The sequence below is a fragment of the Nannocystis exedens genome (assembly GCF_002343915.1).
GTDB lineage: Bacteria > Myxococcota_A > Polyangia > Nannocystales > Nannocystaceae > Nannocystis > Nannocystis exedens.
The window spans coordinates 8,491,276-8,548,946 of sequence record NZ_NETK01000001.1 but is presented as its reverse complement, the minus strand read 5'-3'; the positions used below and the strand labels follow the sequence as shown (position 1 = coordinate 8,548,946).

At 73.3% G+C, this 57,671-nt stretch carries 45 protein-coding genes and 3 pseudogenes (2 of these 48 only partly in view); 24 read left to right on the top strand and 24 right to left on the bottom strand.

Annotation, left to right across the window (positions count from 1 at the left end):
- Positions 1–80: the 5' portion of an SMP-30/gluconolactonase/LRE family protein gene (locus tag NAEX_RS33590; protein WP_096331565.1), read on the bottom strand. It extends 1,240 nt beyond the left edge of the window; 80 of the gene's 1,320 nt are visible here — the first part of the coding sequence; the start codon lies at positions 78–80; its stop codon lies beyond the left edge, outside the window.
- Positions 81–274: 194 nt separating this feature from the next.
- The gene (locus NAEX_RS33585) at positions 275–1,783 is read right to left on the bottom strand and encodes an aldehyde dehydrogenase family protein (protein WP_096331564.1); all 1,509 of its coding nucleotides are present in this window, start codon (positions 1,781–1,783) and stop codon (positions 275–277) included.
- Positions 1,784–1,875: 92 nt separating this feature from the next.
- Between NAEX_RS33585 and NAEX_RS33580 the strand changes: the two genes are divergently transcribed.
- Together NAEX_RS33580 and NAEX_RS33575 are read left to right on the top strand one after the other, a co-directional pair.
- Positions 1,876–2,253 carry an MAPEG family protein gene (locus NAEX_RS33580; protein ID WP_096331563.1) on the top strand — a complete coding sequence of 126 codons (378 nt, stop codon included), beginning with the start codon at positions 1,876–1,878 and terminating at the stop codon, positions 2,251–2,253.
- A 190-nt stretch (positions 2,254–2,443) separates the two neighbouring features.
- Entirely contained in the window at positions 2,444–3,406 is a 963-nt protein-coding gene (locus NAEX_RS33575) for a hypothetical protein (protein ID WP_211302520.1), read from the top strand.
- Positions 3,407–3,430: 24 nt separating this feature from the next.
- On the opposite strand, the gene NAEX_RS33570 is transcribed toward NAEX_RS33575, so the two are convergent.
- The 3 genes from NAEX_RS33570 to NAEX_RS33560 form a co-directional block, all read right to left on the bottom strand.
- A complete protein-coding gene (locus NAEX_RS33570; RefSeq protein ID WP_420814169.1) occupies positions 3,431–4,819 on the bottom strand; it encodes a DUF2403 domain-containing lipoprotein in 1,389 nt (462 codons plus the stop codon).
- 37 nt (positions 4,820–4,856) lie between these two features.
- Positions 4,857–6,074 (bottom strand): hypothetical protein, encoded by a 1,218-nt coding sequence (locus NAEX_RS33565; protein WP_096331561.1) that lies wholly within the window; start codon positions 6,072–6,074, stop codon positions 4,857–4,859.
- Between the two features lie 548 nt (positions 6,075–6,622).
- Positions 6,623–6,952: a LysR substrate-binding domain-containing protein gene (locus tag NAEX_RS33560; protein WP_096331560.1), complete on the bottom strand. Its 330-nt coding sequence runs from the start codon at positions 6,950–6,952 to the stop codon at positions 6,623–6,625.
- Positions 6,953–7,235: 283 nt separating this feature from the next.
- On the opposite strand from NAEX_RS33560, the gene NAEX_RS33555 reads away from it, so the two are divergent.
- Positions 7,236–8,744, top strand: coding sequence for an alpha/beta hydrolase family protein (locus tag NAEX_RS33555; protein ID WP_096331559.1), 1,509 nt, complete (start codon positions 7,236–7,238; stop codon positions 8,742–8,744).
- 114 nt (positions 8,745–8,858) lie between these two features.
- Positions 8,859–9,368 (top strand): hypothetical protein, encoded by a 510-nt coding sequence (locus NAEX_RS33550; protein ID WP_096331558.1) that lies wholly within the window; start codon positions 8,859–8,861, stop codon positions 9,366–9,368.
- A gap of 111 nt (positions 9,369–9,479) precedes the next feature.
- Here the strand turns inward: NAEX_RS33550 and NAEX_RS51110 are convergent, their stop codons facing one another.
- The 7 genes from NAEX_RS51110 to NAEX_RS33515 all read right to left on the bottom strand — a co-directional run bounded on the left by NAEX_RS51110 (position 9,480) and on the right by NAEX_RS33515 (position 19,709).
- A complete protein-coding gene (locus NAEX_RS51110) occupies positions 9,480–11,504 on the bottom strand; it encodes a hypothetical protein (RefSeq protein ID WP_096331557.1) in 2,025 nt (674 codons plus the stop codon).
- 217 nt (positions 11,505–11,721) lie between these two features.
- The gene (locus NAEX_RS33540) at positions 11,722–13,464 is read right to left on the bottom strand and encodes a hypothetical protein (protein WP_096331556.1); all 1,743 of its coding nucleotides are present in this window, start codon (positions 13,462–13,464) and stop codon (positions 11,722–11,724) included.
- 258 nt (positions 13,465–13,722) lie between these two features.
- A complete protein-coding gene (locus NAEX_RS33535) occupies positions 13,723–14,172 on the bottom strand; it encodes a hypothetical protein (RefSeq protein ID WP_096331555.1) in 450 nt (149 codons plus the stop codon).
- Positions 14,173–14,250: 78 nt separating this feature from the next.
- On the bottom strand, positions 14,251–15,084 hold the full coding sequence (locus NAEX_RS33530) for an alpha/beta hydrolase (RefSeq protein ID WP_096331554.1): 834 nt from the start codon (positions 15,082–15,084) through the stop codon (positions 14,251–14,253).
- 623 nt (positions 15,085–15,707) lie between these two features.
- Complete coding sequence (locus NAEX_RS33525; RefSeq protein ID WP_143141154.1) at positions 15,708–17,135, bottom strand: serine hydrolase domain-containing protein; 1,428 nt, start codon at positions 17,133–17,135, stop codon at positions 15,708–15,710.
- Positions 17,136–17,328: 193 nt separating this feature from the next.
- Positions 17,329–18,630 carry an Hsp70 family protein gene (locus NAEX_RS33520; protein WP_096331552.1) on the bottom strand — a complete coding sequence of 434 codons (1,302 nt, stop codon included), beginning with the start codon at positions 18,628–18,630 and terminating at the stop codon, positions 17,329–17,331.
- Positions 18,631–18,779: 149 nt separating this feature from the next.
- Positions 18,780–19,709, bottom strand: coding sequence for a LysR family transcriptional regulator (locus tag NAEX_RS33515; protein ID WP_096331551.1), 930 nt, complete (start codon positions 19,707–19,709; stop codon positions 18,780–18,782).
- 93 nt (positions 19,710–19,802) lie between these two features.
- Here NAEX_RS33515 and NAEX_RS33510 point away from each other — a divergent pair, with 93 nt between their 5' ends.
- The 4 genes from NAEX_RS33510 (at position 19,803) to NAEX_RS33500 (ending at position 25,328) form a co-directional block, all read left to right on the top strand.
- Complete coding sequence (locus NAEX_RS33510) at positions 19,803–20,861, top strand: NAD(P)-dependent alcohol dehydrogenase (protein WP_096331550.1); 1,059 nt, start codon at positions 19,803–19,805, stop codon at positions 20,859–20,861.
- 460 nt (positions 20,862–21,321) lie between these two features.
- Complete coding sequence (locus NAEX_RS33505; RefSeq protein ID WP_096331549.1) at positions 21,322–22,158, top strand: hypothetical protein; 837 nt, start codon at positions 21,322–21,324, stop codon at positions 22,156–22,158.
- A 27-nt stretch (positions 22,159–22,185) separates the two neighbouring features.
- Complete coding sequence (locus NAEX_RS51105) at positions 22,186–24,468, top strand: hypothetical protein (RefSeq protein WP_170136213.1); 2,283 nt, start codon at positions 22,186–22,188, stop codon at positions 24,466–24,468.
- A gap of 170 nt (positions 24,469–24,638) precedes the next feature.
- On the top strand, positions 24,639–25,328 hold the full coding sequence (locus tag NAEX_RS33500) for a formylglycine-generating enzyme family protein (protein WP_170136212.1): 690 nt from the start codon (positions 24,639–24,641) through the stop codon (positions 25,326–25,328).
- A 301-nt stretch (positions 25,329–25,629) separates the two neighbouring features.
- Here NAEX_RS33500 and NAEX_RS33495 read toward each other — a convergent pair whose 3' ends face one another.
- The gene (locus NAEX_RS33495; RefSeq protein ID WP_096331547.1) at positions 25,630–26,484 is read right to left on the bottom strand and encodes a ketopantoate reductase family protein; all 855 of its coding nucleotides are present in this window, start codon (positions 26,482–26,484) and stop codon (positions 25,630–25,632) included.
- 160 nt (positions 26,485–26,644) lie between these two features.
- Here NAEX_RS33495 and NAEX_RS54025 point away from each other — a divergent pair, with 160 nt between their 5' ends.
- The 3 genes from NAEX_RS54025 (at position 26,645) to NAEX_RS33485 (ending at position 31,553) form a co-directional block, all read left to right on the top strand.
- Positions 26,645–26,779 carry a hypothetical protein gene (locus NAEX_RS54025; RefSeq protein ID WP_256254100.1) on the top strand — a complete coding sequence of 45 codons (135 nt, stop codon included), beginning with the start codon at positions 26,645–26,647 and terminating at the stop codon, positions 26,777–26,779.
- A gap of 65 nt (positions 26,780–26,844) precedes the next feature.
- Positions 26,845–27,507, top strand: a complete 663-nt coding sequence (locus NAEX_RS33490; RefSeq protein ID WP_096331546.1) for a transposase — start codon at positions 26,845–26,847, stop codon at positions 27,505–27,507.
- 770 nt (positions 27,508–28,277) lie between these two features.
- Positions 28,278–31,553 carry a serine/threonine-protein kinase gene (locus NAEX_RS33485; protein WP_096331545.1) on the top strand — a complete coding sequence of 1,092 codons (3,276 nt, stop codon included), beginning with the start codon at positions 28,278–28,280 and terminating at the stop codon, positions 31,551–31,553.
- Between the two features lie 471 nt (positions 31,554–32,024).
- On the opposite strand, the gene NAEX_RS33480 is transcribed toward NAEX_RS33485, so the two are convergent.
- The 3 genes from NAEX_RS33480 to NAEX_RS48690 are packed head-to-tail and all read right to left on the bottom strand — an operon-like array spanning position 32,025 to position 35,642.
- Complete coding sequence (locus NAEX_RS33480) at positions 32,025–33,632, bottom strand: hybrid sensor histidine kinase/response regulator (protein WP_096331544.1); 1,608 nt, start codon at positions 33,630–33,632, stop codon at positions 32,025–32,027.
- Positions 33,619–35,157 carry an ATPase domain-containing protein gene (locus NAEX_RS33475; protein ID WP_096331543.1) on the bottom strand — a complete coding sequence of 513 codons (1,539 nt, stop codon included), beginning with the start codon at positions 35,155–35,157 and terminating at the stop codon, positions 33,619–33,621. The genes NAEX_RS33480 and NAEX_RS33475 overlap by 14 nt, the downstream gene beginning before the upstream one ends.
- Before the next feature lie 41 nt (positions 35,158–35,198).
- A complete protein-coding gene (locus NAEX_RS48690; protein ID WP_143141152.1) occupies positions 35,199–35,642 on the bottom strand; it encodes a response regulator in 444 nt (147 codons plus the stop codon).
- Between the two features lie 374 nt (positions 35,643–36,016).
- On the opposite strand from NAEX_RS48690, the pseudogene NAEX_RS54745 reads away from it, so the two are divergent.
- The 3 genes and pseudogenes from NAEX_RS54745 to thiH all read left to right on the top strand — a co-directional run.
- Positions 36,017–36,640 (top strand): annotated as a pseudogene (locus NAEX_RS54745) (alpha/beta hydrolase); the annotation flags it as partial.
- Between the two features lie 38 nt (positions 36,641–36,678).
- Positions 36,679–37,098 (top strand): alpha/beta hydrolase, encoded by a 420-nt coding sequence (locus NAEX_RS54910; protein WP_170136211.1) that lies wholly within the window; start codon positions 36,679–36,681, stop codon positions 37,096–37,098.
- Between the two features lie 308 nt (positions 37,099–37,406).
- Entirely contained in the window at positions 37,407–38,540 is a 1,134-nt protein-coding gene (gene thiH, locus NAEX_RS33460) for a 2-iminoacetate synthase ThiH (RefSeq protein WP_096331541.1), read from the top strand.
- Between the two features lie 191 nt (positions 38,541–38,731).
- On the opposite strand, the gene NAEX_RS33455 is transcribed toward thiH, so the two are convergent.
- From NAEX_RS33455 to NAEX_RS33440, 4 genes are all read right to left on the bottom strand, one after another.
- Entirely contained in the window at positions 38,732–38,995 is a 264-nt protein-coding gene (locus tag NAEX_RS33455) for a DUF6508 domain-containing protein (RefSeq protein WP_096331540.1), read from the bottom strand.
- 276 nt (positions 38,996–39,271) lie between these two features.
- On the bottom strand, positions 39,272–40,375 hold the full coding sequence (locus NAEX_RS33450; protein WP_143141151.1) for a hypothetical protein: 1,104 nt from the start codon (positions 40,373–40,375) through the stop codon (positions 39,272–39,274).
- Positions 40,376–40,393: 18 nt separating this feature from the next.
- Positions 40,394–41,104 (bottom strand): hypothetical protein, encoded by a 711-nt coding sequence (locus NAEX_RS33445; RefSeq protein ID WP_143141150.1) that lies wholly within the window; start codon positions 41,102–41,104, stop codon positions 40,394–40,396.
- A 127-nt stretch (positions 41,105–41,231) separates the two neighbouring features.
- On the bottom strand, positions 41,232–41,741 hold the full coding sequence (locus NAEX_RS33440; RefSeq protein WP_143141149.1) for a hypothetical protein: 510 nt from the start codon (positions 41,739–41,741) through the stop codon (positions 41,232–41,234).
- A gap of 123 nt (positions 41,742–41,864) precedes the next feature.
- Between NAEX_RS33440 and NAEX_RS33435 the strand changes: the two genes are divergently transcribed.
- The 3 genes and pseudogenes from NAEX_RS33435 to NAEX_RS33425 form a co-directional block, all read left to right on the top strand.
- Positions 41,865–42,347 carry a serine/threonine-protein kinase gene (locus tag NAEX_RS33435; RefSeq protein WP_096331536.1) on the top strand — a complete coding sequence of 161 codons (483 nt, stop codon included), beginning with the start codon at positions 41,865–41,867 and terminating at the stop codon, positions 42,345–42,347.
- Positions 42,344–43,585 (top strand): annotated as a pseudogene (locus tag NAEX_RS33430) (serine/threonine-protein kinase); the annotation flags it as partial. The gene NAEX_RS33435 and the pseudogene NAEX_RS33430, both read left to right, overlap by 4 nt.
- Before the next feature lie 70 nt (positions 43,586–43,655).
- Positions 43,656–44,150 (top strand): annotated as a pseudogene (locus tag NAEX_RS33425) (hypothetical protein); the annotation flags it as partial.
- Positions 44,151–44,262: 112 nt separating this feature from the next.
- Here NAEX_RS33425 and NAEX_RS33420 read toward each other — a convergent pair.
- The gene (locus tag NAEX_RS33420) at positions 44,263–45,210 is read right to left on the bottom strand and encodes a LysR family transcriptional regulator (RefSeq protein WP_170136210.1); all 948 of its coding nucleotides are present in this window, start codon (positions 45,208–45,210) and stop codon (positions 44,263–44,265) included.
- 67 nt (positions 45,211–45,277) lie between these two features.
- Here NAEX_RS33420 and NAEX_RS33415 point away from each other — a divergent pair, with 67 nt between their 5' ends.
- On the top strand, positions 45,278–45,898 hold the full coding sequence (locus tag NAEX_RS33415) for a glutathione S-transferase N-terminal domain-containing protein (protein WP_245913850.1): 621 nt from the start codon (positions 45,278–45,280) through the stop codon (positions 45,896–45,898).
- 95 nt (positions 45,899–45,993) lie between these two features.
- Here NAEX_RS33415 and NAEX_RS33410 read toward each other — a convergent pair whose 3' ends face one another.
- On the bottom strand, positions 45,994–47,190 hold the full coding sequence (locus NAEX_RS33410) for a tetratricopeptide repeat protein (RefSeq protein WP_143141147.1): 1,197 nt from the start codon (positions 47,188–47,190) through the stop codon (positions 45,994–45,996).
- 34 nt (positions 47,191–47,224) lie between these two features.
- Between NAEX_RS33410 and NAEX_RS33405 the strand changes: the two genes are divergently transcribed.
- Entirely contained in the window at positions 47,225–47,887 is a 663-nt protein-coding gene (locus tag NAEX_RS33405) for a DUF7677 family protein (protein ID WP_096331531.1), read from the top strand.
- A gap of 207 nt (positions 47,888–48,094) precedes the next feature.
- Here the strand turns inward: NAEX_RS33405 and NAEX_RS33400 are convergent, their stop codons facing one another.
- Both NAEX_RS33400 and NAEX_RS33395 read right to left on the bottom strand, forming a co-directional pair.
- Positions 48,095–50,224, bottom strand: a complete 2,130-nt coding sequence (locus NAEX_RS33400) for a sulfatase (protein ID WP_143141146.1) — start codon at positions 50,222–50,224, stop codon at positions 48,095–48,097.
- A 651-nt stretch (positions 50,225–50,875) separates the two neighbouring features.
- Positions 50,876–51,838 (bottom strand): tetratricopeptide repeat protein, encoded by a 963-nt coding sequence (locus tag NAEX_RS33395; RefSeq protein ID WP_096331529.1) that lies wholly within the window; start codon positions 51,836–51,838, stop codon positions 50,876–50,878.
- Positions 51,839–53,544: 1,706 nt separating this feature from the next.
- On the opposite strand from NAEX_RS33395, the gene NAEX_RS51095 reads away from it, so the two are divergent.
- The 5 genes from NAEX_RS51095 to NAEX_RS33370 all read left to right on the top strand — a co-directional run.
- On the top strand, positions 53,545–54,087 hold the full coding sequence (locus tag NAEX_RS51095; protein ID WP_170136209.1) for a hypothetical protein: 543 nt from the start codon (positions 53,545–53,547) through the stop codon (positions 54,085–54,087).
- A gap of 20 nt (positions 54,088–54,107) precedes the next feature.
- Positions 54,108–55,784: a collagen-like protein gene (locus NAEX_RS53260; protein WP_245914000.1), complete on the top strand. Its 1,677-nt coding sequence runs from the start codon at positions 54,108–54,110 to the stop codon at positions 55,782–55,784.
- Positions 55,785–55,980: 196 nt separating this feature from the next.
- Entirely contained in the window at positions 55,981–56,277 is a 297-nt protein-coding gene (locus tag NAEX_RS33380; protein WP_096331527.1) for a hypothetical protein, read from the top strand.
- Positions 56,278–56,308: 31 nt separating this feature from the next.
- Positions 56,309–57,007, top strand: coding sequence for a hypothetical protein (locus tag NAEX_RS33375; RefSeq protein ID WP_096331526.1), 699 nt, complete (start codon positions 56,309–56,311; stop codon positions 57,005–57,007).
- A gap of 327 nt (positions 57,008–57,334) precedes the next feature.
- Positions 57,335–57,671, top strand: partial view of an acyl-CoA dehydrogenase family protein gene (locus tag NAEX_RS33370; RefSeq protein ID WP_096333806.1) — the beginning only. 788 nt of this gene lie beyond the right edge of the window; the window shows 337 of its 1,125 coding nt (coding positions 1–337); its start codon is at positions 57,335–57,337; the stop codon falls past the right edge of the window.

The following is a 57,671-nucleotide window of genomic DNA, read 5'->3' as shown; positions in this document are numbered from 1 at the left end:
GTCTCCCCCTTCGGCTCGGACGTCGCGCCGCGGGGCGTGCAGGCGGTCAGCAGGGCGGCGAGGAGCAGCAGTCGTCGCATCGCCGCCACCTTATCGCAACCGATGCCCCTCCACGACCGTGATGCAGCGCGCGGCCGCCCGCCTGGCGTCCACAGACCTACGGGCGCAGCCGCTGCCGCGACGCGTCGCCGACGCTGTCGGTGCGCGGCTGCATGAGCCGCCGCGAATCACCAGAGCGAGCCGGCGCGCGATCGCCCGCCGGCCTGCCCTCGTTTCATTGTTTATACCAGTCGTCGAACGGCGCCAGCGCCCACAGCACCGTCTTCCACGTCGTGTACGTCTCGACGGCCTGCGGCCCGCAGTCGCGGCCGAAGCCGGACGACTTCACCCCGCCGAACGGCACCTCGACGGGCGTCGGGTTGTAGTTGTTGATCCACACGTAGCCCGACTGCAGCTCCTGCGAGCAGCGCAGCGCCCGTTGCACGCTCGACGTCCACGCCCCGGCCGCCAGCCCGAACTCGGTCGCGTTGGCCAGCGCGATCGCCTCGTCGTCGCTGGTGAACTTCGTGACCGTCACCACCGGCCCGAAGATCTCCTCCTGAAACACGCGATGCTTCGCCTCGACCTCGGCCAGCACCGTCGGCAGGTACCAGTGCCCGCGCGCGAAGTGCCCCTCCGGCGGCGGCGGCCCGCCGCACAGCCGCGTCGCCCCTTCCGCGATCCCGACCTCCACGTACTCCGCGACCTTGCGCGCGTGCGCGGCCGAGATCAGCGCGCCCATCTGGCTGCGCTCGTCGAGCGGCGGCAGCACCCGGATCGCCCGCGCCCGCTCGACCAGGCGGGCCACGAAGCGATCGTGGATCCCGGCCTGCACGAGCAGCCGGCTGCCCGCGTTGCAGTTCTCGCCCTGATTGTAGAAGATCCCGAACGCCGCGCCGGCGCTGGCGCGCTCGAGGTCCGCGTCGTCGAATACGATGTTGGGCGACTTGCCGCCGAGCTCGAGCTGCGTCGGTCGCAGCAGGTCGGCGCGCGCGTGCAGCACCTTGCGCCCGGTCACCACCCCGCCGGTGAATGCCAGCACGTCGACGTCCGGGTGGGTCGACAGCGGCGCGCCGGCGTCGGCCCCGGTGCCGCAGACCACGTTGAACACCCCCGGCGGCACCCCGGCCGCCAGCGCCAGCTCGGCGGCCGCCAGCATCGTCAGGCTGGTCAGCTCGCTCGGCTTGAGCACCACGCTGCAGCCGCAGCACAGCGCCGGCGCGAACTTCCACGCGCCGACGTACAGCGGGAAGTTCCACGGCGTGATCTGCCCGACCACCCCGGCCGGCTCGCGGATCACCGTGGCGAAGTTGTTGCCCGGCACGCGCGTCGTCTGGCCGAACAGCTGCGACGCCAGGCCGGCGTAGTACTCGAGGATCTCCCCCGTGCCGGCGATGTCGGCCCGCGCCTCCGCGATCGGCTTGCCGCTGTCGCGCGTCTCGAGCCACGCCAGCGCCTCGGCCTCGTCGCGGATCGCCCGCGCGAACGCCCACAGCACGCGCCCGCGGTGCGCCGGATCGGCGCGCGACCACGTCCCCGCGGTGAAGCTGGCGCGCGCGGCCTTGACCGCGCGGTCGATGTCCGCCGCGTCGCCCGCGGGGATCCGGGCGAAGATCTCGCCGGTCGCGGGGTCCTCGACCGGGAGCGTCGCGCCGCCGGCGGGCGGCACCACGCCGCCGTCGATCACGTGGCCCTCGGGCTGGAGGAAGCGGGCGGCACCGGCGGGGATCGTGGCAGTGTCCATGGGTTTCGCGCCCGCGAGTCTACCCGTGAAGGCGTCGCCGCGGATACGGCCGACCCGCGGGTCCTGCCTCGGGTGCTGCTACCCTCGGCCGCATGGTCACCGAAACGCCGGTCTTCGCCGCCCTCCTGCTCCTCCTCGTCGCGCTCCTGGCCGTGAACACCTCCATGACGCGGATGCGCCTGCGGATCCGGCTCGGCGACGGCGGCGACGAACGCATGACTCGCGCCATTCGCGCGCACGCCAACGCGTTCGAGCATGTGCTGCCATTCTTGTTCCTGCTGTTCTTCTATGAACAATCGGGCGCGTGCGCTGCCACCATTCGCTGGGCCGGCGGCCTGTTCCTGGCCGCGCGGGTCGGCCACGCGGTGGGCATGCTGCGCGGCCCGTTCGACCTGCTCCGGCTCAGCGCCACCCTCACCGCCCTGCTCGAGGTGTGGCTGGCGCTGGCGCTGCTGCGCAACGTCCTGTGAGCGTCGGCGCGCCGGAAGTGCGCCGCGCTCCCCGACGCTCGCCCGAACGGTCCACGCCCCGCCCAGCTGCTGGTGAGCCTCGGCCTCCACGACGTCGCGCTCGGCGTCGCGTTCGCGCGGCGGATGCAAGCGGGCGTGTTTGCGCGGGGGCACGGTTCCGGTTCGGCCCGGACGCGGGTAGGTTGTCCGCATGTTCGGACGGCTGTTTCGCTGGCTCCGCAACTCCCCCGCGCCCGTCGCTCCGCCCGACGCGGCGGCAGCCGGGCCGGACGTGACGCCGGGGCGAGAGACCGGCGAAGGCGGCCCCTACCGGCGACCTGCCGCCGAGTCCGTCGCAGCGACCGTGACCTCGCCTTCGCCGAAGGACTGGTGGATGGTCCCGCTGATGCCGGCGGGCGTGCTCGAGCAGATCGACGTGTACGCGCTGCAATACATCACATCGATGGTCTACATCACCACGAACGACATCGTGCTCGTGCATGCAGGGATGCCCCACGTGCTCGAACACCGGCGGTGCGCGCCGGCCGAGCCGGAATGGGCGAATTTCACGACCCACCGCCTTCGCGACTCGGTCGATTCCGCGACCTCGCTGGAACAGCACGCCCGCCTCGTGACGGTGCCTGCCTACCGGGCCCCGCACCTGCCGCTGTCGCTGCAGGAGGGCGAGATCCTGACCCGCCCCTTCGAACCGGCAGAGCCGCCCGCCAGCCGGCGCGTCGACCTCGCGCCGGCGCTCTTGCCCGAGCTCGCGCGAGTGCTGCGCGCAGGCGATCCGGCCGCGTTGTCGGCCGTCCTCGCGCTGCTCGACCTGCTCGCGCGGTTCGACGGCCACCGCCGCGGCGAGGTCCACCTCTCGGCCGCGCAGCACGACCGGGGCGACCTCCGCGTCGGCCTCGGCGCTCCCGGCGTCGAGCTGCTCGGCGACCGGGCGGACGAGCCCACGCGAGCGCGCGTCGCCGCGGCGCTCACCCCCGGGATCACCGCCGACGGCACCCGCGTGCAGGCGCTCATCGACAAGCGCGAGGCGCTGAGCAGCAGCAGCGGCCACCTGGCGCGGCTGTGCCTGGCGTCGCTCGAGGTCTCGCCGGGCGGCTTCGTGTACGAGGACGAGCTGCTGTGGACCGAGTACGACCCCGGCATCGAATATTCGTAGCGAGCCCGGCCGCCCCGACCGCCCTCACTGCGGCAGGCGCAACTTCAAAAAACCGTCGACCACCTCCCGCGAGATCACGTCGGGCAGCGCGGGCACGATCGGCTGCGCCGCCGCGGCAACGTCCCCCGGGTGAATCACCGCGACCTGCACCGTGCGCGACGGTTCGTCGAGCAGGAACACATAGAACCGATCGTCAAGCGCCCGGCGCCACGCCGGGCCCGCGCTCATCGCCGGGTCTTCGGCGTCGATGACCGCGCCCTGGTTCATCGCCGTCAGGCTGTTCACGTCGACGAGGTCGGCGTCGGCCGGGAACTGCTCGATGCCGCACGACTGGATCCCGCACGTCACGCCGCCGAGCGACCCGACCTGGTACGAGCGAATGCCCGTGCTGATGATGTCGCGGTTGCCCCACTGCGGCCCGGACGCCTCCGCGATCACCTCGAACACGTTGATCTGCCCGCAGCCGTCGCCGAGCTGTCCGTTGTTTGTATTGTTGAAACAATGACACGGGTGGTAGCCCGACCAGCCGTCGCGGTTCAGCTCGGAGGGCGAGACGCCGACCCACGGTGCGTCCTGCGCTCGCTCGTCCTCCCCGTCGGCGATGCAGCTGAGCGGCAGCAGCGCCGGATCGTCGGCGTACGGCATCGACGCCAGCATCACGACCAGCTTCGAGCCGGCCCAGCCGTAATAATCGAGGTCCGACCCGGGGCAATACGGATCGCTCCCGGGGCCGCACGGAAACGGCTGCTCCTGCATCGCATAGTACGCGCAGTTGTTGCCGAGATCGCCGAGAAACTCCTGCGCGTCGTCCGGACCCGAGAAATGGAGGTTGTACGGCTGGTCCGGCGTGCGCCGGTCCCAGAACGAGCGGATCCCCCACGGACCGTCGCTGGCCCCGAGCGGCTGATACACGGCCAGCGCCTTCACCCGCAGCGGCCCCTCGAGCACGAGGTGGAGCTGCTCGTTGAACGGCGTCAGCCGATCGGACGTCACCTCGTGCCGGGTGCGGCAGCAGAACTCGGAGCCCCACCCGAAGTCAATCGTCTCCGACTGCACGTCACAGCGCGGATCGCCCGGTTCGGCCTCGATCCGTCGGCCCCAGTAGCCGGGCGCGCCGATGTTCGTAAACGTCAAGGTCCCGCCGCGCGTGGGCTCGCCGTCATTGTTCGGCTCCACCGGAGGATGCGGCGGCGCGTGGGGATCGTCGAGGTCGTCCCAGCCGCCCGTGTCCGGCTCCCCCGCAGAGGTCGGCTCTCCCGCAGAGGTCGGCTCTCCCGCAGAGGTCGGCTCTCCCGCAGTCGATCCGCCCGCAGTCGTCGATCCTCCCGCAGACGACTGCCCGGGGTTCGAGCCGCACGCGGCAGCGAGCGCGCCCACGGCCGCGACCGCGAGCAGGGGCACGGCATCATTCAAAGTCCTCACGGCAGCCTCGCTTTTCCGCCGTCGCCGTTCAGAGGTCCTCGATGATCGCGAACACATGATCGCCGCGGTCCTGGAACACGGGACCGTTGACGATGAAGCGACCGTTCTTGTCGTTGAGCGAATGCACCTCGGGGCCCTCGCCCGTCGGGATCCACTCCTGATTGGCCTGCTGCTCGTACGACAGCGTGCCGAGCAGCTCCGTCTTGTCCTCCTGCCCCAAATAGCGGTAGAGCGTGATCTTGTACAGCTGATCGCGGGTCGGGATATCACCCATCGCCGTCCGGGCCGCGCGCAGCTCGGGCCAGGTGAAGCCCTCCGCGTGCGCGAAGTTGTAGCCCGCCCGGTCGCACCCGCCGGAGTACGGCTTGTGGTAGTTGCCGGGCGAATTGAGGCCGGGCGCGCCGTCGTCCTCCCAGACGGCGACCTCCTCCATCGTGCGGCCCTTGTGGCCCCAGTACTTGTGACCCGGCGCTCCCGCCGAGGCGTACCCCGGCAAGAACGTCTCCGAGGGGTAATAGGATTCGTTGCCGGGGAACTGCGTGCGGGTCGTCGGGATCGGCGCGCTCGCCAGGTTGATCGTCACGCAGGCGTGATAGTCGTCCCAGCCGTCCTCGTGATGGGCGACTGCGGCCCGCTCCGGCTTCGGCACGTAGACCCTGCCCTCGGGATCGACGTACAGCCCGAAGTTGAGCTGCCAGCCCTGCCCGTGGCGGGGCCACTCGAACCCCTGCGAGTCGGGCGCCTCCGGGATCAAGAAGAACATCTCGTAGCCGTCGCCCTCCGGATGCACCACCCACGTGGGCCGGAAGCCGGTGAAGTTGATCGGATCGTCGGGCAGAGGATCCTGGTTGTACGTCGCGTAGCCGTACTCGTAGCCCGCGTTCACGTGGTAGACGAACGGCCGCATCCCGCCGTTTTCCGCGATCAGCGCCGCGGGGTCGTCGTTCTCGCCGATCGCCCAGCCCTTGTTCTTCTCCCCCGGGATCCACGCGATCTCGTCCGTGACCCCCTCGAGGTACGGGACCTCGAAGTCGCTGTCGACGATGTAGTGGGTCTCGGTCTCCTCGACCGGGAATTCCTTGCCGCACTGGACCGCCGACAGCGTGTAGGTCCAGGGCATCGCCGACACGATCGGATACGACTTGCCCTCGAACGTCGTGTCGGCGCGGTGAATCACGCGGTAGGTGTCGGAGAAGGGCGTGTCGTGGAGGACCCCCTCGACGACGCATTCGTCGGGCGGCCGCATGTCGGGGCCTTCGGAATCATCGGTCCCTTCGCCTCCTCCGGTCGGTTCGGAGCTCGCGGTCCCCTCGGAGCCAGCGGTCCCCGCGGTGCTTTCGGTCCCTTCGCCGCTGTCACTGCCGTGGGTACTCGAGCACGCGGTCAGCACCACCGATACACAAAGGACCCCGACCTCGACCGTGTTCATCGGCGAATCCTATCTCATGACGAAGCCCGGCGGAAGGCGGAAAAACGAGCCATCGGGGACGACCCGCGACGCGAGTGTGTGCAGGGAGTTCGAAGTGGGGACCGCGGCGGTGCGAGGTCGCCTGGCACCACTCGCTGGCACCCACGCCGCCGGCCGCTCGCGCGGCGCCACCGAGGCGTTTGTGAAGAGACCACGCCGGCCTCGCCCGACGACTCGTGGGCCGCGGCCTCCAGGACGTCTGCCCCGGCCTGCATGCGCGAACAGTCGGCCGTCCCCCGTCGACGCGCTCGGCCATCGCCCGAGCGCGGCCCGCCATGGTCGAACTCTATTCATTCCTGGTACGAGCGACGAGCCATGGGCCGCGCTCATCGCTCGCGCTTGCGCTGCGCCTTCACGGGGAACAGCGCCGCCACGCGCTCGCGCAGCCACTTGTGGGCCACGTCCTGGCGCGACGCCGAGAACAGCGCGCCGAAGCGGACCTCGGGCAGCTCCAGCGGCGGCGGGAACATCACCAGCGGCGCGTGGCGGGCGTACTCGGCGACGAGGCTGCGGGGGGCCGTCACGATCACCTCGGTGCGAGCCGCGATCGCCAGGGCCGTCTGGAAGCACGGCGTGCGCAGCACCACCCGGCGGGTGCGACCGAGACTCGCCAGCCGGTTGTCGACCACCCCGCCCGGCAGCGCGCGCGGGGCCACCAGCGCGTGGCGGGCCGCCAGGTAGCGCTCGAGCGTCAGCCGCCCCGGCGACCGGCGATGTGGGGGCGGCCTCGGGGTTGTCGTCGACGTCCCCGCCGTCGCAGCCGTGGGCTCGAGGTGGGGTGGATCGCGGGCCGATCTGTCCGCCCGGCAGGTCGCCCTGTCCCGCGGCCGATCTCGCTCCGCCGAATTTTTTCGACGAGCGTCGCGAATTGAAATCCGCGGCGGGTCGACTCCCCTGAGCGAGCGCCGGGCCGAACCTCCCCGGCGCGCCGAGGGAGTCATGCGAACCGAACGGAACCTGACCTTCTTTACTTCCGTGCTGGGCTGCGCCGCCGCGCTCTTCAGCCTCCCGGCCTGCGGCGACGTCGACGACGCGCTGCCCGCCGCCACCGCCGACGACGACGTCGACCTGCGCGTCCTCGCCTCCGATCCGTCGAGCGCCGCGAGCTTCGGCTGGTGTCCCCACAATCAGAGCTTCGACGGGGTACCCACCGTCATTCGCTACCCGACCGCGACGAGCTGCAACGCGATCGTCGACGACAGCCCGCTGGTGCTGCTCCTCCACGGCGCCACCTACCCCTACGACAGCTACGACTATTTGCTCGAGCACCTGGCGAGCAACGGCTTCATCGCCGTGAGCGTCGACATCCTCGCCGACGACCCGGGCGGGCACGGGATCGCCGCGGGGCGGGTCAAGGACGTCCTCGACGAGCTGCTCGCCACCTGGCCGAAGGCGAGCGCCATCGACCCGTCGCGGCTCGGGATCGTCGGTCACAGCCGCGGCGGCCAGACCGCGCGATACCTGGCCGACCTGCTCAAGGGCAGCGGCGACGCGTGGACCGTGCGCGCGGTCGTCGGCCTGGCCAGCAAGGGCGGCGACGACATGGTCCTGGGTGGCGACGAGACCACCGGCGTGATGTTCATCCAGGGCACGTCCGACACCGACCAGACCGCCGACCGCGGCTTCGAGAACTACGACTTTTCCGGCAGCGAGGACTCGGTCCCGTTCGCCCAGCCGGGCAACCTGTACAAGTCGATGAAGCTGCTTCAGGGCGGCAATCACTCCTACTTTTCCGAGCGAGACGCCCCCGCGGGCGCGCAGGCTCTGGTGACGCAGGGCTACGTGCTCGCGTTCCTCGCCGCCCACCTGATGGGCGACGCGACCTGGTACGAGGACTACATCCGCGGCGACGCCGTCCCGCACGGCTGGCCCAACGCCGTGGTCAGCCAGGTCAGCGACGGCTTTTGGCGCACCGCGATCGACCACTTCGAGGATGGGACCCTCCCCAACTCGACGATCGGCGGCACGTTGACCGCGTCGCTCGGCGTCAGCGCGGCGGTCGTCGACCTGGGCGCGGCCAGCGGCGCGCAGCACGAGACGCACGCGCTCCGGCTGTCCGCCACGGCCACCGGCGCCGGCGTCACCTGGTCGGTCCCCGACGTCGACGCCGGCGACTTCGAGTGGCTGAGCATGCGCATCGGCCAGACCAGCGACCCGCCGTCGCAGTCGCTGAAGGTCCAGCTGCGCAACGGCGGCGTTTGGTCGGACCCGGTCGCCATCACCGATCACGGCGCGATCCCGATGCCGATGGCGATGTGCCCCCCGCCGCTCTACAACTGCCCGCCGCCGCTCCCGTACGAGCACATGGGCACCGTGCGCGTGCCGCTCTCCGCGTTCGGCCCGCACGACGACGTCGAGGCGGTGCGCTTCGTGTTCACCGGCAAGACGGTCGGCCAGGAGTTCCTCCTCGACAACATCGAGTTCGCCGAGTGGATCCTCAAGCCGTGACGACACTTTTGAATCTCTGCCAGTAGTGAGAATAGCGATACGGGGGACGCTTGTCCCTGGAAAGTGATGAAACCTATGATGAATCGATCCCTGCTCATTTCATTCGCAGCCGCCGTGCTCGTCACGGTCGCGCCCGGCTTCGAGTCCGAAGCCGCCGCGGCCACCCTGTACAACCGGATCCCCGCCTCGGCCTGCAGCCCCGAGTCGCCCGACGACGACGCCGTCCTCCAGCTGTCCAACGGCTCGTGGGTCTTCGCACCCAACGAGACGGGCACCGCGACCTTGTGGTGCCCGGTGGCGACGGACAAGCCGCACAGCGCCCTCGACCCCTATTCGATCAACAACCTGCGCCTGTGGTACCGCGACACCGACGGGACGGCCACGGGCTCGCAGGTGACGGCGCAGCTGTACCACCGCTCGGATAGCGCGAGCAACCCGTCGTCGATGACCGCCGGGATCGATTCGAACTCGAGCAGCGCCACGTCCAACAATACGCTGTGGGCGGACGTGACCACCAACACGACCAGCAACGCGCTGTTCTTCGTGAGGGTCACGATCTCGCGCAATCTCAGCTCGTTGAACGTCGCGTTCCACGGCGTCGACCTGCCGCAGAGCCCGCCCTGATCCCTGCGGGTCAGGTTCGCGAGCGATGAACCTGGCTCATCGCTCGCGCGCGATCGATGAGCGTGGCCACCCCCGCCCCCGGAGCGGACCTCGTGGCCCTCCGGCCGCCGCTCACGTCGGCGGCCACAGCCGCGGCAGCTTGCGCGCCCGCTTGACCCCTCGCGCGAGCGCGGCGAGGGTCCGCGCGCGGCGCAGGCCGAGCGGCTTCGGCTCGTCGAAGGTCGACGCCGTGTTGAGGCGCGCCAGCTCGGCCGCCTCGACGTCGCCGACCCCGAGCAGGGTCCCGTGGCGACACAGCGCCGCGTTGAGCGCGTCGGGCCGCGGCCGCGAGCGGCCCTCGGGTCCGAGCACCAGCGCCCGCAGCGGCCGCAGGTCGAAGCGGGCCAGCAGCCGCGGCTCGGGGTCGAGCGCGAGGTGCCACAGCTCCGCCTCGCCGGCGAGCAGCACCTCGCGGCCCGCCCGGTCGAACGCCGCCGCCGTGAGCGCGAACGGCACCCGAAACAGCACCCGCGCGCCCTCGACCACCCCGCCGTCCTGGACCCGCCGCCACGCGTCGCGGGCCTCGCACAGCACCAGCGCCTGCAGCCCCGCGTCGCCCCAGGCCGAGTCTTCGAGCCGGTCCGACTCGCGCGTGGTCGGCTCGCGCAGCTGTCCTTCGGGCCACATCACCGGCGCTTGCTGGCTGGGCAGCTCGAGCGGCAGCTGCAGCTCGCCGTCGAAGCGGTACACCGCCCCGTCGCCGTGCTTGTCCCGCGCCGCCAGGTAGCGCGCGCACGGCGAGATCCGCAGGTCGACCGGGTAGTCGCCCAGGGCGTCGAGCTTGTGCCATCGCCACGACGCCGTCTCGATCACGAACGCCACCTCCTGCAGCTCCGCGAACACGAACGGCACGCAGGCCGGCAGCGCCCCCCGCGTCCACCGCCCGCGCGCCGGCTCGAAGCAGCAGAAGCGCCAGCCGGCCGCGTACAGCACATAGCCTGCGAGACATGTCATGAGGGACAGCCCCGCGCTCGGCCACCAGCGCGGCAGCGCCCCGGTCGTCAGGTCGACCTCGAAGGTCGCCGTGGCCAGGGCCAGCACCGCCCGCCCCGGGGCCACGAACGCCAGCCCGCGCGGCGCCGCCAGCTCGGCGTGCGTCGTCGGCACCGGCCACACCGGCACCTCGGTCGGCCCGCCGCCGGCCGCCGGCAGCCCGGCGGCGACCGTCGGCTCTGCCGCCTCGATGGCCCCCCACGCGGCCAGCACCGCCTGCAGCGCGCGCTGGACCACGAGGAGGCCGTGGTGCTCGATGATCGTCGGCGCCCCGAGCTCGACGATCCGCGCCTGTCGGCCGGCCGCGTCGATCAACGCCGCGAGGCCGCCGCTGCGCGCCCCGGCCACCAGCACCCCGCCCGGTCGCCGCTCGAGCGGCCGCTCGTCGACCGGCGGCACCGGCACGCGCCACACCATGAGCCGCGCCGCCGCCTCGGGGCCGAGCCGGGCCGAGAGCCTCGCCAGCAGCGCCTCCGGCCCGGTGTTCGCGTAGGCCTCGTCCTGCCACGATCGATCGTCGCGCGCCACCGCCTCGGCGTCGATGCCCCGGGCCGCGTACAGCGCGGCGAGGCGGGTCCGGTACCCCGGATCGGCCGCGGCCTCGAGCCGCTCCAGCTCCTCGTCGCGCGGGTAGGGCGGCCACTCGTGCAACCACGTGTCGAGCGGCGCGTCGACGCCCGGGTGCCCCGGAGGCGTGCAGGTCCGGCCCTCCGCGTCGATCCACGCCGTCATCTCGGCCACCGCCCGCACCTCGCGCTCGCGCAGGCCGAGCGCCGCGGCGATCGCCGGCGCCAGCCCCGGATGCAGCACCGGCTGCGGCAGCTCGACCACGCCCCACGCCGCCGGATCGCGCGCCTCGCTCGGGCCGAAGTACGGCTCCGACCACAGGCCCTCGCGCGCCGTCGGCATGCCCGGCAAGAACGGCACCGGACCGGCCCGGACGACCCGCCCGCGCGCCGGCTCGTCGGCCGCGGCGAGGCGGTCCAGCGCGCTCAGGATCGCCGCCGCGTCGGCGGTGAAGAAGCCGGCCAGCGGATGCGGTCGCACGCCTTTTTGTAACTCGAGGCGGCCCGGATCGAGCGGCCCGGCGGTGCGCTCGACCATGCGCGCCGCGTCGTCGATCCGCCGGCCACGGCTGCGCGATCGCAAGGGCGCGTGGCTCCGCGGCCTCGCCTGTCGCCGGTGCGGCGCTCGACGCCGCGTGCCCGCAGCTTCTGCTCGAAGCCCCCCGCTCGTCATCCGGGCTGTTCTTCGGGACAGGTCATTCGCCTTCACCCGGCGCCCCGCCGCGCGCACCGACCCCTCCCGCGAGGCACACCGCTCACTGCGGCCAGTCGCGTCCGGTCGGGATCGTGAACTCGATCCCGCCGGACACCCCGCCGACGAAGAACGGCCGGGCCGTCATCGCTCCGGCGAAGCCCTGGGCCACCAGCGACAGCCACGGCGTCAGCGACACCCGCGCCCCGCCGTTCAGCGTCACCACCCCGGCCGGCGCCGCGCACGGCCGCGGCGCCTGGGCGCACGTCATCGGCCCGATCGGGATCAGCGCTCCGAACGACGCCCCGATGTACGGGCGGAACACCTTGTGCGGGCGATAGACCCGCTCGTAGCGGGCCATCGCCAGGATGTAGCGCCAGCGCGGGCCGTAGCCGGCGTATTGCGCGTAGGCCACCTCGAAGCCGACCTCGTGCACGTAATTCACCCGACCGAGCACCGTCCCGCCGAGCGCGTAGCCCTGGGGGATCCACCGCGGCTGAACGCCGAGGCTGAGCGCCTTGCGATACGAGCGGCGGTCGATGAGGCTCGTGCGGAGCTGGCTGTCGACCGGGGGTGGTTCCCCGGCGGCCGCGGTCGAGAACGACGGCAGGCTCGTGCGGTCGCCGCGGCCGAGGCGCCGCTTGGCCCGCTCGACCGCGCGGATCCGCGGATACGCGTCGGCCGACAGGCCCGAGTGCGTCACCAGGAAGCTGGCCGCCGCCCGCTCCTGCGCCTCGACCGGCACCCCGCGCAGCTCGAGCAGCACGCGCAGGTTGTCGTAGTCGTGGATCATCCGCGCCTCGCTCTGGCGCAGCACCGTCGTGTGGTCGCGCCAGCGGTCGCACAGCTCGCGCGCCTGCGCCAGATACGGGTTGTCCTGCTCGATCGCCGCCAGGGCGCACCACGCCTCCGTGTGCCGCTCCGGCGTCGCTCGCCGGTCGGCTTGCACCTTGACCGCGACGTCGTACGCCTGGTGCGCCGCCAGGCTGCCCGACAGGTCCATCGATTGCACCTCGCGCTTGTCGAGGTCGGGCGGTCGGAGGAATTGCTGCGACCCCGCCAGCGCCTCGGCGTGGGCCGAGATCGGCGCCACCTCGAGGCGGATCGGCGCGGTACAGACATTGCGCCGCGGGTCGTCGGCCGTCGACACCTGGGCGCACGCCTCGAGCATGTTCGGCGGCGACTCCTTGAGCACCTCGATCGTGTCCTCCGCCGCCCCCGCGAGCCCGGCCCCGCCGCCGCTGCGCGCGCTGTCCTCGACCGACGACAGGCGGAACGCCCCCAGGCTCACACCGGTGACCACGTGCGTCGCGCGGGCGCATTCGGGCCCGCCGCTCAGCTCCGCGGCCGTGTACCCCGGCCGCGGCGCCTCGTAGCGGCCGACCACCACCATGTCGAGCTCGAGCGCCTCGCCGCGCTCGACCCGCCCGCCGAGCTGCGCCAGCCCGAGCGGAATGTTTATCAAAAGCTCGTCGAGCGAGCCGATGTGAATGCTCTGCGAGCCCGTCGTGGTCTGCGCGTATGTATAATGCCCGGGCGCCGTACAGCCGCGCAGCACCTCCATCTCGCAATCCTCGTAGCGGACCGCGACCACCCCGCGGAGCAGCCGGGCCTCGAGCTCGGCCGCGTCCATGCCGGACCACTCGACGATGAGCGGCTTGTCCGGGTCCTTGACGACGCTACACCGCGACTGCCCTGCCGCATCGAGCTGCGCCGCGGTCAGGTCGCCGGCGTCGCGCAGGCCGCTCCGCGAACACCCGACCGCGAGGAGGAGCAGGACGGCGAGAAGACAGCCGGAGCGTCTCATGGCGCGGTACGGCAGTATTCACGATGCGACGGCCGGGCGCACCTCGAACCTCGCGGGCGCCACCGCGGCCTCGTACCCGCGCCAGAACAACGTTCTTCACGGCTTTACCGCCGCGCGTTTTCGCCCCTGCGCCATTCGGACCCCGCGCGGGCGCGCGAGCGTCGACCTCCCGCGCGAGGACCCGCGGCCCACGTGACCGTCGAGCGACCTCGCCGCTCGCCCTGCTCCCGCGCGCCGTCGTTCGCGAGCCAAACGTCATCACTCCCACGGGTCGCCCATGAGCACGCGCTCGCGCTTCTTCGCCGGCCCCTTGCCCGGCTTCGGCGGGCCCGGCTCGGGCGCAGCGGCCACGCGCGGCGCGGCTTCGGGGATCACCGGCGTCGGCCGCTCGCTCGCCGTCCGCTCCACCTCGATCGCGGGCGCGAGCCGCTGCGCCTCGGGCGTGTGCGGGGCGCAGGCCGCGAGGGCCATCGCCGCGGCCGCGGGGCCGAGCCGCGGCGGCTCGCGGCGAAACAGCGGCAGGCCGTGGTCGCCCACCCGCATGCGCACGCACGCGCGCCGGTCCGCCAGCAGGCGCTTCGCCTGCCGCTCGGTGACTCCCGTCAGATCGATCACCTCACGCTCGCAGGCCTGGCAGCGCCGCCCGACCGCCGTCGGCTCCATCGTGTCCCAATTCTCGCGGCAGGGCTCGAGGACGCGGAGGTGCATGCCACCGCATCGTACGATCCGCCCGCGCCGCCGCGTTGCGCGGCCCTGCGCGTCCGCCCCGGCAGACCCGGCGAGGGTTCACGACGGGGCCGCGACGAGCACCCCCGCCGCGCGCAGGAACGCGACCAGGGCCGCGTCGTAGGCCGCGCGGTCGCGCGGGAAGTCGTTGTGCCGTCCTGGCAGCTCGACGTACGTCGACCCCGGCACGCTCGCGTGCAGGCTGCGGCCATGGGCCACGGGAATCACCTCGTCCTCGCTGCCGTGGAGGATCAGCAGCGGGCGCTGCAGGGTGGGCAGCACGCGATCGGTGCGGAACGGGTGGCGGCACAGCCCCTCCGGCAGGCCCTGCGAGCGCGCGAGCGCGGCCAAACTGGTGAACGTCGACTCGAGGATCAGGGCCGCCGGCGCGCGGGCGGCCGCGAGCGCCGAGGCCACCCCGCCGCCGAGCGAGCGCCCGTGAAACACGACGCGAGCGGGGTCGACCTCGGGCCGCGCCGCCAGCTCGTCGTAGAACCGCACCATGTCGCCGACGATCGCCGCCTGCGACGGCGTGCCCTCCGAGCGCCCGTACCCGCGGTACTCCGGCAGCAGCACCGACACCCCGCGCGCGACGTACGACGCCGCCAGCGTCAGCTGATGATCGATGAGCTCCCCGTTGCCGTGAAAGAACATCACCGCCGGCCCGGGGCTGTCGGCGCTCGCCCCCCTCGCCGGGATGAACCACGCCTCGACCTGCGGCCCGTCGGGCGCACGGCTCCACAGCGACGTGACGCCGACCGGCGGCCGCGCGAGGGCGTGCTGGTTGGCGTATTGCCGCGGAAAGATCAGCCGCTCCTGCAGCGCGCAGCTCGCGGTGTACGCGAGCCCGCCGGCGAGGAACAGGACGACCAGCACGCCAGGCACGGACCACATCGTCCGGGCCTTTTACCACCGCGTCACCGCCCGCGCCCGCGAAACCCGAGCATCCTCCTCGCGCGCCTCATCGCCGGCTCGCTCGCGCCGCGCGCGAACGACCGGGTCCGAGCCCGGCTTCGTCCCGCGGCGCCGACCGCGAAAGCACGACGGACCGTGAGTCCGAGAATTCCTTTCCGCGCACGCCCATCGACGGTCGGGTTCGAGCCCGGCTTCGCCCGCGCCGCGCCGACCGCGAAAGCCCGACCGACGCGAGACCAGTCAGGCCGCTGCGCGCGCTGCTCCGCGGCTGGCCGACCTCGTGAGGCCTCCGCATCGACGGCGATCGGGTGTCGATGCGCGCAGGCGCGAGGCGTCGCGGAGCTCGAGGCGGTGGTCGGCGACGTCCTCGCGCGGCTCGCCGACGCCTGCGCGTGACCAGCCATCGGCCCGCCGCTCGCCTGTCTTTTCGGACATTTTATTTTGTCGTGAGTGACATGTCCTTACGGACATGCGATCGCCTGCCCGCCCTCTCGCGGGTCTGGTCCCCGCCGCTCGGCGCCTGACCTGCGAGGCGCCCGGCTCGCGTGCTTGCAATTGCAAGCACCATACGCGCATGATCACGGCGGCTCGCGAGCTCGCCGTCACCCCGCTGGCAGGCGCGCACCGATGAAATCGGCCGCGACGACGGCAGCCGGGTGCCCGCGGTTGCAAAGCACCACGGTCACCCAATCATCATAGATCGCCAGATCGCCGCTGACCCCCGGGGCGCTGCCGCCGTGCCCATAAAAGCTCTCGCCGTTGCAGGTCCGCACCGCCAGGCCGAGGCCCCAGTGCGACGTGCCTGCCGCGACCTTCGGGGCCGTCATCGCCGCCAGGGTCGCCGCGCCGACCAGCGCCCCGCGCCGCAGGGCCACGACGAAGGCGTGCAGATCTTCGACGGTCGAATAGCCGCCGCCGGCGGGCAGCCCTTCGTACGGCTTCAGGGCCTTGCGCCCCGTCGCCCCCGCGCCGGTGTACGGAATGGCGGTCGCGCGCGCGGAGGCGGACGCTTGCGACGTGCTCGACATCCCCGCGGGCCCGAAGATCCGCTCCTGAAACACCGCCTCGTACGGCTTGCCCGTCACGCGCTCGAGGATCGCCCCCAGCAGGACGAACCCGTAGTTGCTGTAGCCCCACCGCGACCCCGGCGCGAACGCCGGCTCGCGGGCGCCGTAGAAGCGCACCAGGTCGGCGGTGGTCTTCAGCGCCTCGGCGTTGGCGTCGTACTGCGGGCCGAAGATGTCGCCGGTGCCGCCGGTGTGGGTCAGCAGGTGCTCCACCGTCACGCGCTCGGCCAGGCTCCGGTTGGCGTAGTCGGGCAGGTGGCGGGCCAGCGGGTCGGCCAGGCCGAGGCGCCCCTGCTCGACGAGCTGCATGATCGCCACCGCCGTGAACGCCTTGCCCATCGAGCCGACGCAGAACCGGGTCGACGGCGTCACCGGCAGCGCTCGTGCGTCGTCCGCCGAGCCGTGGCCCGCGCTGAACAGCACCTGTTCCCCGCGCGCGATCAACACCGCCCCGTTGAAGCGACCCGCCCGGGCTGCCTCGTCGAGCTTCGCCTTCGCCGCGGCGATCGCCGCGTCCTGGTCGAGCCGCGGGAGGGTCCCCTCGGCCGGCGCGCCGGCGAAGGCGATGTCGTCGAGCCTGTCCGGGCCCGACGCGGTGAGCACCACCTTCGAGCGCCGGTCCCACGCCCGATCCTTCACCCACGCCGTGATCTCCTGCGGACCCGTCACCTGCGCCGAAAGCAGCTCGAACCCGCCGGTGACCTCGCGGACCGCCAGGTCGTCGTCGACGTACGGGCGCACCGTCGGCGCGAGCGTCTCGACGAACCGCGCGTACACGCCGAGGTCCGGATCGTTGAACGCCGCCAGCCAGCGCTCCAGCCACGATTCGAGCACCCGCGGCGGATCGGGGGCGGCCGCGCCGGCGGGCTCGCCGGCACGCGGGCGACAACCGATCGATCCGACGCCGGCGACCAGCCAGCCGGCGCCTGCGCCCATGGAGACGAGTAGCTCGCGTCGTTTCACGATGCGGCCCCATTCTAACCCGGCGACCCGCGACCACGGCGAAAATGCAGGGGGCGCCGACCTCGGGGGAACTTCGCTGAGGGTCCTCCGGAGGTCGCGACGGCGTCGCCCCGGCTCCTCGTGGCTCCCAGCGGTCGCCGTCGCCAGGAGTCGGGGTGCCCCCGCGGGCGGGCCCGGGCTCGTCGCCCGACGCTCACCCGGCGTCGGGCGTCGCGGCGCGCAGGGCCAGGCCCGACGCGATCGACATCAGCTCGTCGCCGCTGCGCAGCTTCTCGGCCCCGAAGCGCGCCTCGAACAGCGCGCGGACGACCGGCACGAACGCGGTGCCGCCGGTCATGAACACGCAATCGACGTCGGCCGGGGTCACGCCGGCGCGGGCCAGCGTGTCGTCGAGGCAGGCCGCGATCGAGGCGGTCACCGGGGCGATCCAGCGCTCGAAGTCGCGGCGCGACACCGCGGCGTGGATGTCGATCTCGCCGTCGCTGAAGTCGAACTTCGCCTGCCGGCTCCTCGACAGCTCGACCTTGGTGCGCTCGACCGACTTGTGCAGGTGAAACGCCCCGTTGGTCTCGATGATGTGCATCAGCTTGGCGATCCGCTCGGGGTGCCGGGCGCCGCGGCGCAGGCGCTCGAGCTCGGCGCGCACGCGGGCGCCGGCGAGGAACGGCAGGTGATGCCAGCGCGCCAGCTTGTAATAATACGAGTTGGGGATCAGCCGCTCCTTGCCCATCTCGACGTAGGTGTCGCCCTTGCCCAGCGCCGGGCACACGAGGTGCTCGATGAGCGCCGCGTCGAGGTCGTCGCCGGCCGCCCCGACGCCGCCCGTGCCGACGATGTCGCGGGCGCGGTCGTTGCCGCGGCCGGTCGGGCCCATGCGCATCAGGCAGAAGTCGGTCGTGCCCGCGCCGAAGTCGGCCACCAGCGCCAGCTCGGGCCGCGTCAGCGTGCGCTCGTAGTGATGCGCCGCCGCGACGGGCTCGAACTCGAGGCGCGCGTCGCGGAAGCCGGCCCGGCGCGCCGCCGCCAGCAGGCGCTCGGCCGCCAGCGCGTCGGCCTCGGGCGTGGTCCCGCCGGCGAAGTGGACCGGCCGGCCGATCGTCGCCGCGTCGATCGCCACGCCGAGGTTCTGCTCGGCGCGCTCGCGCAGCCGTTGCAAGAACAGCGCGATCATGTCGTCGAGCCCGATCGCGTGGTGAGCGACCTGCGTGCGCCCGATCGACTCGGTCGTGAGGTGCGTCTTGAACGACTGCAGCAGCCGGCCCTCGCCCATGCACTCGAGGTACGCCTCGATCCCCTCGCCGCCCGCCGCGTACTGGATCGGCAGCGCGACCTCCTGCTCGTCGGGCTCGAAGAACAGCAGGGTGCGCCAGCTCGGCGCGAGCGTGCCGAGCGTCGGCAGCTGGGCGAAGCGGACCCGACCCTCGGCGTCGACGAGCGCGAGCGCCGAGCTCGAGGTGCCGAAATCGATCCCGACTCTGGGGGCGCTGGCTGGCATCGTGAGGGCGGGACTTTTACCGCGAACGCGGGACCCGTGGGGCGCGTTCGTCGGCGACCGGCGCGGCGTCGAATTCGCCGCCCGCGCTCCTGGCGCGCATCCCCGATGCCCTCGCGCCCCGCTCGCGGCTCGCGCGGCGACCGTGGACCTCAACGCTCGGCCTCGCGGCCCCTCGTGCGCAGCGCGCTGGTCACCTCGCGGGCCGTGTCGATGAAGGCGCGCAGCGCGGGCGAGACCTGCGCGCGGCTGGGGAAGTAGAGGAACAGCCCCGGCACCGCCGCGGCGAACGGCTCGAGCACGACGCGCAGGCTGCCGCGTTTGAGCTGCGGCAGGATCGTCGGCTCGAACGCATAGACGAGGCCCACGCCCGCCTCGGCCATGGCCAGCATCACGCGCTCGTCGTTGGTGGTGATGCTGCCCTGCACGGGGAGCCGCCAGCTCTTCTTGCCGCGCTCGAGCTCCCAGGCGTACAGCGCCCGCGTGGTCGGCGAGCGGTACGTGATGCACTCGTGCGCGAGCAGGTCCTTCGGGCTCTCCGGCACGCCCCGCCGCTTGAGGTAGGACGGCGCGCCGGCGACCACGAAGCGCGACGTCTGCGTCAGCCGGACCTGGACCATGTCGCGCTCGATGAACTCCTCGAGGCGGACGCCGGCGTCGAAGCCCTCGGCGACGATGTCGCGGCGGAGGTTCTCGACCTGGACCTCCACCTCGACCTTCGGATAGCTGGCGACGAACCGCGGCAGCACCGGCGTGATCACGAACGGCACTGCCATCGCCGGCACCGTGAGGCGCACCTTGCCCGTGACCTCGTCCGCCCGCGCCGAGGCCGACTTGAGCGCCTCGAGCGCCTGCTCGACCCCCGGCCCCGCCTGCTCGAACAGCCGCCGCCCCGCCTCGGTCAGCGCCACGCTCCGCGTCGTCCGCGACAGCAGGGCCACCCCGAGCCGCGCCTCGAGCTGGCGCACCGCCTGGCTCGACGCCGACGGCGAGATCCCCAGCTCCGTCGCCGCCGCGGCGAAGCTCCGGTGCCGCGCCACCGCGAGGAAGGTGTTCAGGGCGTTCAGGGGCGTGAAGGCCATTGTGAAGATTTACTACATGGCGTGTTCGCATTCTACGGATTCCCCGCGCCCGGCCCCGCGCCTACGCTCCCCGCCCGAGGAGAGGAACGACCCATGCTGAAGACCCCTGCCTACGCGGCCGCGCATGCGGGCGCGGCGCTCGCTCCGTACACCATCGAGCGCCGCGAGCCCGGCCCGCACGACGTGCTCATCGACATTCTCTACTGCGGCGTGTGCCACTCCGACCTGCACCAGGCGCGCGACGAGTGGGGCGGCGCCATCTTCCCGATGGTGCCGGGCCACGAGATCATCGGCCGCGTCAGCCGCGTCGGCGCCGAGGTGACGAAGCTCGCCGTCGGCGACCTCGCCGGCGTCGGCTGCGTCGTCGACTCGTGCCGCGAGTGCGAGGTGTGCCGCCGCGACCTCGAGCAGTTCTGCGAGAAGGGCTCGGCGCTGACCTACAACTCCACCGAGATGGATCGGAAGACCCCGACCTACGGCGGCTACTCGACGCGGATCGTCGTCGCCGAGCACTTCGCCCTCAAGATCCCCGCCGGCCTCGACCCCGCCGGCGCCGCCCCGCTCCTCTGCGCCGGCATCACCACCTACTCGCCGCTGCGCCAGTACGGCTGCAAGAAGGGCGACCGCGTGGCGGTCGTCGGCCTCGGCGGGCTCGGCCACATGGCGGTCAAGCTCGCCGCGTCGATGGGCGCCGAGGTCACCCTGCTCAGCACCTCGCCCGCGAAGGAGGCCGACGCCCGCCGGCTCGGCGCCCACGCCTTCGCCGTCACGAAGGACGAGGCGACCTTCACCAAGCTCGCCGGCCGCTTCGACCTCATCATCGACACCGTCTCGGCCCCGCACGACTACAACAAGTACCTCGGGACCCTGCGCGTCGGCGGCTCGATGGTGCTCGTCGGCGTCCCGCCCGAGCCGACGCCGGTGGGCGCGATGGGGCTGATCTGGGGGAACAAGCGGCTGGCCGGCTCGGGCATCGGCGGCATCGCCGAGACGCAGGAGATGCTCGACTACTGCGCCGCCCACGGCATCGTCTCCGACGTCGAGATCATCCCGATCCAGCAGATCAACCGCGCCTACGAGCGCCTCTTGGCCGGCGACGTGCGCTACCGCTTCGTCATCGACCTCGCCAGCCTCGCCCAGCCGGCCGCGTGACGCCTTCGACCGGAGCTCGCCGACCGGCGAGCTCCGGCTCACGGCAAGTCGATGACGGTTCGATCGGAACAGGTCGCGCGCGCACCTCGTCCGCGACGCCGACGTCGTCGGCCGGTTCGACCCCGCAGCCCCGCAACCCCGCCGGCTCACGCGGGAGGCAGCAAGAAGGGGTTCTGGGCCGCCCAGGTCGGCGTCTCGGGCTGCGACCAGCGGGTCGTCTACATCCGCACGCCCAGGGCCGGGTCGCCAACGTCGCCCGGACCGACGCCGCCCGGCCGCCCCGTCGGCTCCTCCACCTCCGCCTCCGGCCCCCGGAGCGGCTGCCGACTGCGCGACGGACGTTGTCCGCTCGCGAGCGCGACGACGCTCGAGCGCGTCGCGAGCGGCTCGCCGTCCTCGCCGCGGCCCCGACCGCTGCCCCCGCGGTGACGCGGCGAGCCGCGCCACGTACAGTGACGCCGTGACCTGGGACGCCCCCTACCCCGAGCCGGCCCGCATCCGCGGCGAGGTCGAAGGCATGACCAGCGCCTACGTCACGGCGCTCCTCGAACGCCTGCCGCGCGACGAGCTCGTCGGCCTCTACGCCAAGGGCTCCGCGGTCAAGCCGTGGCACGCCCCGCTCGACTACGTGCCCGAGCTCAGCGACGTCGACCTCCACGTCCTCGTGCAGGACCCCGCGCGGCTCGACGCCGCGATCGGCGGCCTGCGCGGCGCCCTCGACCTGCAGGCGCGCGCCGAGGTCCTCTACTTCGAGCGCTTCCCCGACCCGATCCACGTCCCGCGCCCGCAGCTCGTCGCCCTCCACGCGCTCAAGGACCAGCCGCTCTACGTCCCCTCGGTGGCGAGCACCGTCCGCGTGCTGCTCGGCGCGCCCTACCCCACCGCCACCGCGCACGACGCCGCGAGCATCCGCCGCATCGACGCCGCCTCGCTCCTCCAGCACGAGGACTACGTCGCGCGCTTGCCGTGGGCCGTCGTCGACACGCCCGCGAAGTTCCTGTGGGATCGCCTGCGCGAGCTCGCCTGGCGCGTCTCGCCGACCGGCTCGCGCGCCCTCAGCGTGCTCGGCCTGCCGTACGCCGACGCGTGGGGCATCAATCGCTCGACCGCCGTGCGGCAGCTGCAGGCGCTCGGCGAGGACGCGCTCGCCGCCGCCTTCGCCGGCTTCTACGCGGCCGCGTGGGACTTCTTCCTGTCCGGCTACGACGACGGCGCCGCGGCCCGTCGCGCCGTCCTCGCGGGCGCCGAGGCGCTCGACCGCGGCGCCCGACTCGGCCGCGCCGCGCTCGCCGACTGAGTCGCGGTCGCGATGCGACCGCCCTGAATGCCGACCGCGACAGGCGCGGGCTGGGTGGATCCCGGGCCCGCGCGCACGAGCATCGACGCGCGGAGCAGCACCGCCGAATTTTCTGCTCGACCGCCGCGACATCGCAGCAGGGCGACCACCGTCCCCGGAAAGAAGGGCCAGAAACCGCGCCAGAAGCGAGCGTGGGTCCAGGGCGAGGCGAAATACGGCCTCGAGCACGGGCCGCCTGGACCTTCGGCACGGGCCAACCCGGTCTACGTCCGGGAGCTGCAGGAGGACTTGATCTGGCTCGGCTACCTGTCGACCAGTCGCGGCAGCGTGACGCCCGGCGAGTTCGACGTGTTCACGCTCGGCGCGGTGCTGGGCTTCAAGCAAGACCTCATCGAGATCTACGGCATCGCCACGAGCCACAAGAGGATCGACGTCAAACCGGGCAGCGTGCGCGCCGGCGAGTTTTCGACCGCGATCTGGTCGCAGCCCAAGTTCCTCTCACCTGTCCGGATCATGCTCGACTGGGTGACCGCCCTGCGTGGCGGCGGCAAGCGCAAGGGCGTTTTCGGCGTCGCCAAGGCGCTCGTCAGCAACGTCCAGAATAACCTCGCCAAGGCGAAGACCGCCAAGAAGTTCCGCGCCTACCTCGAGCGCTTCGAGCACCATCGAGCGACCCTTGAGGCGCTCATGGACAGCTGGCCGCACCTTGCCGCGCTCGAGGCTGTCGATCGCCTGTTCAAGCCCTTCGCGCCGAAGGCCGCGACCAAGGCTGTCGGCGAGCTCGCGCCCGTGCCTCCCGGCAAGCAGCCCAAGCACGACGACTCCGGCGCGCTCGCGGCTGATGCCGTCTGGTCCTCCGAGGGCTACAACGCCCGGGACATGAATCGCAGCTTCTTCCTGGCCGATCTGAACAAGGCCCTGGAGGCCGTGAAGAAGACGCTCGCCCACCTCGACGACCTGCGCGGGCGCATGGCGGCGCTCAGGCCCGCGGCCGAGGTCGACGCCGAATGGACCCCTGCGAAGTCGGCCGCCGAGCAGACCGTCACCACCTTGACGACCCTGCTCGGCCTGGTGCGCTACTGGATCCTCGACTCGCCGACGCAGGTCACGGCCTGGCTGGCGCACATCGTCGAGATGGGGACGGTCGATCAGCCGACCGCGGTGTACCTCAAGGCCCTGCGCGAGGGCGGCAAGATCGGCCCGGGCCGCCGCCCTGCCTATCCGCTGCAGCCGCTGACGAGCAAGGACGACTTCGCCAGCCCCGACGCGCTGGCGACGTTCCTGCGCGAAGAATGCACCAAGCGGACGCCGAACGCGCCAGGGGCGAAGAGCACGACGATGCCGGAGATCGTCGCGCTGCAGTTCTTCGGCAACGAGACGGGCCTGAAGTTCACCCACAGCCTCGCGCCGTTCAACACCCGGGCGGAGGACAAGGACACCCGGCTCGTGATGCTCGGCGTCGACACAAACTCGTACCGCAAGGGCAGCTTCGACGCCGTCTTCCACGCCGGCGGCGACTGGTTCTGGAGCCGCGGCTGGGGCGTCGGCCAGGCGACCGAAGCGAACGGCACGCTGGACGGAATGCAGCTGCGCCGCGGACTGCCCATCCTCCCTCCGGGCAGCGACGCCGTCCAGCACCCCAAAGCCTACGTCGACAGCAAGACCAGCATCACCGACGCCATGACGCGCAAGGTCCTGGCGAAGTACAATCGCACCATGCGCCGCGACTGCACCTTCGGCGGCGTCCCCTTCGGTGCCTACTATGATTGCCACTCTTGCCTCAAGCGGTTCTTCGACGAGAACCTGCGCGGCGTCGGCAAGTACGGGGAGGGGGGCGCCTTCGTGCCGAAGAACGAGACCGTGCTGGGCAACCCCGACCACTCGGACGGCTTCTTCCTCGACCTCGAGCGCTACACCCCCTTCTCTCGCGGCAAGGACGGCGTCGAGGACCCCGACGCCGCGAAGCGATATCGGCGGCTCTTCAACGCCGATCCGGGCCCGGTGGACCCCAACGTGGCGCAGGTACTGCGCAAGATGGACGGCGCGACCGCGATCGCCACGGCCGCCGAGGTGGTGGCCAAGGCCGCAGGCGTCGACAAGGCCACGCTGGTGGCCGCCGTGCAGGCCCACGTCAAGGCGCGGACGCAGCTCCCGTGCTCATGGCTGCAAGTTCGCATCAGCTACGCCGGGAAGGGCGAGCAGGCCTTCAGCTCGCGGTTCGACCTCCTCGACGTGGTCGGCGACCTCAAGGCCAGCAACGACACCGTCATCAAACACATCAAGGAAGCCTCCGAGCTGCGACGATCATGATGAAACGACCGGCTGTGTATCGAACGCTCCTCGTCCTCGCGCCGCTCGCCTGCGGCTCGGCGCCGCGACCGGCCGACACCCCCGCGCCAGCTCCGGCGCCTCCCCGCGCGCAGACGGCGAGCGAGCCCCCCGCACCTGCCGCGCCGCGGGACTGCGCGGACGAGCCCGGGATGGTGTTCATCGCTGGCGGCGACACGGTCTACACCGAGGACCGCAAGACCTACCACCTCGAGCCCTTCTGGCTCGACCGCACCGAGGTGACGGTGGCGGCCTTCCGCAAGTTCGTCGACGCCGGCTACTCGCCGCCGCTGTCCGCGACCGGCCAGCGCGCCGAGCTCGCCTGCACCTGGCAGATGACGGACGCCGACGACATGCCGATCAACTGCATCGACTGGTACCAGGCCGAGGCGTACTGCCTCTGGGCGGGCAAGCGACTGCCGACCGCGCAGGAGTGGGGCTGGGCGGCGCGCGGGCGGGAGGCCCAGCGCAAGTTCCCCTGGGGCGACGCGAAGCCCAGCTGCGACCTGGCGGTGCTCGACCTCGGCCAGCGGCGAGAGGACGGGCGCACCGGCTGCGGTCGCAAGCGGCCCTGGCCGGTCGGCAGCAAGCCGGGCGACACGACGCCGGATGGCGTGGTGGACATGTTCGGCAACGTCGCGGAGGCGACCTCGACGGGCAACACCGCCAACGAGAACTCGACCCGCATCGCCCGCGGCTCGTCGTTCGCCACGGGGCACTGGGCCGACATGGCCATCGACGAGCACGGCGGGTACGCGCCGCGCGAGGCGTGGTCCGACAACGGCGGCGTTCGTTGCGCGAAAGACGCCGGCCCCAAGCCTCCGTGCCGGCCCCCGACGTGAGGCACACTCAAACCTGTGGTAAGCGACCAGAGCCGCCCTCTACGCGCGTGGTGCTCCGGATCCGCGGTCATGTCGAGGCCGACATGCTCGGGCGCGTGCTCGACGTGCTGGAGGCTCGACGATGATCCGCCGCGTGGGTCCTCGCCGATCACCTGGCGCACCGTGAGCGCGAGCGCATCAAACCCGCGCCGCATGTCCTGCGGCTCGGTGCATACGAAGATCAGCGACGAACACCAGGGCGCGGAACATGGGGTTTCCTGACCGGGATACGCGCCGCGCGGCAGCCACGGGCGCGCGGCGGCTACGGGCGCACGGCGAGCAGGGCCCGGGTGTGGTCGGGGCCCGCGGCGCTCATCATGTCGATCAGCGTGCGCGACTCGCCGGGACCGGCGGCGCCGGAGCGACGGATCGACGGGCTCCGGCTCATCGCCCACATCAGGGCGGCGGTCGCCACGGTGGGCAGGCGGCTGTAGGTGACCATCGCGGCGGGGACGACGGCGTCGCCGAGCCGGCGCACCAGGCGGAACCCCTCGTCGGACGCGCGGGCGAGCGCCATCGCCTCGGACCAGGAGATGCCGACGCGGCGCTCATGGGCCCGCACGCTGGCGATCATGCCGGGGACGACGAAGGCGGCGTGGGTGCGCAGCCAGCTCTGCATGTCGGGCTCTACGACCGTGGGAACGCCCGCAGCGGTGAAGACCGGGGCCCAGGCGGGATCGGAGACCGGGGTGAGCAGCGGGCCGCGAGTGACGATGCGGGTCGTCAACACGCCGTCGTCGAGCCAGGCGAGGATCGCCGGGAAGCCGAAGGCGGCGCGCTCGCGGCCGACGGCGTCGCGTAAGCGGTCGAGCGGCTCGAACGTGTTGAACATGAAGAGAATCGTCCGCGCTGCGCTGGCGGCGAGGGCCGGCAGCACGGCGTCGACCTGAGACGCGAGCACGGTGACCAGCACGAGGTCCCACTCGGTCGCGGGATCGAGGGCGCCCTGGACCCGGACTGCGGCGCGCTCTCCGGTGTTCTTGACGATCGCCTGCTCGCGCTCGAGATAGGCGAGGCGGGCACCGCGGGCGATGACGGTGACATCGTGGCCTGCGCGCGCGAGCTGGAAGGCGAAGGTGCTGCCGATCCCTCCGGGACCGAGGATGGCGATCTTCATGGGCTGCGTATAGCACACGTGCGCGGACCACCTGACAGCGAGATGATCGACAGCGCGCGGCAGCAGGTCGGCCGCCGCGTCGAGTTTGTGTCTCCAGAGCGTGCACCGAGGTCGCGGGAATCCCTCATGTGCTGCTCATGGTGCGGGTTATACTGACACCATGTCCCCTCTCCCGCTCCGGGTGCGGATCCTCGGCGGCCTCCTCTGCGCCGAGGCGCTGTCGCTCACGGTGTACTGGGTCGCGACCGGAACCGGTCCCTACGCGGTGTTCCGGCCATGTCCCGGGTGCTGTTGAAATTTCAGGTGGCGGCCTCATCACCCCGAGAGGATTCTCGGGGCTCGAAAACGACAAGGACCGCCGTGATCAAGAGTGCCAGGAAGAGCCCCAGGAACGAAGTCGAGATCGTCGCACCGACGAGCCGTCAGCTCACGATGCCGCTGCCGGAGCTGCTCCACGAGGAGCTGTACGGGGCGGTGACACGCCTCGGACTGGTCGCGCTGAGCGCCCTGCTGCAGCAGGAGGTCGAGGAGCTGTGCGGGCCTCGGTACGCGCGAGGCATGGGAGATCGGCCCAGCCGGAACGGCACGACCGCGGGGAGTCTCGCCCTTGGAGGGCGGCGAGTCGAGGTGCAGCGGCCGCGGGTCCGCAAGGACGGCAAGGAGGTGAATCTTGCGACCTGGGACCGGCTCGCCTCCGAGGATCCCCTGAATCGGCGGGCGGTCGAGCAGATGTTGATCGGCGTGTCGACTCGCAAATACGGGCGCTCGCTGGAGAAGGTGCCCGAGGACGTGAAGACGAGGGGCACGAGCAAGAGCGCGGTCAGCCGTCGATTCGTCGCGGCGACCGGGGCCGAGCTGGATCGCTGGCTGCGGCGCGACCTCGGCGGGCTCTCGATCCATCCATTGACGTGGCCGAGAAGGTCGCGTAAGTGCCTCATGCCGCGCCGCGTCGGAGCGGCAGACGGTCGACGAGTTCGGCTGGTATGTGGTCCGCTGCCAGGCCGTTCCGACTGCGCGCTTTGATCGACGAGCGAAATGCCCAGTTCGCGGTGCGGAAGAGCCCAGTATGTACTCGCGCCGCGCGAACAAGATCGGAGCATACAGGCGGGCACTGCGGCATGATGACCAAGTGGTGGGTTGGCGATGAGGGGAAGGGTCGACGAAGGCCTCCGACATCTGGTTCGACAACCTCGTCCTGCTCGTGAAGTGAGCGCGGACCGCCAGGCCGCCGGGGACGCGAGGGCGCGTCACGGCCCCTGGCGGTCCTGTCATCCTCGATTGCCAATCACGACACGACGATCGACGCGTTCGCCTCGGCGCGTACCGGTGCGTCGCACGGCGATCGACGCATTCGCCTCGCCGCATCCGCGCGGGTGCATCGGTCGACGCGCGTCCGTGCTCGGGGCGCGAGACGATGCCCGCGCCCGGTCGCCGACGACCTGCGGTTCGCGGATCCTCGCGGTGGGACGGAGCCGACGGTGCCGGGCGCCGCTCGGCCGTGTTCGCGGCGCTCGTCCACGTCGCCACGCGGTCTCCGGCCGCGCGCGTCGCCTGTTCGTGACCCTCGCCGCGCGGCCGCGTCCTCGCGTTTCGCGTCACGCCCTGCGGCGACGGGCCGCCCAGGCGCGGCGGCGCCGATCTCATCCGTGCCATCGCGGGCCGGGCTCGGCCCGGCTCGGTCCCGCCTCGCCTCGCGCCTGCGGACCGCATGCGGACGGGGTCCGCCTTCGCAATCCCGGCCGAGCAAAACCGCCCGCGCGGGCCGGCGAGGGCCTCGATATACTGCCTCGCTGGTGGAGGACCGCGCTTACGCCGAGACGCTCGCGCTGACGCGCACCGCGGTCGCCGACGATCCGGTCGCGCCGGCGCCCCGCGCCGCCGACGCCCCGCTCGAGCCCGGCCAGCTGCTCGGGCGCTACATCATCCTCGAGCGGCTCGGCGCCGGCGGCATGGGCGTCGTCTACGCCGCCTTCGACCCCGGCCTCGACCGCAAGGTCGCGCTCAAGCTGCTCGGCCGGCCCGAGGGCGCGCCCGAGAGCGACAGCCACGGCCCCGGGGCCCGCCTGCGGCGCGAGGCCAAGGCGCTGGCCCGGCTGGCCCACCCCAACGTGGTCGCGGTCCACGACGCCGGCGAGGTCGACGGCCGCGTCTTCGTCGCCATGGAGTTCGTCCCGGGCGTCACCCTGCGCCACTACCTCGCCGAGCGGAAGCTGCCCTGGCGCGACGTGCTCGCCCTGTTCGTCGCCGCCGGCCGCGGCCTGCAGGCCGCCCACGCCGCCGGCCTGGTCCACCGCGACTTCAAGCCCGAGAACGTGCTCGTCGGCGACGACGGCCGCGTGCGCGTGCTCGACTTCGGCCTGGCCCGCACGAGCGAGTCCGAAGAGCCAGGTCCCGACGGACATGTCCCAAAGGCCAGCGACTCGCTGCCGGCGTGGGCCTCCGGCCTGCGCGAGCGCCTCCTCGACGGCTCCGGCCCGCGCGAACGGCCGCCCGAGCCCGCGAGCGCGAGCGATCCCCAGCTCGGCGACACCCCGCCGGCCTGGACCTCGGGCCCGCGCGAACGGCCGCCCGAGCTTGCGAGCAATCCCCAGCTCGGCGACACCCCGCCGGCCTGGACCTCGGGCCCGCGCGAACGGCCGCCCGAGCTTGCGAGCGATCCCCAGCTCGGCGACACCCCGCCGGCCTGGACCTCGGGCCCGCGCGAACGGCCGCCCGCGGCCGCGAGCCCGCGCGACCTGCAGCTCGGCGACACCCCGCCGGCCTGGACCTCCGGCCTGCGCGAGCGCCCGCCCGAGGCCTCGAGCGCGCGCCACCCGAGGGTCGGCCTCGACACCCCGCCGCCGTGGGCCTCCGGCCTGCGCGAGCGCCTCCCCGAGGCCTCGGGCGCCCACTTCGACGTCGGCTCGCTGGTCAGCGTCGACAGCCGCCTGACCCGCGTCGGCGCCCTGGTCGGCACGCCGGCGTACATGGCCCCCGAGCAGTTCATGGGCCTGCCGACCAGCCCGCGCAGCGACCAGTTCAGCTTCTGCGTCGCCCTGTGGGAGGCGGTCCACGGCGCCCACCCGTTCGGCGACGGCGGGGCGATGGCGCTGCTGCAGGCGATCTCCCGCGGCAAGCTTCGACCTGTCCCCAGAGACAGACGCATCCCGGCCTGGCTGCCGCGCGCGCTGGCCCGCGGCCTCAGCGTCGACCCGCGCGCGCGCTGGCCCGACGTCGGCGCCCTGCTCGACGTGCTCGAGCGCCGGGCCCTGCGCTCGCGCAGGGCCCGGGCCGCCGGCGCCGCCGGCCTCGCGCTCGGCCTGCTGCTCGGCGCCGGCGTGTGGGGCTACGCCCAGTCGGGCGAGGACGACGAGGTCTGCCGCGGCGGCGCCCTGGCCCTCGCCGGCGCCTGGGACCCGACCCGCCGCGCCCAGGTCCACGCCGCCCTGCTGACCACCGGCCGCGCCCACGCCCGCGCCACCGCCGACCGCGTCGTCGCCACCCTCGACGCCTGGGCCGCCGCCTGGCTGGCCGCCCACGCCGACGCCTGCCGGGCCACCCACGTCCGCCGCGAGCAGTCGCACGAGCTCCTCGACCTGCGCATGACCTGCCTCGACGAGCGCCGGCGCGAGCTCGCGGCCCTCACCGACCTGCTCGTTCGGACAGGTCCCGACGTCGAGGGCCGCGCCGTCCAGGCGGCCGCCGCCCTGACCCCGGTGCAGCGCTGCGCCGACCCGGCCGCCCTCGCCGCCCCGCCCGCCCCGCCCGCCGACCCCGCCGCGCTGGCGCAGATCCAGGCCGTCCGTCAGCAGCTCGCCGACGCCAAGGCGCTGCTCGACGCCGGCCGCCTGCCCGACGGCCTCGCCCGCGCCGAGGAGGCCCACGCCGCCGCCGCCCACCTCGACCACCCGCCGCTCGCCGCCGAGGCGGCCTACATCCTCGGCCTGCTGCAGAACCGCACCCGCGACCCCCGGGCCGCCGAGATCACCCTGACCCGCGCCGCCCTCGCCGCCGTGGCCGCCCGCCTCGACGAGCTGGCCGCGCGCGCCATGATCGAGCTGATCGCCTGCGTCGGCGTCTACCAGACCGCCACCGAGGACGCGATCCGCTGGTCCGAGCTCGCCGGCGCCATGGCCCAAAGGCTAGGTCCCGAGGGACATGTCCTCGAGGCCAAGCGGCTCGGCCACACCGGCATCGTCCGCCAGATCCGCGGCGAGTTCGCGGCCGCGCGCGAGCTCCACGAGCGCGCCCTGGCCCTGCTCGACCGCCCCGAGCGGCCCGACCCGCAGGCGCTGATCGGCACCCTGAGCAACCTCGGCAACACCCTCGCCGAGCTCGGCCTGCACGCCGAGGCCGAGGCCGGCCACCGCCGCGCCGTCGCCCTCGCCGAGGAGTTCTTCGGCCCCGACCACCCGCAGACCGCCATGCTCACCGGCAACCTCGCGGCCGCGCTGACCGACACCGGCCGCGACGACGAGGCCGCCGCGCTGCACGCCCGCGCCCTGGCGATCAAGGAGCGCGCGCTCGGCCCGGACCACCTGTCGGTCGCCGCGTCGCTGCGCCCCATCGCCCGGATCCGCCTGCGCCAGGGCGCGCTCGGCGAGGCGCAGGCGATCCTCCGCCGCGCCCTGGCGATCCGCGAGCGCACCCTCGGCCCGACCCACCCCGAGCTCGCCGACCTGCTGCACGACCTCGGCGAGGTCGCCCGCCGCGAGCGCCGCTTCCCGGCCGCGCAGGCGCTGTTCCGCCGCGCCCTGGCGATCGCCGAGCCGAGCGGCGACGGTCACCCGCTGGTCCAGCCGCTCCTGCTCGGCCTCGGCCGCGCCGCCCTCGACGCCGGCGACCCCGCGGCCGCCCGCGAGCCGCTGCGCCGCGCGCTCGCGGCCGAGCCCAGGGACCACGCCCCCGCCCGCCCCGAGGTGTCCGCCCGCCTGCGCCTGGCCCTCGCCGAGGCGCTGTGGCCCGACCCTCCCGCCCGCGCCGAGGCCCGCGCCCTGGTCGCCGAGGCCCGCGCCCTGCTCGGCCCCGGCGACGGCTTCGCCCCACTGCGCCGCGAGCTCGACGCCTGGCTCTCGGGACATGTTTTTTAAAACCGCCGCCGCGAGTTTACCGCACGCCTCTCGGGACATGTCCAAGAGGACCTCCGCCGCGAGCGCGTGCCTGGCCGGTGGGCCTGCCCTCGGGGCCGCAGCCGCGCCGCACGACCCCATGGACATGTCCTCCAGGACCGCCGCCGCGCCCCTCGGAACATGGCTCTTGGGACATGTCCAATAGATCATCCGGCGCGAGCGCGTCGCCTGGCCGATGGACATCCCCTCGGGACCGCCGCCGGGGGCTCGCCGCATGGCCCCATGGACATGTCCTCCAGGACCCCCTCAAGGCCCCGGCGCATGGCTCTCGAGACATGTCCAGTAGGACCTCCGCCGCGAGCGCGTCGCCTGGCCGATGGGCATGCCCCGCGGGGCCGCCGCCGCGGGCTCGCCCATGTCCCCATGGACATGTCCCTTGAAACTCTCGCCGCGACCCCGGCGTCTCGGGCGGCCCGCGCCCGCGGGCAGGCGTCACGCCGCCCGCGGCGCGCGGGCGAGCGCGCGGACGGTCGCCACCAGGAGGTCCGGCTCGATCGGCTTGGCCAGGTGCGTCTGGAACCCGCAGGCCAGCGCGCGCCGGCGGTCTTCGTCCCGCGTGTACGCCGTCAGCGCCGCCGCGGGCACCGGCCGGTCGCCGGCGCTCTGCTCGTGCGCTCGCACGCTGCGGAGCAGCGCGTAGCCGTCCTCGCCGGGCATGCCGATGTCACACAGCAAGACGTCGGGGCGGGCCGCGTCGAGGGCCGCCCGCGCCGCCGGGGCCGACGCGACCGACGTCACCTCGGCGCCGGCGTCTTCGAGCACCAGGCAGAGCGCGCGACGAGTGTCCGGATCGTCCTCCACCAGCAGCGCGCGCACGCCGATCAGCGGCCGCGCGGGCGCCGAGGGCCGCGAGGCTGCCGGCGGCGCGCGCCGGTCGACGAGCGGGAGCCGGACCGTGAACACCGACCCCGCGCCCTCACCCGGGCTCTCGGCGGTCACGGAGCCCGCGTGCAGCTCGACCAGCTGGCGGACGATCGCGAGCCCCAGCCCGAGCCCGCCGTGAGCGCGGGTCGTCGTCGGGTCGGCCTGGCGGAAGCGGTCGAACACGTGCGGCAGGAAGTCGCGGCGGATCCCCGCGCCGGTGTCGGCGACGCGGAGCGCCATGTCGTCGCCGTCGCGGGTCAGCGACAGGGTCACGCTGCCGCCCGCGGGCGTGAACTTGACGGCGTTGCTGAGCAGGTTCCACAGCACCTGCTGCATGCGATCGGGATCGGCGAGCACCGGGCCGACGCTCGGGTCGAGCTGCGCGTCCAGGCGGACGCTTTTGGCCTGCGCCATCGGTCGCACGACCTCGAGCGCGGCCTGGGCGGCGGGCAGCAGCGAGTCCTCGCGCAGCTGGACGCGGAGCTTGCCCGACAGCATGCGCGCGACGTCGAGGAGGTCCTCGATCAGCAGCGACTGCGCGCGCGCGCTGGTCTCGATCGCCCGCAGCGCCCGCGGCATGTCGGGCGGCTTCACGCGGCCGCCGGCGAGCAGCTGGCCCCACAGCATGATCGTGTTCAAGGGCGTGCGCAGCTCGTGCGACACGGTGGCGAGGAACTCGTCCTTGAGCCGGGTCGCCGTCTCCGCCTCCTCACGGGCCGCGCGCTCGCGGAAGATCAGGTCGCGCACCTCGTATTGCCGTCGCCGGGCGCGCAGCGCCGACTGCACCGCCGTCACCAGCGTCAGCCCGGCGACCGGCCGCGCGAGCACGGTGACGTTGCCGGCCGAGCACAGCGCCGCGACCTGGGGCGCCGCCGCGGGCGTCGGCCCGTCGACGTCGGCGAGCAGCAGCAGCACCGGCAGGTCCGACCACGCCGGCTGGGCGGCGAGCGCGGCCGCGAGCGCGGCCGCGTGCGGCGGCGTCAGGGCCTCCTCGACGATCATCATGACGCCGACGCCCGCGCCTTGCACGGCGAGCAGCGCCGCGACGTCGGCGACCGTGGTCGCGCGGAGCCCGGCGCCGACGAGCACCCGCTCGACGACCGCCGCGTCGCGCCCGAACGGCGCGAGCACGGCGACGCGCTCGGCGAGCGCCGCGTCGGCCTCACTCGCCGTCATCCTCCTCCTTGCGAGCGCAAGCGGGAGCGGGATTGTCGAGCAAGATCCGCTGCAGGCCGCGGAGCGGGCCCTGGAGCCGGATGCTGCCCTCCGCGAGGCTGCCGCCTGCAAAGATCAGCTCGTGGATCTCCGTCGCGTGCCGGCCGTTCCGCTTCTTGACGGCCGCGAACGAGCGGTGGATCTTGCCCCGGATCTCGTAGAAGCCGAGCACGACGATCGAGTCGGACAGGTAGCTGACGTCGGGCCCGGGCGCCTGGCCGATGCTGGTCAGCCCCTCCTGCGAGCCGATCAGCATGGTCAGCACGCCGCTGCGGCTGAGGTATGTCAGCAGCTCGTGCAGCTGCGAGACGAGCACGTCCTGGCTGCCCATCGCCGCGAAGTAGCCGGCGATGCTGTCGATGACCACCACCTGCGTCTTGCGCGTCTCGACCATCTCGCGGATCTGCTGCGCGAATTCCCCGGGCGCGATCTCGCCGGAGTCGAGCTGCTGCACCGACATGCGCCCGGCCTCGATGTGCGCATTGACGTGCATTCCGAACGACTCGGTCCGGCTCTTGAAGGTCTCGGGCCGCTCGTCGAACAGGAACACCGCCGCAGATCCGCCCCGGCGCGCGGCCGCGTCGGCGTAAAGGGCCGCCACGGTGCTCTTGCCGGCGCCGGTCGGCCCGACGAGGAGGCACGCCGTCCCGCGCTCGAGCCCCCCGCCGAGCACCTCGTCGAGGGACGCGACGTCGGTGGCGATCATCTCGTACTCGCTGTACTCCGGCCGGTTGTACGCGCCGAGCCGCGGATAGACGTCCATCCGACCGGTGGCGATCTTGTAGTCGTGCGTGCCGCCGTTGCTCGCGAGCCCGCGGGCCTTGACGATGCGGAGGCGCCGGCGCACGTCGCCGAACGCCCGCGGCTCCTGCTTGAGGTCGATCACGCAGCCGCACAACGGATGGAAATCGACCTCGGGCAGCGAGCCGCCCTCGCCCTCCGCGGGGTAGTCGGCGATCGTCAGCAGCGTACACTTGCGCTCGGTGAACAGTTGCCGCAGCGTCACGACCTCGCGGTGGTACCGCTGCGGGCCGCCGGCGAGCAGGCGGAGGACGCTGAGCGAGTCGATCACGGCGCGCCGCGGCCGGGTCTGCTCGACCAGATCCGCGAGGTCCTGGAACAGCTCGCCGAGCTCGACGTCGGCGGTCGGCAGGATCGTCTGCCGCGCGGCGATCCGCTCGGCGACGGTCCTCGGCGACAGCTCGTGCACGGTGACGCCCGCGAGCGACCAGCCGTGCGATCGAGCGATCCGCTCGAGGTGCGCCGCCGACTGCGACAGCGTCAGGTACAACGAGGCTTCCCCGGCCTTGGCGCCGGCGCGCAGGAAGCACAGCGCGAGCGTGGACTTGCCGGTGCCGGCTGTCCCCTGGATTAGGTGCATCTCCTCGCGCGGGAGGCCTCCGTGCAAGATCGCGTCGAGACCCTCGACGCCGGTCGACGCGACCGGCGGTGCCTCGGGGTGGAGGGAGGGGGGGACGCTGGGCATTGCTTCTCCTCGTCTGCGACCGCTCCGCGAGCCGCCTGCGCTCAGGCGCCCGAGGGTGCGAGGGCCTCGATGTCGGCGCTGAAGTGGAACGGGTCACGGCGCGGATCGTCCGGGCGAGCTCGCTGAAGGCCGCCTGCTTGCTCCGGTAGCCGTACGCGCCCGCGCGCGAGATGCAGGAGCTCGACGACCGACCTCGCGTCGGTGCGGGCCGAGAGCGCGACGACCCGCACCTGCGGGGCGTGCTCGACGCTCTCCCGCGTCGCCCCGATCCCCTCGAAGTCCGGCGCGGCGATGCCCATGACGACGACGTCGGGCGCCAGCTCGCGCGCCAGGAGGGCCGCGGCGAGCCCGTCGCCGGCCTCGCCGATCCCCGCGAGGTCGCGCTCGGCTCGCAGCGTCACCGACAGCCCCTCGAGCCGCGGGCTGGCCAGAGGGCGAGCCCAGCCGCGCCCGGCGGGCTCGACGTGATCGGGAGGTCTCGCCATCCGATGCTCGGTGTTGACACGGACTCCTGGGTCCGGGCCGCCATCGCGCGTCAAGCACCCCTGGTACGCGCCCAGCGAAGCCCCGGCCCCCGTCTCCCGCGCGTGCGGCGATCGCGGCGACCGGGTCGCCGGCGTCCTCGACAAGGACGTGATCGGCCCGATCGTCCGCGCCGGGTTCGCCGCGAACGGGCCCGCGCCGACGCGGACCGGGACGCCGTCCCCGAGCTCACCGGGCGCGCGACGATTCACTGCCCGATCGATCGCGCCGGGATCGTCGACGTCCGCGCCTGTGGCGACGCGGCTCGGGGCACCTGCTCCCGGGCTCACCGGGCGCAGGCCGATTCACTTCTCGTCGCCGGCGCCGTGCGCCAGCCATGCATGGGAGCCCGGCGCGTGTCGGTGCGGCCTGCCACGCGCCTCGCCGTTGCCTCCGGCCGCCGCTTCTTGCGACCCTCCCCCGCATGCTGCTCCGCCTCGTCGCCGCGCTCGTCACCGCCTCGTTGTTCGCCTGCGCCGGCGAGGCGGCCAGGCCGGTCGCCCCCGAGGTCGCCGCGGCGCCGGCTCCATCGCCACCGGCGACCGCGCCGGCATCACCTGTCCCCGAGGACATCTCGCCGCCCGCGCTGCAGCACACCAGCGTCGCGGTCGGCGGCCACGGCATCGCCGTGCATTTCAAGCGGCCGCCGGCGCCGTGGGGCGCGATCGTCCTGGTCCACGGCCGCACCTGGAGCGCCCTGCCCGACTTCGACCTGCAGGTGCCCGGCGCGCGCGTCTCGTTGATGGACAACCTCGCCGCCGAGGGCCTCGCGGTCTACGCCGTCGACCTGCGCGGCTACGGGGCCACCGCCCGCGACCCCAGCGGCTACACCGACCCGCTCCAGGCGGCCGACGACCTCGCCGCCGTGGCCGCCCTCGCCGGCGAAGGGCTGCCGAACAAGCCCGCCGTGCTCGGCTGGTCGCTCGGGGCCCGGGTCGCCGCGCTCGCGGCCCAGCGCCACCGCGACGCCATCGGCCCGGTGATCCTCTACGGCTCGCCGTGCCCGCCGAAGACCCCGCCGAGCCCGCCGGTTACGCCCCCGGGCCGCCGGCGAAGGCCACCAACACCGAGGCCGCCGCGCGCTCTGACTTCATCACGCCCGACGCGATCGAGCCCGGGGTCGCCGACGCCTTCGTCGCCGCCGCGCTGGCCGCCGACCCGGTCAAGGCCGACTGGCGCGACCTCCACGTGTGGGCCGACTTCACCGAGCTGCGCACGCCCGTGCTGGCGATCCACGGCGACCGCGACCCCGTCGTCAACCAGTCGTGCCTGCACGAGCGGCTGGCGCAGATCCCCGGCGGCGCCCGGATCGAGGTGCTCGCCGGCTACGACCACGCCGCCCACCTCGAGCGCGCCGCGCCGCGCTTCGTCGCCGCCGTGGTCGGCTTTTTGCGCGAGCACGGCACCCCCCGCGGCTGACCGCGACGCCCGGCCTCGCGCCGCGTCCCCGCCGTGCCGAGCCGCCTGCGCAGCCCATCACCCGCGCGGCGGATCGCGGCCCCCGGCCTCGCCACGCCCGCGCCGCGACTCCACGGGAAGGGCCTCGCATGGGGGAGGTCCCCCGCGACCGCCGCGGAGCGCCCGAGGACGTCCGACCCTCGATGCACCCGCGACCGCGCAATTGTTCGCGGCCGCATGGACACCGTCAGGGTACGGACAGCCACGCACGCCCGCCTGTCCAACATGTCCTTCGAGACAGGTACTCTCCTCGCCGCGGAACCATCTCCATGTCGACCTTCTCCACCATCTACCCCGACCTGCCGATCGCCGACCTCGTCCAGCGTTCGCTCGCCACCGCGCCGGCCGACCTCGCCCCGATCCTCCGCCGCGGCCGCGCCGAGACCCTCGAGGACGTCGCCGCCCTGCTGTCCCCGGCCGCCGTCCAGGCCCTGCCGGACCTCGCCGAGCGCAGCGGCGAGCTCGCCCGGCGCCGGTTCGGCCGCGCGATCCGCCTGTTCGCCCCGCTCTACCTGTCCAACGAGTGCGTCAACGTCTGCACCTACTGCGGCTTCTCGCGCACCAACGAGATCCCGCGGATCACGATCTCCGTCGAGCAGGCGGTGCGCGAGGTCCGGCTGCTGCGCGCGCGGGGCATCGGCTCGCTGCTGATCGTCGCCGGCGAGCACCCGAAGTTCGTCTCCAACGGATACGTCGAGGAGGTGATCCGCGCGGTCCTGCCGATCATGCCCGACGTATCGATCGAGATCGGTCCGCTCGAGAGCCCGGCCTACGTGCCGATGGTCGCGGCCGGCTGCGGCGGGCTGGTGGTGTACCAGGAGACCTACCACGAGCCGACCTACCGCGCCGTCCACACCGCGGGCCCCAAGAAGCGCTACCACTGGCGCATGGACGCCGCAGAGCGGGGCCTCGCCGCCGGCTTCCGCCGGCTCGGCATCGGCGCGCTCTACGGCCTGCACGACTTCCGCTTCGAGGCGCTGTCGCTGGCCGCCCACGCCGACCACCTCCGCAAGACCTGCCCCGAAGTTCAGCTCGCGATCAGCGTCCCCCGCCTGCGCCCGGCCGCCGGCGAGTTCCAGCCTGACCCGCGCTTCGTGCCGAACGACGCCGAGTTCCTCGCCCTCATCTGCGCCCTGCGCCTCTACTTGCCCGAGGCCGACATCATCGTCTCCACCCGCGAGTCGGCCGAGCTGCGCGACCGCATGGTCTCGATCGGCGTCACGACCATGAGCGCCGGCGCCAGCACCGAGCCCGGCGGCTACAGCGACTTCGAACAGGACGGCTGGACCCCCGCCCGCGACCAGCCCGGCGAGCAATTCCACATCGCCGACGAGCGCCCGCCCCACGCGGTGGCCGAGATGATCCGCCGCCGCGGTTATCTCCCGGTGTGGCAAGGGCTCTGACCGGCGAGGCGCACCGCCGCGGCTCGGCTCGTCACCGCGCGAGCATCGAGCAGCGTCATCCCCTTCGCGGCGGCAGCCTCTGGAGGCCGCCCGGAAGAAGCGCTCCCGCGGATCGGCGGCTCACCACACACGTCGTTCAGGTCCGCTCCGGCGACGCGCTCCCGCGAATCTCGAATCACCCCACCCGCCGTTCAGGCCCGCGCCGGCGACGCGCTCCCGCGACGCGGCGAATCACCGCACCCGCCCCTCGTCGCGGATCGCCGCAGCCGCCGCAGCAGCCCCACGATCTGCCCCGACGCGACCGCCGAGGCGAAGTGCCCGCCGACGAAGCGGTCGGTGCGGAGGTGCAGGGTGATCAGCTTGCACACGTCGAGCAGCGGAGCGCGGGCCAGCGCCTCCGGGTCGCGCTCGTAGCGCTCCGCCTCGTCGCGCCACGCCTGCCCGTCGAACGGCACGAGAAGCCCGGCCGCGCCAGCGCCTGCTGGAGCTGCCGGACCTCCGGCGCGTCGACGAGGCGCGGGAGCCACGGGCCCTCGCGCGTCCATCGGCTCGCCTGAAACTCCGGGCGCTCGAGCAGCGGAAGAAAGGCCAGCACCGCGTCGATGTCGGCCGCCGAGGGAGCCGGGACACCGCCTGCCGTGCCCATGAGGCCGAGGAGACCACGAGCCCGCGGCCCTGGCAACCGTTCCGGCCGCTCGGCCGCGACGACGCGCGAGCTCGTCGCCGGCGAATCAGCGCATCCGCCGGTCGCTTCGACACGCGCCCGCGTCGAGGTACACCGCCGCGTCCGGCTCGCCGGCCAGCACGAACGCGCGCCCCTTCACCGCCCAATTGAGCGCCGGGAGCTGCGGGGTGAGCAAGTCGGGCGGACACGGCGCGCTGCAATCCACCTGCCTGTCGCTGGTCCCGCGGAGCGTCATTCGCGGGCCGGCCCAGCCCCGCCCCGGCGCGTGCGGGAGCGCCGACAAACCCGTGCAGCGCGTGCAGCGACGGATCGTCCCGTCGGTGCAGCGCTCCTCCTGCGCGCTCGTCACGCTGCATTCGATGGTCAGCGTGTAGGCGCCCTCCCCGTAATACGCCGCCGTGCGCCTTACCTCGAAGACAGGTCCATCCGCGATCGTGGCGAACGATCCGACGCCGAAGCCGCCGCTCTTCTGCCAGCGGCCGCGGGCGTCGCGGCTGAATTCGTCGCCGTGCGGCCCGGAGGTCGAGATCCCGCGATCGGTGATTTCGACGCTCTCGAAACGCACGGTCTTGACGGCGCCCGCGAGCTCGGCGACCTCGCGCGCGCGGCCGAAGAACCCGTCGTCTTCCCACCCGCCGCGCACGGCGAAGCAGCGGTCGCCGCGGGCCCGCACCCACAATCGGGTCCGACCGGCCGCGAGCCGCCGGAACTCCGCCCATCGCTCGCTCGCCCCGCCGACCTCGCGGTGCTCGGCGAGCGCAGGCATCGCAGACACCGCCCACGCCCAGCGAGCCGCCGGGTCCATCGCCTGCACCTCGGCGAGCAGCTCGGCCGCCGCGTCGACCCGCGGCGCGGCCTCCTGGCCGGGCTCCCGCGCCGCCTCGCTCGGCACCTCCGCCGGCTCCCGCGCCCCGCTCGGCGCCTGCGCGGACGCAGGCTCGCTCGGCCCCTGCGCCGCTCCCGGCGCCCGCGAGCCCGTCGCGCCGGGCGTCACCGTCTGCGCTGCCCCACCCGGCGCCGGGGCGCAGGCCAGCAAGATTGCAGGACCGACGAGGGCCAGGCGAGCGCGCATCGTCGCGACGTACGCGGTCGCGCGCGCCGATATTCCGCCGCCCGCACGTGGACGCGACCACGACTCGCCGCGCCGCATGGGGCATTCGCAACAGAATCAGAAGTCGAGGCGCAACCCCGAACCGGCGAGACCGAGGCGCGCACGCCCCCGGTGCAGCGCGAGGCCCGGCGGGCACGCTCGCAGGTGCCTGTGCAGCCGCGTCGCCCAGATCCCGAGCGGGATCACGCTGGCGACGAAGATCGGCGCGCCGAACCCCGACGCCCAGATCGCCCCGTACCCTTCACAGAGACTCTCCGGGCGGCAGGACGCCGCGAGCACGATCCACGGCACCGTCAGCATCGCCACCCCGATGCCCGTAAACACCCCCGACGCCGCGGTGTGGCCCACGAGACGGCGGCGGCGTCGCTCCCACTGCTGCTCGGGCCTCGACGCGGGCACCGGACCACGCGGCGACACGTACCCATCGACCCCGGCCGAAGTCGCCGCCGCCATTTGCCTCGCCCGGGTCGCCTCGCTCTCGCCGCGCTCGCGACCGTAGGCCTCGGGCGCGAGGTCGGCGTAGGCCAGCAGCGCCTCGACACAGTGCTTCCGCCGCGCTTCCCGTGCCGTCGCCCGCTCGGCGGCCTGCGCCGACGCGCTCGCCGCGTCGATCCGGGCCCGCAACTGCTGCGAATCCGCGGTGACCGGCACGTTCGCTCGCGCATCGACAATCATCGCAGTCGCCGCGCACCCCGACGGCTCGCCGAGCCCGACTGCCTCTCCGACGAAAATCGCCCCCCCGACGACGAGCGCGGCGAACGACATCATCGACATCGTACCCCCGGCCCGCGATGAGCGCCAGCAGGCGTTCGACCGCGGGGCGAACCTCCGCCGTCACCGCCGGCCGCCTCGAAACGATCTCGACGACCTCGCGCGCCGGCCGAAGGACCGGCGCTCACCCCTGGTCGTAAGCGGCGAGACACAGCGTACCGTCCTGCTCGTACACGACGGACCACGTGTTGACATTGCTGCTGCGTGCGAACCACACCCGGGCGCGCTCGTCGGGGCGCGGCTGGAAGTCGGCCCGCTTCTCGGCGAGGAACGCGACCACGCGGGCGCGCAGCGGCAGCAGGCCCTCCCCGTCCTCGTCGCTGACGAACCACTCGAAGTCCTCGCGCCAGGCCGCGTCGGCGACGGCATCCTCGGGCGTGACCAGACCGAGGCGCGCGACGATCGCGTCGACCTCGGCCGCCCCGCAAGGGAGCGCGACGTGGAGCCGATCGATCACGCCGATGCCGCCGCTGAAGTACCGCAGGTCGTAGCGCAGGCCGTCGGTCGTCTCCAACGCCGGCAGACCGAGCAGCCTCGCCACCAGCGCCAGCCCGCGCTCGCGCTGCCGGAGGTCCCTGTCGGCATCGCAGAACCTGCGCTCGACGTCGTCGTAACGGTGCAGCGAATCGCTCACGCGCTCGAGCATCGCCGACGCGAGCGACGATGGCGAGCGCCGACCTGCCTGAACGTACATGATGGTATGTTCAGGTTTTCAAGGACAACCTGGAGTAAGGCACGTATGGCGACCTGCCGCTGAATGGACAGCTCCCCCACGCCGGTCCCGCGGACGAACCCCTCGTGGCCCCTCTTCGCCGAAGCCGGCGCCGACCTCGTCGGTGAGGCGATCGACGGCCGCTATCGCGTCCTCGCGCGCCTGGCGAGGGGCGGCATGGCCCACGTGTTTTTGGCCAAGGATCTGACCCGCAGGTGCCACGTGACGCTCAAGATCTTGCACCGGACCGGGCCGGAGTCGCGGCGGCGCTTCGAGGTCGAGGCCGAGGTGTTGAGCAACATCCAGCACCCGCACCTCGTCCGGCCGATCGCGTTCGGCCACACGCCCGACGCCCAGCCCTACATCGCGCTCGAGTACCTCGAGGGCGAGACCTTGTCGCATCGGCTCGCTCGCGGGCCCCTGCCGTGGCGCGAGGTCGCCGAGTTCGGCGCCCAGATCGCGGGCGCCCTGCACGCCCTGCACAGCGCCGGCGTGATCCACCGCGACGTCAAACCCGAAACATCATGATCGCCCTCGGCGCCGATCGGACCGTCGCCAAGCTGATCGATCTCGGGCTCGCCAGCGTCGGCACCCCGTTCCACGAGGCCCAGGACGCGCGATTTTCCTCGCACGTGCCGGAGCGCCACAAGACCCAGCTCGGCCGCACGATCGGCACCCCCGTCTATCTGCCGCCCGAGGCCGGCCTGCGCCACGCCGAGCCGCGCCTGGACGTCTACTCGCTCGGCGTCCCCCTCTACCAGCTCTGCACGCAGACCTTGCCCGACCCGACCGACCTCGCCTCGATCCATTCGGTCTGCCCCGACACCGACGTCCCCGCCGATCTCTCGCGGCTGCTCCGCGCCGCGATCGCTCCGGACGTCGCCGAGCGCCTCCCCTCGGCCGATCACCTGCGCCGCGGCCTCGAGGCGATCCTCGCGGCCCACCCGCGCACGCCGAGGCCGCTGTTCGGCGGCTGCTACGACCTCCTCGAGGTCATCGGCGTCGGCGCCAGCGCCGTCGTCTACCGCGCCTCCGATCGCGAGCTCTCGCGGGAGGTCGCGCTCAAGGTGCTGCGCGACGCGAGGCCGGGCGACGACGACGCGATCCGTTTCCGCCGCGCCGCCAAGATCCTGTCCGCCCTGCGCCACCCGAACATCCCGCAGATCCATCACTTCGGCGTCCACGTCGGCGGCCCTGCCCGCGAGGAAGGCCAGCGCTTCGCCGTGATGGAGCTGTGCACCGGCGCGCCCGCCTCCGACTTCACCCGCCCCGACCGGCACCTGCGGCCCGACGAGGTGCTGGCGATCGGCCGTCAGCTCGCGAGCGCCCTCGCGGCGGTGCATGCGGTCGGCGTCGTGTACCGCGACCTGCACGTCGGCAACGTCCTGATCGAGCGCGGCGAGCACCCTCACGCGTGGCTCTTCGATTTCGATCAGGCGCAGGTGTCGCCCCGGTTCTATGCCCGCCTGACGGAGCGCTGGGCGACGCCCCCCGAAGAGCGCGCGGAGCCGGCGAACGAGCGGCCCTTGCAGCGCATGGATGATGCGCCCCCCGAGGTGCGCGCGGGCGGAGTCTTCACCGACGCGAGCGACGTGTTCGCGCTGGGCCTGTTGCTGTACCGCCTGCTGACCGGGCTACGGCCGTTCCCGCCGGGAACCAGCGAAGCCACGCCCGCCCGCAAGGCCTGCCGCGAGTGCCCGCCCGGGCTCGAGCACCTGCTGATGTCGATGCTGTCGCCGGAGCCGGGCGAGCGACCGACGCTCGCCATGGTGCAGACCATCCTCGAAGACGAGCAGGCCGGCTGGCGACACCGATGGACGCTTCGGGCCATTACGACGCCCGCGGCGATCTGGCCCCACGACTGGCGAACGGCGAGGGGGGCCCTGGAGCGCCGCCGACGATCTCTTGACCACCGTGCGGGCATACTCGACCCTCCTCACCGGCGTCATCCGCAGCGACTGGCTGACTCGCGAGCAGGTGGCCCAGCGCGCGACGATCCTGACGAGCCTCGCGGGTGATCCGATCTGGGGGTGCGAATCGACGCCCGAGATCCGCTGCGCCGACGCCTACGGGCATGGCCTCGGGTGGATGGTCTACGACTATGGCGACAGGACCGTCCTCAACCATGGGGGCAACGACGCCGGCGAGAACGCGCTCGTCTACTATTCGCCGCAGACGCGCAGCGGCGCCGTGATCCTCGTGAACGGAGGCAACGGAATCTTCGTGACGGTCCGGGCGCTCGAGCTGATCGGCGACCAGCCGGACATGGCCGCCTATTACCGGCAGCTCGTCCGCAAGCACTACGGCGTCACCATGGCGCCTGGCGCCTGAGCAGCTCGGCTCTCCGCGGCCTCGTCAGCGCGGGTCCATGCAGGGGTGGATCTCGAGCCCGCGTGGTTCGAGCATCACGAATCCGCCGCACCTGTCCTCGGCCCCTGGCCGCTCACCCCCGCGCCCGCGCCGCCGCCGTCGGCGGCTTCGGCAGGCACCCCGGCCACACCGCCAGGAAGCCCTGCAGCGCCGCCACGAAGCTGCTGAGCCGCGCCGGCACGTGGCGGCTCCTCGCGTAGACCGCGTACATCTGCTCCACCGCCGGGCAAAAATCATCGAGCACCTGCACCAGGCGCCCCTCCGAGATCGCCGGCGCCGCCAGGTATTCGGGCAACCGCGCGATCCCGCAGCCCGACACCGCGAGGTCGCGGATCAGCGGCCAGCTGTTGGCCGTCGCGTGGCGATGGACCACGGCCGAGCGGGCCGAGCCTTTTTTGGCGAACCGCCAGGTCGTCGCCTCGCGGCGCGTGCCCATCACGAGGCACGTGTGCTTGGCCAGCTCGCGCGGGTGGGCCGGCGTGCCGCGGCGGGCCAGGTACTCGGGGCTGGCGACCAGGCGGTACTTGGTCGGCGCGCCGATCTTGCGGGCGACCAGCGACGCGCTCGCGGCCGGCTCGGCCTGGATCACCACGTCGAAGCCGTCGCGCAGCGGGTCGAGCTGGCCGGCGGTGAGCTCGATCTCGACGTCGACCTGCGGGTGCTCCTGCGTGAAGCGGCCGAGCACGCGCCCGAGCACGCCCTCGGCGAAGCCGCTCGGCGCGGCGATCCGCAGGCGGCCGCGGGCCTCGCCGCGCGCCTCGGCGACCGCGCGCTCGGCCTCGGTGACGACGTCGAGGCCGGCGCGGACCTGCTCGAAGTACCGCTGGCCCTCGTCGGTGAGGCGCACGCGCCGGGTCGTGCGCTCGAACAGGCGGGTCCCGAGCCGCGCCTCGAGGCGGCTGACCTGGACGCTGACGGTCGAGACCGGCGCGGCCAGGGCGACGGCGGCGGCGCGGAAGCTGCCGGTCTCGGCGACGCGGACGAACGCCTCGATCGCGGCGAAGTCGGGGCGGCTGTTCATGGCGGTGAACAGATTGATCAATCGCCCGGGATTGTTCAAGCGCCGGCGGTGGCGTAGACCCGGACGCATGACCGAGCCGCTGCAACTCTACTACTACCCCGGCGTCTGCTCCCTCGCCCCGCACATCGCCCTGCGCGAGGCGGGCGCGCGCTTCGAGCCGGTGCGCGTCGACCTGCGCACCCGCAAGACCGAGGCCGGCGACGACTTCGCGCGCATCAACCCGAAGGGCTACGTGCCGGCCCTGCGGCTGCCGGACGGCTACGTGCTGACCGAGACGGCCGTGCTGCTGCAGTACATCGCCGACACCTGGCCCGAGGCCGGGCTGGCGCCGCGCCACGGCGGGCTCGAGCGGGTCCGCTTCGACGAGCGGCTGACCTTCATCGGCACCGAGCTGCACAAGGGCTTCGCGCCGTTCACGATCATGCCGGGCGCGGGCGAGGAGGCGAAGCGGTGGGCGTCGCAGCGGTTGGCGGCGCGCGTCGAGCTGCTGGCGCGCGACCTCGGCGAGCGGCAATTCTTCCACGGCGAGTCGTTCACGGTGCTCGACGCCTACGCCTTCTTCGCCCTCCGCACCTACCACAAGGTGCTCGCCGCCGAGCTGCCGCCGAACCTCGCCGCGTTCCTGGCCCGCGTCGCCGAGCGGCCCGCGACCGTCGCGGCGTTCGCCGCCGAGGGCATCAAGGCGTGATCGCGGGCCTCGGCGCCGCCTCGTCGGGCGCTCCTCGTGCCGGCGGCTTGAATCTGTCCGCGCCGGCGAACGGGTGACTCATTGCGGGACGAGCGTCACGCGACGCCGCTCGTGCCGGATGGGATTGCGCCGCCCGGCGCTCCCGCGGCGGCGCTCTCCCCGGCCGCATCATGGAGGCGGAGGCTCTCGGCGATCTCGTCGCGGACCTGCTGAAAGTCGTCGTCCTCGGGCTCGTCGCCGGCCGAGCGGGTCGAATCCCACAGCTCGAGCGCCTCGACGAGCCGCGACCGGTCGTCGTGCGGGTTCTCGTGCAGCTGCACGGCGAGCAACCTTCGCGTCGCCGGATCGCCGGGAAACTGCGCCAGGAGGGCGCGAAGGCGCCGCTCCGCGTCGTCTTCACGGCCCAGCTCGACGCAGACGAGGACGAGCATGCGCCCCAGGAACAGCCGGTCGGCGCCGTACTCGTCGACGAAGGTGTGCTCGGCCCAGTGCTCGGCCTCCGCGAGCACGTCGGCGGCGAGCTGCGGGTGCTTTTCGACGAGCCGGAAGGCCAGGATGACCATGCGCGTGTAGGGACCGCCCAGGGGGAGACGAACACCGCTCACCTCGCCGGCGTCGTCCGGCCCGCCCCGCGCGCGCACGGCCGCGAGGAAGCGGATCAGACCGGCGAGTTGTCCGGCCCGATCGTCGTCCGGCAGATCCTCGGCGTCCGCGAGGATCGCCAGCAACGACTCGAGCGGCGGATCTTCGGGACGAAGGCGACGCCACAGCTCGACGGCGGCGAGCCCGAGGAAGTCGCGGTCCGGCGCCGGCAGCGAGCGCGACCGAACGGCGGGCAACCAGTGGATCCGGGACATGCGCCAGGCAGAGCCCCCGGCCGGCATCCGGGCGATGTGGGCCAGGACGTCGGTCCGCGAGACGACGAGGCCGCGCTCGGCGAGGGCGGCGAACAGGGCGTCGTCGGCGAGCGCGGCGACCTCGGCGTGCGTCCAGAAGCCCGGCATCTCCCGCCGCCAGCGCCACGGGGTGCCGCGGACGAGGAGCTCGCGCTCGCGGTAGCGATGGCTCAGGTACGGATGCACGACCGTCTCCTCGTCCACGCTCGGCACGAGGTCATCACCCGCGAGCCGACGCAGCCGGTCGGGCCTGACGGAGTCCTCCTTGCGGGCAGAGGTCCGCGCCCGCCGGCGCTCGACCTCCCGACGGTGTCGCTTCTCGGCGCGGCGTTGCGCGCTGCGGTGCTGTTGCTGGCTCATGTCGCGACCACTAGCCCACGGGCGTTTTCGCGCCAAGCGCCGCCGGCCGGCTCGCGGAGACTTTTAGACGTTGCGCCGCTCGATCGACGAAGTCCGGCGCGCTGGCGCGGGTACGCTGGCGCCGACGATGATCGCCGGTCCTTCCCACGACGACCGCAGCAGCCTCCGCTTCTTCGCGTTCTACGTCGGCAACGGCACCCTCTTCCTCCCCCGGGAGCGGGGCGAGGACGAGGTCGACTACCTCGACGCGCTGGTCGAGCCCGGCCCGGCGCTCGGGCGATTGTTCAGCGTCTACGCCCACGCCCGCGCCGCCGAGCTGCGCGGCGCACCGCTCGGCCCCGGCGGCCCCGGCCGACGCGCGGCGCGATGGTTCCGCAGCACCTTCCGCCCGGCGCAGACGGTCGAGCCCCCCGTACAGGAGGCCGAGCTCGCGCCCGGCTGCGGAGTGCCGTGGCTCGACGCGGTGGCCCGCTTCGCGGCGGCGCTCGGCGAGGGCCGGCTCGCGCCCGAGGTGCTCGCGGGCCGCGAGTACGTGTCGGCGTTGACCTGCGACGGCACCGGCGCCGGCAGCACGCTCGAGCTCATCGTGGCGATCTTCACGAACGTGCTGGCGCTCACCGGCGACGAGGCGACGGCCGTGCAGCGGACCGCGCAGCACGTCCGCAGCCTGGTCGACGACGACTACGTGGTCGAGCCGCCGTTCACCGAGGAAGAGACGGCGCTGTGGCTGTGAGGCGCGGCGACCGGACGGGACCTGCCCCCCGGGTCATGCCGCGCGACGCTTCCACTGTCTGGCGCTCCGCACCGGCGCGGCGCCCGGCCGATGCGGCCTCATTCGCGGCCACGCGTTCTGTCGCAGCACCTGTCGTTCAGGGCATGTTCTTCAATACATGCACCCAAGACCATGCCCTTTCGAACATGGCCCCCGGCGCCCCTGCGGCTAGTCGACGAAGTTCGGCGGCCCGGTGCGCTCGAGGTACTGGTCGAGCGCGTCCTGCAGCCGCTCGATCTTCGGGTCGCCGTAGGGCAGCGGCTTGTCGCCTTGCTGCTTGCGGGCCGACAGCGCCTCGTCGAGCAGGTTGCACACCAGCTTGTAGGTGCCGTCGAACACCGTGACCATGTTGTGGGTGGCGTCGCCGTTGGCGACGAAGCGCCAGGTCTCGGCGACCAGGATCCGGTTCTTGTTGGACGCGGGGTCGGACAGGATGCCGGCGAGGTCGCGGCCGTCGAGGCCCTCGGGCGCGGGGGTCTCGGTCCACTTGAGGATCGTCGGCATCACGTCGACGGTGCCGACGAGCTGCTTGGAGGTGGTGCCGGGGGCGAAGCCCGGGCCGCGGACGACCAGCGGCACGCGGATGTCGTCCTCGCCGACGCCGACGCCGTGGGTGCGCCGCTTGGCGCCGAGGCTCTCGCCGTGGTCGGCGGTGATGATGACGGCGATCTCGCGCTCCTTGGCGAGCTCGTCGATGCGCTGGAGCAGGCGGCCGACCTGCTTGTCGGTCCAGGCGATCTCGTGGTCGTACTTGCCGGCGACGCTGTTGCCCCAGCGCGGCACGCCGCGGTGCCACGAGTGGCCGCCGTGCGGGCCGAAGTAGTGGGCCCACAGGAAGAACGGGCGGTCCTTCGGCTGGGCGTCGAGGATCTTGATCGCCGCGTCGGTGACGGCGACGTCGAGCGACTTGCCCGAGACCTCCTGGTACTCGTCGAAGTCCGGGTAGGCGCCGGTCGAGGCGTCGAGGAAGCCGGTCGAGCCGTCGTCGATGACCGCGGCGGTGTACATGCCGCGCCGCTTCAAGTAGGTCTGCAGCGGCACGTACTTGTCGGGCGCGGGCAGGCCGAACTTGAGCTTGAGCAGCTCGCCGTCGTCGAGCTGGTCCATCTCGGTGCTGCGCAGCAGGCGGAACCGATTGGTCTCGTAGAACGGGTTCCACACCAGCCGCCGCGGGTACACCCCGCGGAACAGCGAGGACAGGGCGAGGCTCGTCCACGAGCCGCCGGTGTAGGCGCGGATGAAGCGGGTCCCGCTCTCGGACCACTTCTTCATCTCGGGGGTGGTGTTGCGCTTGCCGCCCCAGCTGACGTGGTCGGCGCGCAGGGTGTCGATGGTGATGAGGATGACGCTGGTCGGCGGCGGCGTGTCGGGGACCGGCGGGTCGACCGGCGGCGGCTCGACGGCCAGGTCGCCGAGGACGCAGTTGTCGTCGACGCCGTTGCCGGGCAGCTCGCGCGCGAACGGGTGGACGGCCGCGTTGAACGGCGAGCAGTCGCCGCCGCCGAGGATCGGCGAGTAGCCGTCGCGATCGACGTCGCCGAGGGTCCGCAGCGTCCGCAGCGACAGGCTCGAGAACGGCCGCGCGAGCAGCCCCGCGAGCAGGTCGCGGTCGCCGTCGACGACCACGAGCGCCCACGCGAACGGCAGCGCGAGCAGGCCGGCGCCGGCGCGGCGCCCCCACGCGGGCAGGCGCAGGCGCCGGGGCCAGTAGCGCATGCAGGCGACGCCGGTGATGGTGAACATCAGCACCGCCATCACGCGCAGCGCGGTGTGGGCCGCCGGGTAGTTGTCGACGCCGACCTGGCGGTCGGCGACGATGAAGCCGATCGCCCCCACGGCGAGCAGCGGGCCGGTCCACAGCGGGCGCTTCCGGGTGCGCGACAGCCAGGCCGGCTTGTCGGTCGACGGCTGGGCGACAAACCCCAGGATCGCCAGCCCCAGCCCCGCGCCGACGCCGGCCACCGCCGCCGCCACGGCGTCGGCGTGGTCCTTGCCGCCGAAGCGAGCGAACACCCCGAGCTGGTCCATGAGCCAGGCGGTGAGCCCGGCGCCGATCGCCAGCCAGGCGAGCGCTCGCCCCCACACGGGCAAGGGCCGGAGCCCCCGCAGCGCCCCGGCGAACACGCCTCCGAGCACCGCGCCGGCGCCGACCCCGACCCCGAGGGCGGCCAGCGCAGACGACACACCCACACCCTGCCCCCCGGCGGCGAAGTCGATCAGGGCAGCCAGGCCGGCGACCCCGGCGGCAAACGGAATATGGGCCAGGAACGCCGTTCTGGGCGGATCTTCGACGGACATCGCGGCAGCGCCGCATTGTGCCCGACGTCGCGGCGTGACGGAAGCGTGACGATGTTTGCCGGCCCCCACAGATGCAGAGGTCGGCGCGCCCGCCGGCCCGCCAGACGGCCTTTCCGCCCCGATTCCGGCCGCCTGCCCGGGCGCATGCCGTAGCGCACGAGGGTCGTGATCACTCCCCGGGGCGACGCGGCATCGCGCGCGACGCGCGACGCGCCCTCCGCGAGCGCCCCGCGCTCTCTCGCCCTGTCTTCGAAGACATGCTCCTTCGGGCATGTCCTTTGAACCCATCTGTGCTGGCTCGACTCGGCCCCGTTCTCGCCGCCTCTGCCGGGAGGAGCAGTCGGCCGGAGCCAGCGCCGGCGAACGCCGCGGCGAACACTCGCCGGCGAGCTCGACGAGGGTCCAATATCGGGCGCTGGCCACGGAGCGTCTCGCGCATGTCCGCTCGGACGTGGCGCCTCCTCGGGCGCTCGCTGCCCGCCGCCTCGCCCGCTCGGACGGGGGTCGAAGCGCCGTCACGGCCGCGAGCGCCGCGGGGCGCAGCCGACGACATGCCCTGTCTCTTGGGTCATGCCGCTCCGGCGCGCTCGGCCAGGCCGGCTGACGCTGGCCCGGCGGACATGCCCCTCTCGACATGTCCCGCCGACCAGCTCAGGACTTCTCGTCCTCGTCCTCGTCCTCGCCGTCCTCGTCCTCGGCGAGGTCCTCGTCGTCCTCGTCGTCCTCGTCGTCCTCGTCGTCCTCGCCGTACGGGTCGTAGTCGTCCTCCTCGATCCCGGCGATCGCACGCATCTCGGCGATCTCCTCGTCGCCGACGGCCAGCACCTCGGCGAGGCTGGCCCACGGGAAGCCGCCGGACTGGGCGAGGCCGAGGTACTTGCTGATGATCGCGGCGTCGCGGGCGTGGCCGCGGCCCTGATAGCACTTGATGCCGACCAGCGCGCCGGCCTTGACGTGCCCGAGGTCGGCGGCCTTGCGGTACCACTCGAACGCGACCGCGTCGTCCTGGGGCACGCGGTCGCCGGTCTCGGCGTAGTAGCCCTCGTTGAACATCGCCCGCGGCTGCCCGAGCGCGGCGGCCCTGGCGTTGTAGGCCCGGCCGGCGTCCGGGTCGCTGCGCCCGACCAGCACGGCGGCCTCGAACAGGCCGTCGGGGTTGCCCTTCTCGGCCGCGCGCACGGCCGCCGCGCGGGCCTCGTCCTCGTCGCCGTCGCTGCCGTCCGGCCCGGCCAGGCCGCGCGTCCACATGTAGCTGATCAGCACGTCGAGCGCGCCGCTCTCGTCCGCGGCGGCCTGGCGCGTCAACGCCGACCACGCCGCGCCTGCGAGCTCGGAGTCCTCGTGCTGCAAGATCCGCCGCGCCAGCCCGACCGCCGCGTCCTGGTGCCCGCCCTCCGCCGCCCGCTTGAGCGCCTCCAGCGACAGCGCGCGCAGCTCGTCGACCAGCTCCTCCTTGACCGGCGGCAGCCCGGCGATCTCGTCGGACTGGCGGAAGTCGAGGGCGACCTCGGCGACCCGATGTTGTTCGTACAGCTCCTCGAGGGCGCCCGTACGGGCCAGCGCGGCCTTCAACGCCTCGATCTTCTCGCGCGTGTCCTTCTCGCGTTCGTCCATCGCGCGACGCTACCGCGACCGCCGCGGGATTTCGCGGCGGCGGCGTGTGAGGAAGTCCGTCTCCGCGCCGCCGCGATCTCGCCGCCCACATCTCGCATCAGCGTCCGCCCGAGCCGGGCCCGCGGGCGGCCCGCCCGAACGGCTGCCTCTTCGGACAGGCGCACAGGGCTGCCGGGACATGTCCCCGGGGACATGCCTCTCCGGCGCCGACCGACGTTCCCCGCCCACCCGGGCGGTGACCGTGGGCCCGCGCCGACCGACGGACCTGGACCGACGGGGCCGGGCCAGGCGAGGCGCCGGCGGCGGCGGTCGTTCGAGCAGCGGCCGAATGTCACACCACGGGCCGGGGCCGCAACGGCCGCGAGCGTTCACGACGGGCGTTTTCGCACAACGCTCGTCCGACCGCGGCGCTCGCCGTACTGGCGCACCCGAGGGAGCTCCGAGCCGGCGTGTCCGCTCGACATGTCTCATACAACAGGTCCAGCGCGACCTGCCCGGCGAGCAACGAGCCGGCGCCCCGCTCGACATGTCTCATGGAACAGGTCCGTCGCGACCTGCCCCCAAAGCTCCGAGCCGGCGCCCCGCTCGACATGTCTCATGGAACAGGTCCGCCGCGACCTGCCCCCAAAGCTCCGAGCCGGCGCCCCGCTCGACATGTCTCATGGAACAGGCCCAGCGCGGCCTGCCCCCCCGGCGAGCACCGAGCCGGCGCGCCCCTCGACACATCTCATGGAACAGGTCCGTCGCGACCTGCCCCCGCCAAGCACCGAGCCGGCGCCCGCTCGACATGTCTCATAAAACAGGTCCAACCCGCCCTACCCCCGCCGGCACCGAGCCCGCGCGCCGCTCGACATGTCTCATAGAACAGGTCACCCACGCGACCTGTCTCCGCCGGCACCGAGCCCGCGCGCCGCTCGACATGTCTCATAGAACAGGTCACCCACGCGACCTGCCCCCGCCGACACCGAGCCCGCGCGCCGTTCGACATGGCTCATAGAACAGGTCACCCACGCGACCTGCCCCCGCCGGCACCGAGCCCGCGCGCCGCTCGACATGTCCCATAGAACAGGTCACTCACGCGACCTGTCCCCGCCGACACCGAGCCCGCGCGCCGCTCGACATGTCTCATAAACAGGTCCAGCCCGCCCTGCCCTCGCCGGCACCGAGCCCGCGCGCCCGCTCGGCATGTCTCATGGGCCAGGTCCCCACCAGCACCCGCGCCCCCAAGCCCCGATGCGCCGTTGGGCATGTCTTTTTTTAAAAAAAGATGCTCCCGCGAATCGAAGGTCCGCGCCGAGCGGGCCGGACTGCCCCATTGCGGCAGGCTGAGCTCGCGCCCGCCACCTCCTTTCCTTCTCCCTCGCGCGAAGACGCGAGCCGCGATCGTGTGCGCGCGCCCCCAAGCCCTTGCGCGGCCATGCACATTGCGCCGGCGTCATGTTTTGCCTGGCCAGCCGGCCCGACGAGAACACCCGGCCGCCGCGGATCGCCGCGGAACAACGGTCCTGCCCGACCTGCTCCTGAATCCCACGACGCGCCCCTGCTCGCCCGGGCGCGCGCCTCGGTCTCGATTCCGCGCCGCGGCCGGCGCGAATGTCTCCGCGCGACCACACTCGGGGACCTTCAGCAACCTCGGGCTTTGTGGATAGCCTGGCGACCGTCGGCGGACCTGTGTGTGCCGTCGGCAGATTGGATAGGGAGCGAGGATGCACTTGATGGCATGGATTGGAAGTACGGCCCATGGGCCGCCGCGCCCGTGGACGGCGCTCGGCGTCGTCGCGCTGCTCGCGGCGGCGTGCGCCGACGACACGACCACGGTCACCGACACCGCGCAGGGGACGACCACGGAGACGACGGACGGGCCGGGCACCACCGAATCGCCGCCGACCACCACGATTACGCCGACCACGGAGGCGCCGCCGACCACCTCGATCACGGGCACCGATTCGACCACCGCGGTCGACCCGACGGACCCGACCACCACCGGCACCACCGACACCACCACGACGACCACGACCACCACGACCACCACGACGGACACCACGGATACCGACACCGACGGCACCACCGGCAACGAGGTCGTCGGCAAGTCGATCACCCAGACCGTCAACAGCGGGACCGTGGCCCAGAGCCTCAACTTCCGCATGGTCTTCACGCTGGGTCAGCCGACCCAGAGCCAGGGCGTTTACACCTCGAACAACTTTCGCCTGCAAGGCGGCCTGATCGGCGCCAACGGGAACCCTCCATGACGATCCAACGATTCGCTTCCGTGTTAACGATCAAAAAATGGTGGCTCGGAGCGGTCCTCGCGGCCGCGTGGGCGACGCCGATCGAGGCCAGCGCGCTCGCCGTGCCCGAGCTCGTCACCCATCAAGGGCGCCTGTTCGACGCCAACGGCCTGCCCGTCGACGGCTCGCAGGACCTCACCTTCACCATCTACGACGCCGAGGTCGCCGGCAACGAGATCTGGTCCGAGACCATCACCGTCGACTTCGACGAGGGCTTCTTCTCGGTCCGCCTCGGCGAGCAATTGGCGCTCGACGAGAACGTCTTCGACGGCTCGACCCGCTGGCTCGGCATCACCGTCGGCGCCGACCCGGAGATGACCCCGCGCGCCGCCGTCGTCAGCGTCCCGTACGCGATGTTCGCCGGCGACGTCCGCGGCGAGATCAACCCCACCCATGTCAACATCCAGGGCTTCGGTCCGGTCATCGATCAGAATGGTCAATGGGTCGGCGATCCCTCGGGATTGATCGGACCCGCCGGCCCGCCCGGACCCGCCGGCCCCGCCGGCCCCGCCGGCGCCGAGGGCCCCCCGGTCCCGAGGGCCCCGCCGGCCCCCCGGTCCCGCCGGCCCCGCCGGCCCCGAGGGCGCCGCCGGCCCCGAAGGCCCGCCCGGCCCCGAAGGCCCCGCCGGCCCCGCCGGTCCCGCCGGCCCCGCCGGCCCGAAGGCCCCCAGGGGCCCGCCGGCGACGTCGGCCAACCCGGCCCCGCCGGCCCCGCCGGTCCGCAGGGCCCCCAGGGCCCCCAGGGCCCCGAAGGCCCGCAAGGCGCCCAGGGCCCGCAGGGCGAGCCCGGCCCGCAAGGTCCGCAGGGTCCGCAGGGTGAAACCGGCCCGCAGGGCGCCCAGGGCCCGCAGGGCGACCCTGGCCCTGCCGGCCCCCAGGGCCCGCAGGGCGACCCCGGTCCCCAGGGTCCGCAGGGCGTCCAGGGCGAGCCCGGCCCCGCCGGCCCCCAGGGCCCGCAGGGCGACCCCGGCCCGCAGGGTCCCCAGGGCGTGCAAGGCGACCCCGGTCCGGCGGGCCCCGCCGGCCCGCAGGGCGACCCCGGCCCCGCCGGCCCCCAGGGCGCCGACGGCCCACCCGGACCCGCCGGCCCTGCCGGCCCCGCCGGTCCTCAGGGCGCCCAGGGCCCGCAAGGCCCGATCGGGCCGATGGGCCCCGCCGGCCCCGCCGGCCCCGCCGGTCCTGCAGGCCCGATCGGCCCCGTCGGCCCGCAGGGTCCGCAGGGCGCCACCGGTCCGCAAGGCCCGCAAGGCCCGCAGGGTCCCACCGGCGTCGTCGCCGTCGCCCGCTTCATCGGCCAGGTCGGCAGCATCCCGCCCAACAACACCTGGACCTTCGCCGGACCGCCCGTGACCGTGACCACCGCCGCCAATCAGCGCCTCACCGGCTCCGCGATCTCGTCGCTCGGCCTCAGCGTCAACGGCGGCCTGTGGAGCAACGCGGACCTGTGTTACGCGCCGATCAACGGCGCGCTGAGCACGTTCTCGAACGCCAGCGGCGTCGAACACCGCTTCACCGGCACGCCCTTCCCGATCGGCGGCAGCGGCTCCGTGGTCCCGGGCGCCGGCACCTGGAACGTCGGCCTGTGTGTCCAGAACACCAGCGTCGTCCCCATCGACAACAACGGCTTCGTCACCGGCTGGGTGATGATCACCAACTGAGACCGCGCGCCCGGCTGCCGCTGGCAGCCGGGCGCCCGCTCCGGCACTCTCCCTCGCACTTGTCGACCTCGACGGCCATCCTCCTCGCCGGCGCCCTGATCGGCCTCGGCCTGTTCTTCGGCCTGCGCAGCCTGGCGCCGGCCGGTGCCGCGGCCGTCCCCGCGCCCGCGGCCCCGGCCCCCCGCCGGCCCCCGCGATGGATCCCAGCGCCGCCGAGCGCCACGCCGCCAACGCCCTCGCCTATCACCGCGGCATGCTGCGCCAGGACTGCTACCTCCCCGCGGTGGCCGGCGAGGCGACCCCGCCGCCCGTGCGGCTCGAGTTCAACTACACCTTCGACGCCGAGGGCGCGCAGATCGCCCGCGGCGCGGTCGAGACGCGCGGCGCCTCGCGGCCGGAGGTCACCGCGTGCGTGCTCGCCAAGCTGCCGCCGCTGCGGATCCCCCGGCCCGGCCAGACCGTGACGGCGACGCTCCCCCTGTCCTTCCCCTAATGACCTTAAAAACCTGTCCCAAGGAACATGGATGGCAACCCGCGGCTTTTACCTCGTGAGCGCGGCGCTGCTCGGCGGCAGCGCGGTCCTGCTGTGGCTCGTCCTCGGCGACTCGCCCTCCCCTGCCTCCGACGCGTCGACCGCCGCCGGTACGGCCGCGACCGCGGACGATCGCGCCCTCGGGGTCGGCGGCGCCGACTACGATCCGGCGCGCGGCCCTGTCGGCGGCGCAACGGCCACGAATCGGAGCGAGCCGGACGCGCTCGCGCAGACGTTCACCGCCGTCGCCGAACGGCCCGCGCGTCCGCCCGCGGCCGTCATGCCGCCCGAGCCGCCGGTCGCCGGCGGCCCCGGCCTCGCCGCCGCCAGCGAGGCCAGCGCCGCCGCCCGGCCGAGAGTCCTGGAGGCCGTGCGCGCCGACCTCGAGGCCCGGCGGGACGCCCTGCGTCAGGCCTGCTGGCCGCCCGGCTCCGACTTCGGCGCCACCTTCACCGTCGAGGCGACCTACGCCGCCGACGGCGCGATGCTCACGCTCGGCGTGTCCGACGTCCCCGGCATGCCCGGCGTCGGGGCTTGTCTCATGGGGCAGCTCGCCCAGACCCCGCCCGCGCTGGCCGGCCCGCCCGGGGCCGACGTCACGGTCGCCGTGCCGGTCGTCTTCGCGGGTGCCGAGAGGCCGCCGGAGCCGTCCCCGCGCGCGTTCGGCGGGTCGCCGGGCGAGGGACGCTGACGCCGGCGCTCCCGCAATTCTCGTCGCTCGCGCGGACCCGTGCGACCTGGCCGAGGCGACATGTCCTCGAGGTCCTATCGCCGTCCGCCACCGGCCCGCCGTGGCGCGACCACGACGCGCAAGCTGACCGCCGTTCGCCTGTCCGCGTCCGTCTCCCGTCCTGCGAACGCGCCCGCGCTGCGCAGCGCTTGCGCCCCATTTTCGCCCATTGTCGCCGCGGCGCGACACCTAACGTCGATTCATAACACGGTTCGGGGCATCCTCACCTCGAGCAACCTCGGCTGCGGCGGCTTGCCCGTTCGGCCCTGGCGCAAGACGATGGCGGGCATGCAAAGCGACCCCGGGTATCTTCAGCGCGCGCGGCGAATCGTCGACGAGGTCATCGTGCCCCACGCCTGCGACGTCGATCGCGGCGAGTTTCCACGGACCGCCATGCGCAGCCTGGGGGCCGCGGGCCTGCTCGGCCTCTTGAGCGGCGAGGACGTGGGTGGCGCCGGCCTCGGCCTGCGAGCCGCGGCCGAGGTCGTCGAGCTCGTCGGCGGCGCGTGTGGATCGACGGGCATGGTCTTGTGTATGCATTATTGTGGGACCGCGGTGATCGAGCGCCACGGTCCGCGCCCGGTCCGGGCCGCCATCGCCGCCGGCGAGCACATCACCACCCTCG

Bases quoted from the DNA above. Each gene is read 5' to 3' on its own strand.
- NAEX_RS33400 (WP_143141146.1), bottom strand. From the start codon at position 50,224: ATGTCCGTCGAAGATCCGCCCAGAACGGCGTTCCTGGCCCATATTCCG.
- thiH (WP_096331541.1), top strand. From the start codon at position 37,407: ATGTCGACCTTCTCCACCATCTACCCCGACCTGCCGATCGCCGACCTC.
- NAEX_RS33535 (WP_096331555.1), bottom strand. From the start codon at position 14,172: ATGCACCTCCGCGTCCTCGAGCCCTGCCGCGAGAATTGGGACACGATG.
- NAEX_RS33515 (WP_096331551.1), bottom strand. From the start codon at position 19,709: ATGGCCTTCACGCCCCTGAACGCCCTGAACACCTTCCTCGCGGTGGCG.
- NAEX_RS33380 (WP_096331527.1), top strand. From the start codon at position 55,981: ATGGATCCCAGCGCCGCCGAGCGCCACGCCGCCAACGCCCTCGCCTAT.
- NAEX_RS33445 (WP_143141150.1), bottom strand. From the start codon at position 41,104: ATGATGTCGTTCGCCGCGCTCGTCGTCGGGGGGGCGATTTTCGTCGGA.
- NAEX_RS33575 (WP_211302520.1), top strand. From the start codon at position 2,444: ATGTTCGGACGGCTGTTTCGCTGGCTCCGCAACTCCCCCGCGCCCGTC.
- NAEX_RS33555 (WP_096331559.1), top strand. From the start codon at position 7,236: ATGCGAACCGAACGGAACCTGACCTTCTTTACTTCCGTGCTGGGCTGC.
- NAEX_RS51095 (WP_170136209.1), top strand. From the start codon at position 53,545: ATGCACTTGATGGCATGGATTGGAAGTACGGCCCATGGGCCGCCGCGC.
- NAEX_RS33580 (WP_096331563.1), top strand. From the start codon at position 1,876: ATGGTCACCGAAACGCCGGTCTTCGCCGCCCTCCTGCTCCTCCTCGTC.
- NAEX_RS33480 (WP_096331544.1), bottom strand. From the start codon at position 33,632: ATGACGGCGAGTGAGGCCGACGCGGCGCTCGCCGAGCGCGTCGCCGTG.
- NAEX_RS33500 (WP_170136212.1), top strand. From the start codon at position 24,639: ATGGTGTTCATCGCTGGCGGCGACACGGTCTACACCGAGGACCGCAAG.
- NAEX_RS33375 (WP_096331526.1), top strand. From the start codon at position 56,309: ATGGCAACCCGCGGCTTTTACCTCGTGAGCGCGGCGCTGCTCGGCGGC.
- NAEX_RS33540 (WP_096331556.1), bottom strand. From the start codon at position 13,464: ATGAGACGCTCCGGCTGTCTTCTCGCCGTCCTGCTCCTCCTCGCGGTC.
- NAEX_RS33435 (WP_096331536.1), top strand. From the start codon at position 41,865: ATGGACAGCTCCCCCACGCCGGTCCCGCGGACGAACCCCTCGTGGCCC.
- NAEX_RS33415 (WP_245913850.1), top strand. From the start codon at position 45,278: ATGACCGAGCCGCTGCAACTCTACTACTACCCCGGCGTCTGCTCCCTC.
- NAEX_RS51105 (WP_170136213.1), top strand. From the start codon at position 22,186: ATGCCGACCGCGACAGGCGCGGGCTGGGTGGATCCCGGGCCCGCGCGC.
- NAEX_RS33585 (WP_096331564.1), bottom strand. From the start codon at position 1,783: ATGGACACTGCCACGATCCCCGCCGGTGCCGCCCGCTTCCTCCAGCCC.
- NAEX_RS33420 (WP_170136210.1), bottom strand. From the start codon at position 45,210: ATGAACAGCCGCCCCGACTTCGCCGCGATCGAGGCGTTCGTCCGCGTC.
- NAEX_RS33395 (WP_096331529.1), bottom strand. From the start codon at position 51,838: ATGGACGAACGCGAGAAGGACACGCGCGAGAAGATCGAGGCGTTGAAG.
- NAEX_RS33450 (WP_143141151.1), bottom strand. From the start codon at position 40,375: ATGCGGCGCGGCGAGTCGTGGTCGCGTCCACGTGCGGGCGGCGGAATA.
- NAEX_RS51110 (WP_096331557.1), bottom strand. From the start codon at position 11,504: ATGGTCGAGCGCACCGCCGGGCCGCTCGATCCGGGCCGCCTCGAGTTA.
- NAEX_RS33520 (WP_096331552.1), bottom strand. From the start codon at position 18,630: ATGCCAGCCAGCGCCCCCAGAGTCGGGATCGATTTCGGCACCTCGAGC.
- NAEX_RS33530 (WP_096331554.1), bottom strand. From the start codon at position 15,084: ATGTGGTCCGTGCCTGGCGTGCTGGTCGTCCTGTTCCTCGCCGGCGGG.
- NAEX_RS33495 (WP_096331547.1), bottom strand. From the start codon at position 26,484: ATGAAGATCGCCATCCTCGGTCCCGGAGGGATCGGCAGCACCTTCGCC.
- NAEX_RS33510 (WP_096331550.1), top strand. From the start codon at position 19,803: ATGCTGAAGACCCCTGCCTACGCGGCCGCGCATGCGGGCGCGGCGCTC.
- NAEX_RS54025 (WP_256254100.1), top strand. From the start codon at position 26,645: ATGTCCCCTCTCCCGCTCCGGGTGCGGATCCTCGGCGGCCTCCTCTGC.
- NAEX_RS33475 (WP_096331543.1), bottom strand. From the start codon at position 35,157: ATGCCCAGCGTCCCCCCCTCCCTCCACCCCGAGGCACCGCCGGTCGCG.
- NAEX_RS33565 (WP_096331561.1), bottom strand. From the start codon at position 6,074: ATGCGGCCGCCCGACGAATGCGTCGTCGAGGGGGTCCTCCACGACACG.
- NAEX_RS48690 (WP_143141152.1), bottom strand. From the start codon at position 35,642: ATGGCGAGACCTCCCGATCACGTCGAGCCCGCCGGGCGCGGCTGGGCT.